The sequence below is a fragment of the Enterobacter sp. SLBN-59 genome (assembly GCF_024807915.1).
In the GTDB taxonomy this organism is placed as follows: domain Bacteria; phylum Pseudomonadota; class Gammaproteobacteria; order Enterobacterales; family Enterobacteriaceae; genus Enterobacter; species Enterobacter asburiae_B.
This window is the reverse complement of the sequence record NZ_JANUFI010000001.1, coordinates 4529353-4587023: the sequence shown is the minus strand read 5'-3', so window position 1 is coordinate 4587023 and position 57671 is coordinate 4529353. Positions and strand designations below refer to the sequence as shown.

At 56.6% G+C, this 57671-nt stretch carries 51 protein-coding genes and 1 pseudogene (2 of these 52 only partly in view); 22 read left to right on the top strand and 30 right to left on the bottom strand.

Features of this window, described 5'->3' with window-relative positions; genetic code table 11:
- Positions 1-55 carry the end of an HTH-type transcriptional regulator MlrA gene (mlrA, locus tag M2422_RS21895; protein ID WP_029740179.1) on the top strand. The gene continues 686 nt to the left of window position 1, outside the view, so the window shows 55 of its 741 coding nt (coding positions 687-741); its start codon lies off the left edge, out of view; it ends in the stop codon at positions 53-55.
- Positions 56-124: 69 nt separating this feature from the next.
- Positions 125-238 (top strand): protein YohO, encoded by a 114-nt coding sequence (locus tag M2422_RS21890; protein WP_008500895.1) that lies wholly within the window; start codon positions 125-127, stop codon positions 236-238.
- Here the strand turns inward: M2422_RS21890 and M2422_RS21885 are convergent.
- From M2422_RS21885 to bglX, 5 genes are all read right to left on the bottom strand, one after another.
- Positions 213-950 (bottom strand): ABC transporter permease, encoded by a 738-nt coding sequence (locus tag M2422_RS21885; RefSeq protein ID WP_064672827.1) that lies wholly within the window; start codon positions 948-950, stop codon positions 213-215. The two genes, M2422_RS21890 and M2422_RS21885, sit on opposite strands and share 26 nt — an antisense overlap.
- The gene (locus M2422_RS21880) at positions 934-1884 is read right to left on the bottom strand and encodes an ABC transporter ATP-binding protein (protein ID WP_064672828.1); all 951 of its coding nucleotides are present in this window, start codon (positions 1882-1884) and stop codon (positions 934-936) included. Before M2422_RS21880 ends, M2422_RS21885 begins: the two co-directional genes overlap by 17 nt.
- Complete coding sequence (locus M2422_RS21875; protein ID WP_064672829.1) at positions 1877-3034, bottom strand: ABC transporter permease; 1158 nt, start codon at positions 3032-3034, stop codon at positions 1877-1879. Before M2422_RS21875 ends, M2422_RS21880 begins: the two co-directional genes overlap by 8 nt.
- Positions 3035-3046: 12 nt before the next feature.
- Positions 3047-3964 carry an ABC transporter substrate-binding protein gene (locus tag M2422_RS21870; protein WP_032658918.1) on the bottom strand — a complete coding sequence of 306 codons (918 nt, stop codon included), beginning with the start codon at positions 3962-3964 and terminating at the stop codon, positions 3047-3049.
- Between the two features lie 145 nt (positions 3965-4109).
- A complete protein-coding gene (gene bglX / locus M2422_RS21865) occupies positions 4110-6407 on the bottom strand; it encodes a beta-glucosidase BglX (RefSeq protein WP_064672830.1) in 2298 nt (765 codons plus the stop codon).
- Between the two features lie 189 nt (positions 6408-6596).
- On the opposite strand from bglX, the gene dld reads away from it, so the two are divergent.
- Together dld and M2422_RS21855 are read left to right on the top strand one after the other, a co-directional pair.
- Positions 6597-8345 carry a D-lactate dehydrogenase gene (gene dld, locus M2422_RS21860; protein WP_064672831.1) on the top strand — a complete coding sequence of 583 codons (1749 nt, stop codon included), beginning with the start codon at positions 6597-6599 and terminating at the stop codon, positions 8343-8345.
- A gap of 112 nt (positions 8346-8457) precedes the next feature.
- Positions 8458-9012 (top strand): GNAT family N-acetyltransferase, encoded by a 555-nt coding sequence (locus M2422_RS21855; RefSeq protein ID WP_048979983.1) that lies wholly within the window; start codon positions 8458-8460, stop codon positions 9010-9012.
- Between the two features lie 94 nt (positions 9013-9106).
- On the opposite strand, the gene pbpG is transcribed toward M2422_RS21855, so the two are convergent.
- Positions 9107-10030 carry a D-alanyl-D-alanine endopeptidase gene (pbpG, locus tag M2422_RS21850; RefSeq protein ID WP_023312453.1) on the bottom strand — a complete coding sequence of 308 codons (924 nt, stop codon included), beginning with the start codon at positions 10028-10030 and terminating at the stop codon, positions 9107-9109.
- Positions 10031-10197: 167 nt separating this feature from the next.
- On the bottom strand, positions 10198-10785 hold the full coding sequence (locus M2422_RS21845; RefSeq protein WP_033146018.1) for a Yip1 family protein: 588 nt from the start codon (positions 10783-10785) through the stop codon (positions 10198-10200).
- A gap of 157 nt (positions 10786-10942) precedes the next feature.
- Here M2422_RS21845 and M2422_RS21840 point away from each other — a divergent pair, with 157 nt between their 5' ends.
- Positions 10943-11515: a DedA family protein gene (locus tag M2422_RS21840; RefSeq protein ID WP_032658928.1), complete on the top strand. Its 573-nt coding sequence runs from the start codon at positions 10943-10945 to the stop codon at positions 11513-11515.
- Between the two features lie 94 nt (positions 11516-11609).
- Here M2422_RS21840 and M2422_RS21835 read toward each other — a convergent pair whose 3' ends face one another.
- The 8 genes and pseudogenes from M2422_RS21835 to M2422_RS21800 form a co-directional block, all read right to left on the bottom strand.
- A complete protein-coding gene (locus tag M2422_RS21835) occupies positions 11610-12374 on the bottom strand; it encodes an SDR family oxidoreductase (RefSeq protein WP_072196557.1) in 765 nt (254 codons plus the stop codon).
- 50 nt (positions 12375-12424) lie between these two features.
- Entirely contained in the window at positions 12425-13843 is a 1419-nt protein-coding gene (mdtQ, locus tag M2422_RS21830; protein ID WP_064672832.1) for a multidrug resistance outer membrane protein MdtQ, read from the bottom strand.
- A 328-nt stretch (positions 13844-14171) separates the two neighbouring features.
- Positions 14172-15566 carry a glycoside hydrolase family 1 protein gene (locus tag M2422_RS21825; RefSeq protein WP_064672833.1) on the bottom strand — a complete coding sequence of 465 codons (1395 nt, stop codon included), beginning with the start codon at positions 15564-15566 and terminating at the stop codon, positions 14172-14174.
- 12 nt (positions 15567-15578) lie between these two features.
- Positions 15579-17545, bottom strand: a pseudogene (gene bglF / locus M2422_RS21820) (PTS beta-glucoside transporter subunit IIABC).
- Between the two features lie 24 nt (positions 17546-17569).
- Positions 17570-18403: a BglG family transcription antiterminator LicT gene (gene licT, locus M2422_RS21815; protein WP_023616723.1), complete on the bottom strand. Its 834-nt coding sequence runs from the start codon at positions 18401-18403 to the stop codon at positions 17570-17572.
- Positions 18404-18558: 155 nt separating this feature from the next.
- Entirely contained in the window at positions 18559-19905 is a 1347-nt protein-coding gene (locus tag M2422_RS21810; protein WP_064672835.1) for a carbohydrate porin, read from the bottom strand.
- Between the two features lie 302 nt (positions 19906-20207).
- Positions 20208-21140 (bottom strand): tRNA dihydrouridine(16) synthase DusC, encoded by a 933-nt coding sequence (gene dusC, locus M2422_RS21805; RefSeq protein WP_045888710.1) that lies wholly within the window; start codon positions 21138-21140, stop codon positions 20208-20210.
- 41 nt (positions 21141-21181) lie between these two features.
- Complete coding sequence (locus M2422_RS21800; RefSeq protein WP_064672836.1) at positions 21182-21979, bottom strand: helix-turn-helix domain-containing protein; 798 nt, start codon at positions 21977-21979, stop codon at positions 21182-21184.
- Positions 21980-22038: 59 nt separating this feature from the next.
- Between M2422_RS21800 and M2422_RS21795 the strand changes: the two genes are divergently transcribed.
- The 6 genes from M2422_RS21795 to M2422_RS21770 all read left to right on the top strand — a co-directional run bounded on the left by M2422_RS21795 (position 22039) and on the right by M2422_RS21770 (position 27404).
- Complete coding sequence (locus M2422_RS21795) at positions 22039-22755, top strand: type 1 glutamine amidotransferase (protein WP_064672837.1); 717 nt, start codon at positions 22039-22041, stop codon at positions 22753-22755.
- A 191-nt stretch (positions 22756-22946) separates the two neighbouring features.
- Positions 22947-23342 (top strand): CidA/LrgA family protein, encoded by a 396-nt coding sequence (locus M2422_RS21790; protein WP_023312463.1) that lies wholly within the window; start codon positions 22947-22949, stop codon positions 23340-23342.
- Positions 23339-24034, top strand: coding sequence for a CidB/LrgB family autolysis modulator (locus M2422_RS21785; protein ID WP_029740398.1), 696 nt, complete (start codon positions 23339-23341; stop codon positions 24032-24034). Before M2422_RS21790 ends, M2422_RS21785 begins: the two co-directional genes overlap by 4 nt.
- A gap of 129 nt (positions 24035-24163) precedes the next feature.
- A complete protein-coding gene (gene cdd, locus M2422_RS21780) occupies positions 24164-25048 on the top strand; it encodes a cytidine deaminase (protein WP_064672838.1) in 885 nt (294 codons plus the stop codon).
- Between the two features lie 126 nt (positions 25049-25174).
- Positions 25175-25891, top strand: a complete 717-nt coding sequence (sanA, locus tag M2422_RS21775) for an outer membrane permeability protein SanA (protein ID WP_008500918.1) — start codon at positions 25175-25177, stop codon at positions 25889-25891.
- Positions 25892-26015: 124 nt separating this feature from the next.
- Positions 26016-27404 (top strand): glutamine synthetase family protein, encoded by a 1389-nt coding sequence (locus M2422_RS21770; protein ID WP_259142626.1) that lies wholly within the window; start codon positions 26016-26018, stop codon positions 27402-27404.
- A 49-nt stretch (positions 27405-27453) separates the two neighbouring features.
- Here the strand turns inward: M2422_RS21770 and mglC are convergent, their stop codons facing one another.
- The 7 genes from mglC to M2422_RS21735 form a co-directional block, all read right to left on the bottom strand.
- Entirely contained in the window at positions 27454-28464 is a 1011-nt protein-coding gene (mglC, locus tag M2422_RS21765; RefSeq protein ID WP_008500921.1) for a galactose/methyl galactoside ABC transporter permease MglC, read from the bottom strand.
- Between the two features lie 15 nt (positions 28465-28479).
- A complete protein-coding gene (gene mglA, locus M2422_RS21760; RefSeq protein ID WP_023312467.1) occupies positions 28480-30000 on the bottom strand; it encodes a galactose/methyl galactoside ABC transporter ATP-binding protein MglA in 1521 nt (506 codons plus the stop codon).
- A gap of 79 nt (positions 30001-30079) precedes the next feature.
- Positions 30080-31078 (bottom strand): galactose/glucose ABC transporter substrate-binding protein MglB, encoded by a 999-nt coding sequence (mglB, locus tag M2422_RS21755; protein ID WP_023312468.1) that lies wholly within the window; start codon positions 31076-31078, stop codon positions 30080-30082.
- A 295-nt stretch (positions 31079-31373) separates the two neighbouring features.
- The gene (galS, locus tag M2422_RS21750; RefSeq protein ID WP_029740403.1) at positions 31374-32396 is read right to left on the bottom strand and encodes an HTH-type transcriptional regulator GalS; all 1023 of its coding nucleotides are present in this window, start codon (positions 32394-32396) and stop codon (positions 31374-31376) included.
- 155 nt (positions 32397-32551) lie between these two features.
- On the bottom strand, positions 32552-33709 hold the full coding sequence (gene yeiB / locus M2422_RS21745) for a DUF418 domain-containing protein YeiB (protein WP_064672840.1): 1158 nt from the start codon (positions 33707-33709) through the stop codon (positions 32552-32554).
- Between the two features lie 19 nt (positions 33710-33728).
- Positions 33729-34397, bottom strand: coding sequence for a GTP cyclohydrolase I FolE (gene folE / locus M2422_RS21740; RefSeq protein ID WP_023312471.1), 669 nt, complete (start codon positions 34395-34397; stop codon positions 33729-33731).
- Between the two features lie 102 nt (positions 34398-34499).
- Positions 34500-35648: a YbfB/YjiJ family MFS transporter gene (locus tag M2422_RS21735; RefSeq protein ID WP_064672841.1), complete on the bottom strand. Its 1149-nt coding sequence runs from the start codon at positions 35646-35648 to the stop codon at positions 34500-34502.
- Between the two features lie 138 nt (positions 35649-35786).
- Between M2422_RS21735 and fghA the strand changes: the two genes are divergently transcribed.
- Positions 35787-36614 carry an S-formylglutathione hydrolase gene (gene fghA, locus M2422_RS21730; RefSeq protein ID WP_064672842.1) on the top strand — a complete coding sequence of 276 codons (828 nt, stop codon included), beginning with the start codon at positions 35787-35789 and terminating at the stop codon, positions 36612-36614.
- A gap of 99 nt (positions 36615-36713) precedes the next feature.
- Here fghA and cirA read toward each other — a convergent pair whose 3' ends face one another.
- The 3 genes from cirA to yieE form a co-directional block, all read right to left on the bottom strand.
- Complete coding sequence (cirA, locus tag M2422_RS21725; RefSeq protein ID WP_048979998.1) at positions 36714-38684, bottom strand: catecholate siderophore receptor CirA; 1971 nt, start codon at positions 38682-38684, stop codon at positions 36714-36716.
- A 224-nt stretch (positions 38685-38908) separates the two neighbouring features.
- On the bottom strand, positions 38909-40378 hold the full coding sequence (locus tag M2422_RS21720) for an amino acid permease (RefSeq protein ID WP_023336352.1): 1470 nt from the start codon (positions 40376-40378) through the stop codon (positions 38909-38911).
- Positions 40379-40558: 180 nt separating this feature from the next.
- Complete coding sequence (yieE, locus tag M2422_RS21715) at positions 40559-41425, bottom strand: DNA-binding transcriptional regulator YeiE (RefSeq protein WP_023312476.1); 867 nt, start codon at positions 41423-41425, stop codon at positions 40559-40561.
- A 97-nt stretch (positions 41426-41522) separates the two neighbouring features.
- Here yieE and M2422_RS21710 point away from each other — a divergent pair, with 97 nt between their 5' ends.
- Together M2422_RS21710 and nfo are read left to right on the top strand one after the other, a co-directional pair.
- Positions 41523-42569 (top strand): YeiH family protein, encoded by a 1047-nt coding sequence (locus M2422_RS21710; protein WP_248202546.1) that lies wholly within the window; start codon positions 41523-41525, stop codon positions 42567-42569.
- A gap of 64 nt (positions 42570-42633) precedes the next feature.
- Positions 42634-43491 (top strand): deoxyribonuclease IV, encoded by an 858-nt coding sequence (gene nfo / locus M2422_RS21705; protein WP_045354228.1) that lies wholly within the window; start codon positions 42634-42636, stop codon positions 43489-43491.
- 47 nt (positions 43492-43538) lie between these two features.
- Here nfo and fruA read toward each other — a convergent pair whose 3' ends face one another.
- Genes fruA through fruB form a run of 3 tightly spaced genes read right to left on the bottom strand, consistent with a single transcriptional unit; the run spans position 43539 to position 47309 of the window.
- Positions 43539-45224, bottom strand: a complete 1686-nt coding sequence (fruA, locus tag M2422_RS21700; RefSeq protein ID WP_064672844.1) for a PTS fructose transporter subunit IIBC — start codon at positions 45222-45224, stop codon at positions 43539-43541.
- Positions 45225-45240: 16 nt separating this feature from the next.
- Complete coding sequence (fruK, locus tag M2422_RS21695) at positions 45241-46179, bottom strand: 1-phosphofructokinase (protein ID WP_014170919.1); 939 nt, start codon at positions 46177-46179, stop codon at positions 45241-45243.
- Entirely contained in the window at positions 46179-47309 is a 1131-nt protein-coding gene (gene fruB, locus M2422_RS21690) for a fused PTS fructose transporter subunit IIA/HPr protein (protein WP_064672845.1), read from the bottom strand. The genes fruK and fruB overlap by 1 nt, the downstream gene beginning before the upstream one ends.
- 361 nt (positions 47310-47670) lie before the next feature.
- Between fruB and setB the strand changes: the two genes are divergently transcribed.
- The gene (gene setB / locus M2422_RS21685; RefSeq protein ID WP_064672846.1) at positions 47671-48852 is read left to right on the top strand and encodes a sugar efflux transporter SetB; all 1182 of its coding nucleotides are present in this window, start codon (positions 47671-47673) and stop codon (positions 48850-48852) included.
- Here the strand turns inward: setB and M2422_RS21680 are convergent.
- Entirely contained in the window at positions 48849-49103 is a 255-nt protein-coding gene (locus M2422_RS21680; protein ID WP_248202588.1) for a YkgJ family cysteine cluster protein, read from the bottom strand. The two genes, setB and M2422_RS21680, sit on opposite strands and share 4 nt — an antisense overlap.
- Before the next feature lie 164 nt (positions 49104-49267).
- Here M2422_RS21680 and yeiP point away from each other — a divergent pair, with 164 nt between their 5' ends.
- Positions 49268-49840 (top strand): elongation factor P-like protein YeiP, encoded by a 573-nt coding sequence (gene yeiP, locus M2422_RS21675; RefSeq protein WP_008500940.1) that lies wholly within the window; start codon positions 49268-49270, stop codon positions 49838-49840.
- Between the two features lie 117 nt (positions 49841-49957).
- Here yeiP and uxuA read toward each other — a convergent pair whose 3' ends face one another.
- Positions 49958-51148, bottom strand: coding sequence for a mannonate dehydratase (gene uxuA, locus M2422_RS21670; RefSeq protein ID WP_064672859.1), 1191 nt, complete (start codon positions 51146-51148; stop codon positions 49958-49960).
- Between the two features lie 205 nt (positions 51149-51353).
- Between uxuA and M2422_RS21665 the strand changes: the two genes are divergently transcribed.
- The 6 genes from M2422_RS21665 to M2422_RS21640 form a co-directional block, all read left to right on the top strand.
- A complete protein-coding gene (locus M2422_RS21665) occupies positions 51354-52820 on the top strand; it encodes a mannitol dehydrogenase family protein (RefSeq protein WP_064672860.1) in 1467 nt (488 codons plus the stop codon).
- Positions 52821-52944: 124 nt separating this feature from the next.
- Positions 52945-53931, top strand: coding sequence for a GTP-binding protein (locus M2422_RS21660; RefSeq protein WP_248202545.1), 987 nt, complete (start codon positions 52945-52947; stop codon positions 53929-53931).
- Positions 53932-53964: 33 nt separating this feature from the next.
- Positions 53965-54678 (top strand): phosphatase PAP2 family protein, encoded by a 714-nt coding sequence (locus M2422_RS21655; protein ID WP_029740964.1) that lies wholly within the window; start codon positions 53965-53967, stop codon positions 54676-54678.
- A gap of 415 nt (positions 54679-55093) precedes the next feature.
- Positions 55094-55663 (top strand): bifunctional murein DD-endopeptidase/murein LD-carboxypeptidase, encoded by a 570-nt coding sequence (gene mepS, locus M2422_RS21650; protein WP_008500946.1) that lies wholly within the window; start codon positions 55094-55096, stop codon positions 55661-55663.
- 127 nt (positions 55664-55790) lie between these two features.
- Positions 55791-57347, top strand: coding sequence for a cyclic di-GMP phosphodiesterase (locus M2422_RS21645; RefSeq protein ID WP_064672862.1), 1557 nt, complete (start codon positions 55791-55793; stop codon positions 57345-57347).
- 74 nt (positions 57348-57421) lie between these two features.
- Positions 57422-57671 carry the start of an extracellular solute-binding protein gene (locus tag M2422_RS21640; protein WP_064672863.1) on the top strand. 1556 nt of this gene lie beyond the right edge of the window, so the window shows 250 of its 1806 coding nt (coding positions 1-250); it begins with the start codon at positions 57422-57424; the stop codon falls past the right edge of the window.

The window sequence follows — 57671 nt, the reverse complement described above, 5'->3', positions numbered from 1 at the left end:
GGAATGGAGAGAGAATGGTTACCCGGTTTATTCCCTTGGCCCGGATGAGCCATAACGGCATTTAATGGTTCATTAACAGCTGCGCTTCACCGTATAATTGTTCCGTTAACAACAGGAGCACATGATGAAGGCAACCAAACTGGCCATTATTACCCTTTTTGTCCTGATGGCCGTGAGCGGTATCGGCGGCGTGATGCTGGCAGGATACTCGTTTATTGTTCGCGGCGGTGTCGGCTGAGGTACAGCGCCAGCCGCTCAAAAAGGCGATCGACGACGATTGCCGCCAGCGCGACCAGCACCGCCCCCTGCACAATGTAAGCCGTATTAAACCCGCTCAGGCCGATAATAATCGGCGTTCCCAGCGTATTGGCACCGACCGTAGACGCAATGGTCGCCGTCCCGATGTTAATAATCACCGACGTGCGGATCCCGGCAATGATAACCGGTGCCGCAAGCGGCAGTTCAACCTTGCGCAGCCGCTGGCCGCGACTCATCCCCATCCCTTCAGCCACGCTTAGCACCGATGCCGGTACCGCCGCGAGGCCCGCCAGCGTGCCCTGCAGAACCGGCAGTACGCCGTATAAAATCAGCGCAATAATGGCGGGCTGCTGGCCAAAGCCCATCACCGGAACCGCTATCGCCAGCACCGCCACCGGGGGAAACGTCTGACCAATGGCCGCTATTGTCTCTACCAGCGGACGAAACTCCTTGCCCGCGGGCCGCGTAACCGCGATGCCTGCCCCTACCCCCAACACAACCGCGATGACGCTTGAAAGCGCCACCAGCCAGAGATGCGCCAGGGCGAGATTAATAAAGCTTTCCTGCTGATAAACCGGCCGCGGCAGCCCCGGAAAAAGGGCGTTAAACAGCGCCGCGCTGTGGGGCATCAGAAACAGTAAGGCGACAAAGAGCGCTACCAGCCAGAGGAGCGGATCACGCAGTGCCTTCACGCGTCACCTCCCCGGCCAGCAGATCGCGAAAATGTAAGGTTCCGCACGGCGCCCCGCGCGAGTCCGAGACGGGCAATACCTCGCACTGCCGCGCGACAAACGCCGAGAGGGCATCCCGCAGGCTCATCTGCGCCTGTAGAGGTTCGCCGCTCACCGGTACCTCCTCCCGACGCATATAGTCGCTGACCGTCCGCAGGGAGAGCAGCCTCACGCCCAGCTCGCTGCGGCCAAAAAACTCGCGCACAAAGTCGTTCTTCGGCCATGTTAATAGCTCAAGCGGCGAGCCCTGCTGCACCACTTCGCCATGATCCATCAGCACCAGATGGTCGGCCAGGCGCAGAGCTTCATCAATATCGTGCGTCACGAGAACGATCGTCCGTCCGAGAATGCGGTGAATGCGGGTCATCTCCGCCTGCAGTGCCCCGCGCGTAACCGGATCCAGCGCGCCGAAGGGTTCATCCATCAGCAGCACCTGGGGGTTGGCCGCCAGCGCGCGCGCCACGCCCACGCGCTGTTGCTGGCCTCCGGAAAGCTGGTGAGGATAACGATCGCGCAGCGCGGGCTCCAGCCCCAGGAGCGACATGAGTTCATCCACCCGGTCGGCGATTTTCACCCGCGACCATTTCTCCAGCTGCAGCACGGTGGCGATGTTCTGCGCCACCGTCCAGTGCGGAAACAGGCCGATAGACTGAATGGCATAGCCCATCCGGCGGCGCAGCTCCAGCACCGGCAGGCTGCGGATCTCTTCCCCGGCAAAGCGGATCAGCCCGCTGTCGTGCTCAACCAGGCGGTTGATCATCTTCAGGGTGGTGGATTTTCCCGAGCCCGAGGTGCCAATCAGCACGGAAAACGCCCCCTCGGCAAAGTTCAGGTTCAGGTGGCTCGCCGCCGGGCGACCGGCAAAGGTTTTACTGACATCATGAAATTCAATCATTGGCTCTTCTCCTGAGCAGCGCGAGCCATAAGGCAAACAGCGCGTCGACGACAACCGCCAGCGCAATCGTAGGCACCACGCCCAGTAACACCAGATCGAGGGCACTGCTGAGCAGCCCCTGGAACACCAGCGCGCCAAAGCCGCCCGCCCCAATCAGCGCCGCAATCACCGCCATGCCGACGGTTTGTACCGCCACCACCCGCAGGCTGCGCAGCAGCAGGGGCAGCGCCAGCGGGAGCTGAATTTTCCAGAAACACTGCCGCGCGCTCATCCCCATCGCATGGGCGCTTTCAAGCACATCCGGCGCGACCTGGCCCAGACCCGCGACCACGCCGCGCACCAGCGGCAGCAGCGCATACAGCACCAGCGCGATAAGCGCGGGCGTTAACCCCGTTCCGGCTATGCCGAGCGTTCCCAGCACCGGAAATGACTTCACCAGCCCCGCCAGCGGGGCAATCAGCAGGCCAAACAGCGCGACGGAAGGGATGGTCTGGATCACGTTGAGCACGGCAAAGACCCCACCCTGGCGTGAAGGATGACGATAGCACCACATGCCGAGCGGTATCCCGATCAGCAGAGCCGGGATCAGCGTGCCAAAAAGGATCGTCAGGTGTTGCGCCAGGGCATCATCAAACACCTCCTGACGGTTGGCGTACTCTTTCAGCAGCGAGAGATTGTTCAGCTCACCGCTGAACAGCAGGAACAAGGGAATGCACCATATCTGCGCGTTGAGCACCCAGCGCCAGACGGCGCTGGAGATGAGTCGACGAATGGCGTCGCTGCAAACCAGCAGACACAGCGCCAGCCACAGCCAGAGGCCGCTGCCCACCGTGGTTCTCGCCAGCGGACTTTCCGCTGACGCCATATGCGTCGCCGCCTGCCCGGCCCCCCAGAACAGGATGATAAACAGCCCTTCAGCGAGGAGCAGCGTCAGCCACTGCGCCGTGCGCCCTTGCCAGAATGAAAGAGCAACCCACGCGGCCAGCGCCGCCGTCAGCCACCACGGCGTAAAGGACCAGACGTCCCAGAGAGAGCGCCCCTCCCCTGACATCAGGCGGTTAGGGGCGACATTCACAAACGGCAGCGCGACCGCCGCGATGGCCACGCAGGCCAACAGCAGCAGTACGCGGTTATGACATTTTATTGGCACAGCCCTTTCCCGTTACTTCACAAGCCCTTGTTGTTTCAGGAAGTCGGCGGCCACTTTTTTGGCATCCAGCCCCTCGACGGCAATGCTGGCATTCAGCTGTTGCAGCGTTTTTTCATCCAGTTTTTCGAAGACCGGCTTGAGCCATTCTGCAATATCCGGATAGGCTTTCAGCACCGCCTCCCGCACGACCGGGGTCGGGGCGTAAATCGGCTGTACGCCTTTTGGATCGGTCAGGGTTTGCAGGCCGAGCGCCGCCACCGGGCCGTCGGTGCCGTAGGCCATTGCCGCGTTAACGCCGGAAGTTTGCTGCGCCGCCGCCTTAATGGTTACCGCCGTATCCCCGCCCGCCAGCGAGAGCAGCTGCGCCTGGTCGAGCTTGAAGTCGTAGGCTTTTTCAAACGCCGGGAGCGCGTCAGGACGCTCGATAAACTCCGCGGACGCTGCCAGCTTAAAGTCGCCCTTCTCTTTCAGATAGCGGCTGAGATCCGCCAGAGAGGTCAGCTTACCTTTCTCCGCCACGTCCTTGCGAACGGCGATAGTCCAGGTGTTGTTGGCCGGGGCCGGCGTCAGCCAAACCAGCTTGTTCTGTTCCGCGTCGAGTTTTTTGACTTTCTCATACCCGGCTTTGGCGTTTTTCCATGCCGGATCGTTTTCATCTTTGAAGAAGAATGCCCCGTTGCCGGTGTATTCCGGATAGATATCCAGCTCGCCGGAGGTGATCGCCCCGCGCACGACGGGCGTAGTGCCGAGCTGAACTTTATTGACGGTTTTCACGCCGTGGCTTTCCAGCACCTGCAAAATAATATTGCCGAGCAGCGCGCCTTCGGTATCGATCTTTGAGCCCACTTTTACCGGCTCCGCCGCCTGTAACGGCAGGCTTAGCGCCGCCAGCAGCACCGCAGATCCCAACATCCCCTTTGCAATCGTCATTCCGCTATCCTCATTTTTTTATCGCCTTTTTCAGAGGCTTGAGAGAAAAGCGTAGCTTAAAACAGCGGATTTACCCGGCAAAATGCCTTTTTAGCATAACGTAAGACGCATCCCCCGGAAGCCGGGGGATGCAAAGGAGGGAAGGTTACAGCAGCTCGAACTCGCCTTTATTCACGCGGGCGGAATCCACCCCGATAAAGACGTTAAACTTGCCTGGCTCCGCATCGTATTTCATCTGCTGGTTCCAGAACTTCAGCGCCTCAACGTCAATCGGGAAGCTGATGGTTTGGGTTTCGCCAGGCTTCAGATTGACCTTCTCGAAGCCGCGCAGCTGCTTAACAGGACGGCTCATCGACGCAGTCACATCCTGCACGTACATCTGAATCACCGTTGCCCCTTCGCGCTTGCCGGTGTTGGTCACCTCAACGCTGGCGGTAACTTTGCCGTCACGCTTCAGGGTCGGCGCCGACATTTTCACGTTAGAAACCTTGAAGGTGGTGTAGCTCAGGCCGTAACCAAACGGATACAGCGGGCCGTTAGCTTCGTCGAAGTAACGGGACGTGTACTTGTTCGGCTTGTCGGCGTTATACGGGCGACCGGTGTTCAGGTGGCTGTAGTAGACCGGGATCTGCCCGACGGAGCGCGGGAAGGACATCGGCAGCTTGCCCGACGGGTTGTAATCACCAAACAGCACGTCGGCGATGGCGTTACCGCCTTCGGTACCGGCGAACCAGGTTTCCAGAATGGCGTCAGCCTGCTGGTCCTCTTTCACCAGCGCCAGCGGACGACCGTTCATCAGTACCAGCACCAGCGGCTTGCCGGTGGCTTTCAGGGCGGCGATCAGATCGCGCTGGCTCTGCGGAATGGTGATGTCGGTACGGCTGGAGGCCTCGTGCGCCATACCCTGCGCTTCGCCCACGACCGCGACAACCACGTCAGACTGTTTCGCGGTATTCACCGCCTCGTCGATCATCTCCTTCGGCGTGCGCGGATCGACCTTCACCGCTTCCTCGTACTGGTTGAGGAAGGTGACGATGTCTTTATCGTTGGTGACGTTCGCCCCTTTGGCGTACACCACTTTCGCGTTATCACCCACGGCACTCTTAATCCCGGTCAGCACGGTCACGGACTGGTCGGCCACGCCTGCGGCAGACCAGCTGCCCATCACGTCGCGCTTGCTGTCGGCCAGCGGGCCCACCACGGCAATGGTGCCGGATTTTTTCAGCGGCAGCGTGTCGAGGCGGTTTTTCAGCAGCACCAGGCTTTCGCGCGCCACGTCACGCGCTTCTTTGCGGTGCAGGCGGCTTTCGGCGTTGGTATCTGCCGGGTCAGAATCCTTCGGCCCAAGATGACTGTACGGATCGTTAAACAGACCCATGTCGTATTTCACGTTCAGCACGTGGCGCGCGGCATCGTCCAGCTCCGCCATCGTGACCTTGCCGCTCTTCACCAGCCCCGGCAGGTATTTGCTGTAGTACTCGTCGCTCATGCTCATGTTGATGCCCGACTTGAGCGCCACGCGCACCGCGTCTTCCGGATCGGAGGCGGTACCGTGTTTAATCAGCTCTTTAATCGCGCCGTGGTCGGAAACGGTGATGCCTTTAAAACCCCACTGGTCGCGCAGCACGTCTTTCAGCAGCCATGAATCGGACGTCGCAGGCGTGCCGTTCAGCGAGTTCAGCGCCACCATCACCGCGCCGCTGCCCGCATCCAGCCCTGCCTTGTACGGCGGCATGTAGTCGTTGAACAGGCGCTGCGGGCTCATGTCGACGGTGTTGTACTCTTTCCCGCCCTCCACTGCGCCATAGGCCGCGAAGTGTTTGACGCTGGTCATCACCGAGTAGCGATCCGCCGGGCTTTTGCCCTGCATCGCTTCCACCATGGTTTTACCCATCGTGGAGGTTAAATACGTATCTTCACCAAAGCCTTCCGAACCGCGGCCCCAGCGTGGATCGCGCGAGACGTCCACCATTGGCGCCCAGGTCATGTTCAGGCCGTCGTCCGCCGCTTCATAAGCCGACACGCGCCCGACGGTTTTCACCGCGTCGAGGTTAAAGGAGGAGGCTAAACCGAGGCTAATCGGGAAAACGGTACGCTGGCCGTGCACCACGTCATAGGCAAAAAACAGCGGAATTTTCAGGCGGCTGAGATCCATCACCTGATCCTGCATCTTGCGGATATCCTGGCGGGTGACGGTATTAAAGATGGCCCCTACCTGCCCGTCTTTGATCATCTCGCGGATGGCCTCTTTCGGGTTATCCGGACCGACGCTGATAAGACGCAGCTGGCCGATTTTCTCATCGACCGTCATTTTCTTGAGCAATTCAGTGACAAACGCGTCCCGTGCTTCAGGCGTGAGCGGGTGATTACCAAACAAATCCTCTGCCAGCGCAGGTTGCAGCGCCAGGCTGACGGCGACACCTACAGAACATAGCCATTTCATGTCGTTTTACTCTCTCATCAATAACCGCCGGACGATCTCGGCCATACCGTGCGAAAAGCGCAGTGTGCCACAAACCCTCGAAACGTTGCAGGGTTATTCTCTGATTTTTCTCGTGAATACTCGACCGCTTAACAGTTAATCGCGCTATGCTTTACAGCGAGAAATTTGCCCCACCACAAGGAGTGGAAGATGACTTCTGTTCGAACAAACGATAACACGACTTTTATTAACGAACTGTCGCGCCTGGTTGGCTCCTCTCACCTGCTTACCGACCCGGCCAAAACCGCCCGCTACCGCAAAGGTTTCCGCTCCGGTCAGGGCGAGGCGCTGGCGGTGGTCTTCCCCGGCACGCTGCTGGAGCTGTGGCGCGTCCTGAGCGCCTGCGTCGCCGCCGACAAGATTATTTTAATGCAGGCCGCCAATACCGGTCTGACCGAAGGCTCCACGCCGAACGGCAACGATTACGATCGCGACATCGTGATTATCAGCACCCTGCGCCTCGACAAGCTGCACCTGCTGGATAAAGGCGAGCAGGTGCTCGCGTTCCCCGGCACGACGCTCTACTCCCTGGAAAAAGCGCTTAAGCCGCTGGGCCGTGAGCCGCACTCGGTGATTGGCTCCTCCTGCATTGGCGCCTCGGTGGTCGGTGGGATCTGCAACAACTCCGGCGGCTCGCTGGTGCAGCGCGGCCCGGCCTACACCGAGATGTCGCTGTTTGCCCGTATTGACGAAAACGGCAAGCTGACGCTGGTGAACCATCTGGGAATCGATCTCGGCGCGACGCCGGAACAGATCCTCAGCAAGCTCGACGACGATCGCGTGAAGGACGAAGACGTGCAGCACGACGGTCGTCATGCGCACGATCACGACTACGTGACCCGCGTGCGGGATATCGACGCCGATACGCCGGCGCGCTACAACGCCGACCCGGACCGCCTGTTTGAATCCTCCGGCTGCGCCGGGAAGCTGGCCGTGTTTGCCGTACGTCTGGATACCTTCCCGGCGGAGAAAAAGCAGCAGGTGTTTTACATTGGTACCAATCAGCCTGAGGTTCTGACCGAAATTCGTCGTCATATTCTGGGCGAATTTACCCATCTGCCTGTGGCGGGCGAGTACATGCACCGGGACATTTACGACATCGCCGAGCGTTACGGCAAAGATACGTTCCTGATGATCGACAAGCTCGGCACCGACAAAATGCCGTTCTTCTTCACCATGAAGGGCCGCACCGACGCGATGCTGGAGAAGGTGTCGCTGTTCAAACCCCACTTCACCGACCGCTTTATGCAGAAGCTGGGCAACGTTTTCCCGGCGCATCTGCCGGAGCGAATGAAAACCTGGCGCGATAAGTACGAGCACCACCTGCTGCTGAAAATGGCCGGGGACGGAATTGCCGAAGCGCAGTCCTGGCTGACCGAATTCTTCAAAAACGCCGAAGGGGATTTCTTTGCCTGTACGCCTGAAGAGGGCAGCAAAGCGTTCCTGCACCGTTTTGCCGCCGCAGGCGCCGCCATCCGTTATCAGGCGGTGCATTCAGAAGAGGTGGAAGATATTCTGGCGCTGGATATCGCCCTGCGACGTAACGATACCGAGTGGTTTGAGCACCTCCCGCCGGAAATCGACAGCAAGCTGGTGCATAAGCTCTATTACGGCCACTTTATGTGTTATGTCTTCCATCAGGATTACATCGTCAAAAAAGGGGTCGATGCGCACGAACTGAAGGAGCAGATGCTCGCCCTGCTGCGTGAACGCGGCGCACAATATCCTGCGGAACATAACGTCGGGCATCTTTATAAAGCCCCTGACGCACTTAAGCAGTTTTATCGCGAGAATGACCCTACAAACAGCATGAATCCCGGCATTGGTAAAACAACGCGGAAGAAATACTGGAAAGAGAGCGCGGACGCGGAGCAGCGCGTAACGCAAGCGTCTGATTAATTCCTATAGCCAAATTTGAGAGATTGTTTAGCGCGCCTTAATCGTAATAGAGTAACCGTCTGACGCCGGAGGAACGTTTCTCCGGCTTTCTATAACGAGGAGCAGGCACATCATGTCGGCTGTTGATGTTTTATCCGAGACCGAACTGGAAGTGCGCGATGCCCTTCCCGATGATGTGCATGCCATCGCCGCCATCTATGCATGGCATGTGCTGCACGGGCGCGCGTCATTTGAAGAAGTCCCCCCTACCATCGACGAAATGCGTCAGCGTATGAAAAGCGTGGCTGAGAGCGGTTTGCCGTGGCTTATCGCGCTGTATCGCGGCATCGTGGTGGGCTACTGCTACGCCACGCCTTACCGCCCGCGACACGCCTACCGCTATACCCTGGAAGAGTCGATTTACGTGGATGCCAGCATAACCGGGCGCGGTTTTGGCTCGGCATTAATGGATGCGCTGATCGCCCGCTGCGAGCAAGGCCCGTGGCGGCAGATGATTGCCGTTGTGGGCGATGGCAACAATAATGCCGGCTCGCTGCGGCTGCATAAAAAGCACGGCTTCGTGATTGTCGGTCAGCTGCGCAGCGTAGGCTATAAAAAAGGTGACTGGCGGGATACGGTGATTATGCAGCGCTCGCTCAACGATGGGGACTGGACGCTGCCGGAATAAACGCAAAACGGTAACCTGGGTTACCGTTTTTAGTGTTTTCTCCCTCTCCCACAGGGAGAGGGTCGGGGTGAGGGCATCAGCGCGCACAAACGACTCAGTCGTTCTGCGCCGTCGCCATCTGTTCCGCTTTCTGCTTTTTATACGTCAATGCTGCGGCCGGAACGGGCTGCACTTTCCCGGTTTCAATCCAGGTACGCAGGCGGCTCGCGTCCGCGAAGTGGGTATATTTGCCGAAGGCATCCATCACCACCAGCGCCACCGGCTTACCGTTAAACACGGTGCGCATCACCAGACAGTGTCCTGCCGCGTTGGTAAAGCCGGTTTTGGTTAACTGAATATTCCAGTTATCGCGGTATACCAGATGGTTAGTGTTGCGGAACGGCAGCGTATAGGCCGGGTTCGCAAAGGTCGCCATCTCTTCACGGGTGGTGCTGAGCTGACCAATCAGCGGATACTGTTTGCTGGCAATCAGCAGTTTCGTCAGATCGCGGGCCGTGGAGACGTTGTTGATCGACAGACCCGTCGGTTCAACATAATGCGTATTGGTCATCCCCAGCGCTTTGGCTTTCGCGTTCATCGCGCGGATAAAGGCGTCATAGCCGCCCGGATAGTGGTGCGCCAGGCTCGCCGCCGCACGGTTTTCAGACGACATCAGCGCCAGCAGCAGCATATTTTTACGGCTGATTTCACTGTTCAGCCGCACGCGAGAGTAGATCCCCTTCATCTCCGGCGTGTGGCTGATATCCACTTTCAATTTTTCGTCCAGCGGCAGATGTGCATCAAGCACCACCATCGCGGTCATTAATTTGGTAATCGAGGCGATCGGGCGCACCAGGTCCGGATGGCTGGCGTAGATCACCTTATTGGTGTTGAGATCGACAATCATCGCGCTGCCGGACGCAATTTGCGGCTGAGCAGCAGCGGCGGTCACCGCGGGCGTTTTAGCGACGGCCGGCACGGCAGCGGACGCACCCAGCAACAGCGCCAGGCTAAGTAAAGAGACTCGGAATTTCAGCATGGTGAGACTTCTGATAATTATTCACGCACGTCATGACGTACACCGCCTGTATCAACGGATAAACACAGGCTGGCTTCGGCATCATAGCGGTCACCGGGCGTTGTCGCCAGCGGATAATCGTGAACAGATGCTGCATTGCTGGCATTTACGCCAGCAATGCAGTGAACTCAGAAGAGACGGTATCCGTAACCCCAAAGAATAACCGTCAGCGCCAGTAGCGCCTCCAGTACCAGCACCCCGATAGCGAGTGTTGAACTGGAAAAACTCAGGCCTTCTTCTTTATTGATATTCAGGAAGGTTGGAACCCCCAGATACAGCAGATACCCGGTGTAAAAGAGGGCAATGGTACCGATCAGCGCGCACAGCCAGACCAGTGGATAGAGCGCAACAATACCGCTTAAGAACAGCGGGGTCGCGACATATCCGGCAAAAACCATACAGTGCGCCAGCGATGGACGTTGCGGGTAGTTACGCGCCATCCAGTGAATGACGCGCCCCATTATCGCCACACCCGCCAGCATCAGGCCATAAAAAACAATGGCCAGATAGAGCCCGGTAAACCAGGAAAGCTGAACCACGGTGCCATCACCGAAGTTCCAGCCGATTTGTGTTGTTCCGATAAAAGCGCATATTACCGGCACCGCAGCCATCAGCAGCACATGGTGCGTGTAATGATGCGAGACCGTCTCGTTCTCACTTTTAATGACATGCATTTCACGATCGGGATGGGAGAAAAGTCCCCAGACATGGTTCATAGCGCCCCCTTGTTGTCGGCCCGTCAGCGATACCTTAAGTATAATGCAGGCTTTAGATTATTTTCTGTACAGTGGGAAATTTCCGTTGATTTCCCCGCTGTTGATTCATGGGGTATATGATTAAACGAGGTAAGCAGAGGGAGATAACATTTACGTAATGGATATTAACGCACTCATTGAACAATATGGATATGCCGCGCTGGTCGTCGGTAGCGTGGCAGAAGGTGAAACCATCACGCTGTTAGGCGGCGTCGCCGCGCATCAGGGATTGCTGAAATTCCCGCTGGTCGTCGCTGCGGTCGCGCTTGGCGGAATGATTGGCGATCAGCTGCTCTACTTTCTCGGGCTGCGCTTCGGGCCCACGCTGCTTAAGCGTTTCGCAAAGCATCAGAAGAAAATCCGCCGCGCTCAACGGCTCATTCAACGTCATCCCTATCTGTTCGTCATCGGCACGCGCTTTATGTATGGCTTTCGCATTATCGGGCCGATACTGATTGGCGCCAGCCATCTGCCGCCAAAAATTTTCCTGCCGCTCAATGTTCTTGGTGCGATTGCCTGGGCGCTGATCTTTACGACGCTCGGCTACGTAGGGGGCGAAGTGATTGGCCCGTGGCTGCATAATCTCGACCAGCACCTGAAGCACTGGGCGTGGCTGATTCTGGTGGTGGTGGCGGTGATTGGGGTCAGGCTGTGGCTGAAGCATCGGGAAAAGACGCGGGATGAGGAGTGAGTGCGGTCTCCTCCCCTCACCCCGGCCCTCTCCCAAAGGGAGAGGGTGTTTTTAGTTCCCTCTCCCTTTGGGAGAGGGTTAGGGTGAGGGAAAACTACCCCTCCGGCTTAAACTGCGGGTTCGCCAGCATAAAGCCCCCGTCGACAATAAACGATTGCCCCGTCGTGTAGCTGGCGTCGCTGTCGCACAGCCATGCCACCAGGCTGGCTATCTCTTTGGTGCGGCCCGGCCGCGCCAGCGGGATTTCCGGCATTGAGCCTTCCTTCACTTCGCTGTCGTCCATGTCGTTCATCGGTGTGGCAATGGCGCCCGGCGCGACGGCGTTCACCAGAATGTTGTGCTTAACCAGTTCCATCGCCATGGATTTGGTTAACCCGCCGAGCGCGTGTTTTGCCGCCGTGTAGGCGCTGGCCTCCGGCAGCGGCGTGTGCTCGTGCACCGAGGTGATATTCACAATCCGCCCCCCTTCCCCCTGCTTCACCATCTGCCGGGCGGCAATCTGCGAACAGAGAAACGCGCCGTCTACGTCGACGGTGAAAATGTTCCGCCAGTCGTCAAACGGCATCTCAAGGAACGGCGCTTTGGTCATCGCTCCGGCATTGTTAACCAGCACGTCCAGCCGACCAAAACGCGCAATCAGCGTTTCAATAGCCTTTGCGCCTTCCGGCAGCGCGCTTAAATCAAGATGGATAGCCTCTGCGCGCTGCCCCTGCGCTTCAACTTCGCGGCAGGTTTCCAGCGCCCCTTTTTCATCCGAGTGCCAGGTGACGCCAATATCAAACCCGCGCTCTGCGAGCATCAGCGCCGTGGTTTTACCAATCCCGGAATCCGATGCGGTCACTATCGCTACTCTGGTCATACTCACCTCCTGAAAAACTGCAAAGAGGTAAGTATAGATAATGACCTTTTTTAGCCATGATGATAGCCGCCGCCCAGCGCCGAGGTGAGCTGCAGCGTGGCGTCGACATACTGGCCTTTCAGCAACAATCCGGCGAGGTCTTCCCTGAGGGCCGGGATCCTGGCTTCACTGACCCGCGAGCCCGCAACGATCCCCGCGCTGAAGCGCGCCTGCGCCAGCGCCACAACCCGCGCCGCATCTTTTTCGACCTGCTGCTGATGGCGGTTCTTCGCCGTCAGCGTTTCGACTTCGCTGGCCGTGCGCGCCACCTGATTGACCGCTTCGACCACCGCTTTGTTGTAGTTCGCGACCGAGAGATTGTTCTGCGCCTGGGCGATATCCAGGCTGGCGTTCAGCCTGCCGCTGTCGAAGATCGGCAGCGTCAGCCCGGCGGTCACGCCCATCTGCTGCGCTGAAGCGCGAAACAGATCGCTCAGATGGAGGGCATCCTGCTGTAAGAACGCCATCAGGTTCACGTCAGGATAGAAAGCCGCTCTGGCGGCCTCCACCTCGCTCATGGAGGCTTCGATATACCAGTGCGCCTCCTGAAGATCCGGACGGCGTGCAAGCAGTTCATAACCGAGCGTCGGCGGTAGCGCGGCGTCAACCGTCGGCAGCGCATGCCGCGTAAGCGTTACGGAGGAAGAATTCGTCAGCGCGACCAGACGCGCCTCAACGGCTTTCATCTTCCCGTTGACTTCTGCCAGCTGTTCTTCGGTTTTGTTGGCGTCGATATCGGTTTCCACCCCTTCAACGGACGAGGTGATCCCGTGCTGATACAGTTCGCGGTCGGCGCCGATAATATTGTCCTGCTCATGTTTGATCTGCGCGAGAAGCTCCCCCGCTGCGGCCTGAGTTTGCCACTCCCAGTAGAGCCGCGCCACGCTGCTGGCCAGCAGCTGGCGGGTCTGCTCCAGCTCCGCTTTTTGCGCATTCACTTTGCCAATCCGGGCCTCGACCCGGGCGCGATTTTTTCCCCACAGATCGAGATCCCAGCCTGCGGTCAGCCCAAAGGTGCCGTTGGTGTACCACGGCCCGGTGGTGCCTGCAGCCGGGTCGGTAAGGGCGAAAGGCCCCATCAGCCCTTCGGCGGACATTTTCTGGCGTTCCGCATCGGCGGAAAAATCAATCTGCGGACCGTCAGCGGCCATTGCGGCTTTGGCCTGGGCTTCGGCAAGCGTAATGCGCTGACGGGCAATCTGCATATCCGGCGCATCGCTCAACGCTTTCGCAATCAGCCCGTTAAGCTGGGGATCGTTATACGCTTTCCACCACTCATTCTTCGGCCAGTCCTGATGATTCAGAACCGTATTCACCGACGCCGCAGCGGTTTGCGTTTTAATGGGAGACACCGTGGCATGTTCAGGCGCACAGGCTGCCAGAATAAAAGCGAAGGGTGAGCTCAGAGATAAAATAAGAGAACGTTTCATGACGCCATACACTCAAAAAAAATAAAGGCGCACGTTACGCTCGATATCGTTCATTTTTTTAGTAACGCGTGGCAATCCGCAAATTGTCATACATTTTAATACCCGGAAATTTATTCCCAAAGAGAATGATTAAATTCAATGCATTCACGCCAAATATAAATACGCTGCTACACTTATTCAGGACATACATGAGCGGGAGAAAGGAATGAAAATATTACTGTGGGTTATTTTAATTATATTTCTGATAGGGCTCTTAGTGGTTACCGGCGTATTCAAGTTGATTTTCTGATCTATTTGCCCGGCTCAGATCCGGGCAACGTCATTAATATCAGACTTTCAGCGAAGCCCCTTTCGTGGCAATCACCTCTTTATACCAGTAGAAACTTTTCTTACGGCTGCGCGCCAGCGTGCCGTTACCGCTGTCATCGCGATCGACGTAAATAAAGCCGTAGCGCTTGGAGAGTTCAGCTTTAGACGCGCTCACCAGGTCGATTGGCCCCCAGCTGGTATACCCCATCACCTCAACGCCGTCGTCAATGGCTTCACGCACCTGCACCAGGTGGTCGTTAAGGTAGCTGATGCGATAGTCATCCTGCACCACGCCGTTCGCATCCGGTTTATCTTTCGCCCCGAGGCCATTTTCCACGATAAACAACGGCTTCTGATAGCGATCCCAGAGCACGTTTAACAGGGTACGCAGGCCGATGGGGTCAATCTGCCAGCCCCATTCGGAACTTGCCAGATGCGGGTTTGGCACCATGCTCAGGATATTGCCGCGCGCCTGCTGGTTGAGGGCCTCATCCGCGGTAACGCAGCCCGTCATGTAATAGCTGAACGAGATAAAATCGACGGTCGATTTCAGCGCCTCGCGGTCGTCATCCGTTACCTCAAGCTGAATACCATTGTCGCGGAAGAAGCGCTGCATATACCCCGGATAGGCGCCACGGCACTGCACGTCGCCAAAGAATTGCCACGCGCGGTTTTCCTGCAGCGTCTCCAGAACATCTTCCGGCTTGCAGGTCAGCGGGTACATCAGGCCACCCAGCAGCATGTTGCCGATTCTGGCATCCGGGATAATCTCGTGGCAGGCCTTCACGGCCAGCGCGCTGGCCACCAGCTGGTGGTGGATCGCCTGGTACACCTCACCTTTGCTGCTGGTTTCAGGCAGGCCCACGCCGGTCATCGGCGCGTGCAGAGACATATTGATCTCGTTGAAGGTCAGCCAGAGCTTCACCTTCTCCTTGTAGCGCGCAAACACGGTGCGGGCGTAGCGCTCGAAGAACCCAATGGTCTGGCGGCTGCCCCACCCGCCGTACTGCTTCACCAGCCCCCACGGCATTTCGTAATGCGAGAGCGTTACCAGCGGGGTAATGCTGTGCGCGGCCAGCTCGTCAAACAGCTGGTCGTAAAACGCCAGCCCCGCTTCGTTAGGCTGCAGCTCGTCGCCGTTCGGAAAAATGCGGGTCCAGGCAATGGAGACGCGCAGGCAGCTAAAGCCCATCTCAGCGAACAGTTTGATGTCTTCCGGGTAGCGGTGATAGAAGTCGATGGCGACGTCCTTGATGCCGCTGTCGCCCGCCACGCGCTCAACCACCGGGCCGAAGACACCCTGCGGCTGAACGTCCGAGGTGGACAGCCCTTTCCCCTCCTCCAGATACGCGCCTTCTACCTGATTCGCGGCAACCGCGCCGCCCCATAAAAAATCGTCCGGGAAAGTTTTCATCACGTTCTCCTGTTATTGATGGCTTACGCTGAGTAACGGCGCACCGGCACTGACGGACGTTGCCGCCACGGTCACCACGTCACGATACTCATCGCTGTTATTGATAATGATCGGGGTCGCCAGGTCGTATCCGGCATCGATAATCGCCTGTCGGTCAAACTCCAGCAGCAGATCGCCGGGCTGCACCCTGTCGCCCACCTTCACGTGGGCGGTAAACGGCCTGCCGTCGAGCTTCACGGTATCGATCCCCACGTGAATCAACACTTCAATTCCGCTGTTGCTGAGCAGGCCGATGGCGTGTTTGGTCTGAAACAGCGAGGCCACCACGCCGGCAAACGGGGCCACCACTTTGTTATCCGAGGGAATAATGGCGGCGCCGCTGCCCAGCAGGCCGCTGGCAAACGTGGTATCCGGCACCTGGTCGAGCGCCAGAACGGTCCCGGTCATCGGGGATAAGACATCGTTTTCCCCTGCCGTAACCGCAGCTTCCGCCTCTGCGCGTCCCGGCATGCCCGCCACCAGCGTCATGCCGCAGCTCAGCACCAGCGCTACCGCGGTGCCGATCACGCCGCCCCACAGCGTGGCGTTTACCCCACCCGGCGGAATCATCTGGGCGATGGTAAAGATATTGGCGAAGCCGAAGGAGTAAACGTGGGTATCGCTGAAGCCGACAATCGCGCCGCCGATAGCCCCCGCCACGCAGCCAAAGATAAACGGACGACGCAGCGGCAGGTTTACGCCATACACAGCGGGTTCGGTGATACCGAAAATCCCTGCCGTAACGGACGACCCGGCCAGCATTTTCTGACGGGCATCGCGGGTACGCAGGAAGATCCCCAGCGCCGCCCCCACCTGGCCAAACACCGCGGGCAATAGCATTGGCAGCATGGAGTCATGCCCCAGCACCGCCAGGTTGTTAATCATCAGCGGCACCAGCCCCCAGTGCAGGCCAAAAATAACGCAGACCTGCCACAGCGCGCCCATCGCCGCGCCCGCCAGCCACGGTGCCAGAACGTAAATGCTCTGATAGCCGTTCGCCAGCATCTGGCTCAGCCAGGTCGCCAGCGGCCCGATAACGAGGAAAGTCAGCGGCACGGTCACGCCCAGACAGATCAGCGGCGCGAAGAAGTTTTTCATCGAGGAAGGCAGCAGCCTGGTGCTCTGCTTTTCCAGCCAGCAGCTGACCCACGCGGCGAGAATAATCGGGATCACCGACGAGCTGTAGTTAAACCAGGTGACGGGAATGCCCAAAAAGGCGTCCGATACCGCGCCCGGCTGCTGGCTGGCGTTAAACGCCGCAATCATCATCGGATGGGTGAGCGCCCCGCCGATGACCATGGTAATAAACGGGTTGCCGCCGAATTTTTTCCCGGCGGTATAGCCCAGCACCAGCGGGAAGAAGAAGAACAGCGCGTCGCTGGCGGCGAACCAGATTTTATAGGTGCCGCTCTCGGTGCTGAGCCAGCCGCACACCACCGCCAGCGCCAGCAGCCCTTTCAGAATACCGGACGCGGCCAGAATGCCGATAAACGGGGTAAAGATCCCGGAGACAATGTCAATCAGGCGGCCCAGCAGATTCCCTTTTTCGCCCCTCTCTTCCACGACGGGCGCGTCATCGGTAAGGCCTGCCTCATGGCGCACCGCCTGCCAGACGTCGTGGACGTGGTTGCCAATCACTACCTGAAACTGGCCGCCGCTTTCGACCACCATGATGACGCCCGGTTTTTTCTTCAGCCCTTCCGCATCCGCCCGTTGATTCTCTTTCAGTTTGAAGCGAAGCCGGGTCGCGCAGTGTACAAGACTGACGATGTTCTCTTTTCCGCCAACGTGGCCGAGAATATCCTTCGCTAAAGCCTGGTATTCCATCTCGATTTCCTTACATCCGATGCCTGCAGGCACCTGTTGACTGAGTACAAAAAATAAAAAAACCCGAGAACGACCTTCTGACGAAGGCCGCGCTCAGGTTTTGCCTGCGTGATGCAGTAACAATCCTGTTTTGAGGCTTAGCGCCCCTCTTTTCTCACCCGCTCGATATGAATAGCGAGGAACATAATTTCTTCGGTCGTCAGCTCGCGCTGATAGCTTTTGTTCAGGTGCTGGGCGATTTTCTCGGCGCATTTCCACGCTTTCGCGTAGTTGTCTTTTACTGCCGTATGCAGCGAGACATCGTCATCTTCCACCACGGTGCGGGTCAGCATCCGCTGGGCAAAAAACTTCAGATGAGTGACGAAACGCTGATAGCTGAGCGACTCTTCATCGTACTCAAGCTGCAGCTGATACTTCACCAGCTGCAGGATCTCCTGCATCACCCGCGTCACGTGCATCACTTCCGGCATTTCGCTGTTCAGCTGCGCGGTGACCAGATGCAGCGCGATAAACCCGGCCTCATCCTCTTCCAGCTCGACGTTCAGGCGTCTGGCAATAATGGCCCGCGCCTCCTGCCCTAATTCGAACTCCTTCGGATACAGCCGTTTAATATCCCACAGCAGCACGTTTTTGATGGCCAGCCCGTTCTTCTGCCGCTCAATCGCAAAGTAGCAGTGGTCGGTGAGGGTGATATACAAACTCTCCTGCAGCTTGCCCAGCCGCTGCGCCGCCAGCCCGATGATACGGTCGCAGGTGGTCATCACTTCCAGCGGAATTTGACTCAGCAGCTCGCCAAGTCGACGCACCAGTTCATCGCTTTGTAACGCAAACACCTTTTCAACCAACGCGGTATCCAGCGCTTCGCCGACGCGCTTCTGAAAGGCCAGCCCACGGCCCATCACCACCTGTTCGCGCCCGCGCTCATCCTGAACAACCACCACGTTATTATTGAGTATCTTGGCGATTTTCATCTGAACCCCAGAAACAAAAAAACCTGACCTCCGGCAGATGCCAGAAAATCAGGTTTTGCCTGCCTAAGCAGTAACAATCCAGTTCTGGCACTCTATCAGTTTCATTCATAGCCTCAATGCATCACGCATCAGAAACGTGACGCGGATCGAACTTGCTAGAACGTCACGACAGTTTTCAGCTCCGTCACCCAGGCATCCTGGGTGCGACTGACCCCGCCGGGATGGTGCCAGTACTGAATGCCCGGCTGCAGCTCCAGCCACGACACCGGACGGAAGCGATAATAAAACTCGCCGTTCAGGGAATGGCCCGGCACCGGATGATACGCCGGATTGTTGTCATCGCTAGCGCCGCTCAGGCTGTTCAGATAACGCTGATTGCGGGCGTAGTGGCTGCTCATATCAATCCAGGTCAAGCCAAAGCCAATCCAGTCTTCCGGTCGCGCGTCAAACAGCCCGCGGTAGCGCAGCGAGGCGGCGTAAACCTGGTGCATGTAGTTGGTACTCTGATCCGCAAGGCTCATGCTGAAAGAGGTGCTCAACCCGCGATTCGGGTCATCCTGATGCTGCGTAAGCTGCTGGTTCAGCCCGGCGTACATGAACCAGGTCCGGCTGTGGGTATCAAAGCCGTTCGGGTCCGTCGCGCCCGCACCGCCGGATTTGCCGCGATAAAGATCGGTTTGCGGCGCGTTGGTAAACACCACGCCCAGGTTGTACGCGCCCGGCAGGCCGTTAATCAGCGGACGCGCTTCGATTTCAACCGGCAGTAAAACCCCTTTGCTGCCCTTCGTCGACCAGCTCCACGCGTGGCTGCGGCTGGAGGCCTCGGGATTTTGCTCCATCACGCCGCCCTTCAGGGTCAGCGTCGGCGTTAATTTATACGCAAGCGTGGTGCCCCAGGTGTGAACGTTCCAGTTGTTCCACGTCAGCGAGTTGGCTGACTTCCCGCCGCACTGCGACAGGAGCTGGAAATCACAGGGGATGATTTGATCGAAGGTCTGTACCTTGTTCATCATCCCGATGCGCCAGGTCAGACGCCGGTCGTCAAAGCTGCGGGCAAAGGTCAGCCAGCCCAGACGGGTAATCGACTGCCCGCCCCAGCTCTCCTGGGTCAGGTCGTTAAAGTTGACGCGAGGGTCCTGCACGCGTTTGGTGGTGAGGTCGTCATTGTGGTTACGGTTGACGATGTTCCCTTCGATACGCGCATCCGGGATACCGGTCCAGCGCTCAAGATCCTGGCTGAAGGTCAGCGCAAACTGGTCGATATAGGCCACGTGGGAGTCGTGGTTATAGCCACCGCCTCCGTTCCAGCCAATTTCATTCAGATATCCGAGGTTATAGGTAAAACCGTTATGGTTGAGGATTTTACGTATGCCGAGCATTTCGCCCAGAACAGGCTCCGGAGGAGCTTCAAAGCCTAATACCGTTCCGTTCCAGTCCTGCGCCACCGACAGCGGGGATATCGTCAATAAGGCGAGCGCATAGAGTTTATTTTTATATGCCATGATAACAACCTGTGATTGAGTATTTTGTGCGTAACCGGTCGCAGGAAATTTTTCTATTTCCTGTCGATATTTCATTTTTTTAAAATCAGTAAAAAGCGCTAAGCCAAATTTCTCTCCTGCGTAAACGAGAGGCAAAAAAAAACCTAAGCGCTCCACAGCGAAAATGCTGTGAAACGCTTAGGTTTTGCCTGTTAACCAGTAACAATCCTGCGTTGAAAACAGTGGCACCTTAACACCGTCGCGCCACGTTGAAAACCAGAACGGTTTTCTGGTTTAAAAAAGTGTGAGCAATTTAACGCTTATTATTTTGACTGAATTACCCGGGCAATATCAGACGAAGTCTGCAATGTCCGAATTTCCTGAAATAATCCCAGCGCTTCATCGTACTCTTTGCGTAAATAGCTCAGCCACTGTTTAATTCGCGCGACGTGATACAAACCGGTGTCGCCCTGCTTTTCCAGTCGGCTGTATTTTTGCAGCAGCGTGACGACGTCTGCCCACGGCATTCGCGGCTCGTTATATTTCACCACCCGGCTGAGGTTCGGCACATTCAGGGCGCCGCGACCGATCATCACCGCATCGCAGCCGGTGGCCTTCAGACAGGCCTGCGCGCTCTCGTAGTCCCAGATTTCACCGTTGGCGATGACCGGAATGGTGAGGCGCTTGCGGATCTCACCGATCGCCTGCCAGTTAATGCGCTCGGCCTTGTAGCCATCTTCTTTGGTGCGGCCATGCACCACCAGCTCGGTAGCCCCGGCCTGCTGCACCGCATCGGCGATTTCAAACTGCCGCGCGTCGCTGTCCCAGCCCAGGCGCACCTTCACCGTCACCGGCAAATGCGAAGGCACGGCCTCACGCATGGCTTTCGCGCCGCGGTAAATCAGCTCAGGATCTTTCAGCAACGTCGCCCCGCCGCCGCTGCCGTTCACCAGCTTCGACGGGCAGCCGCAGTTGAGATCCACCCCGTAAGAGCCCAGCTCAACCGCGCGGGCGGCGTTTTCCGCCAGCCATTCGGGATACTGGCCGAGCAGCTGAATACGCACCAGCGTGCCGGAAGAGGTCCGGCTCTGGTTGTGCAGCTCGGGGCACAGGCGGAAGAAGGATTTTACCGGCAACAGCATATCGACCACGCGCAGAAATTCCGTCACGCAGAGATCGTAATCGTTCACCTCGGTCAGAAGCTCGCGCACGAGGGAGTCGAGCACGCCTTCCATTGGGGCCAGTAAAACACGCATAGCAGTACCTGTGAAAAAAGACGCGCTATATTAGCCGCTCTCTATATCGCTGGGAAGCGCTTCTGTTCAGGGAGAAAGTCAGCCGGCGTTGCCCCCACAATGGCGCGAAACGCCGCCGCAAATGCCGCCTGCCCGGAAAACCCCAGCATCCAGGCCACCTGCTTAACCGGGTATCCGTTGGCGAGCAGGTCCAGCGAGGCACAAATCCTTGCGCGCTGTCGCCAGGCCCGGAAGCTAAAGCCGGTATCTTTGATAAAGGCGCGTGAGAATGTGCGTTCAGACATCGCGGCCTGTTCCGCCAGCCTGTCCATCGAAACATCCCAGAGATTGCTGGCAATGATGTCACAGGCAACGCGATGTAACCGCTCATCCACGGGCATCGGTAATTCGGCCGAAATCTGCTGCGCCTCGCTGAGGATTTCGAGCAGCAAAACGGCCATGCTGCGCTGGCTGGCTGGCCGGTATTGCGCACTGAACAGCCCGGCGATCAGCTCTTTGAACAGCGCTGTCGCCATAATCACGTGAACCTCTTCTTTCCGTTTAAAAGATCCGCATTGCGATATCAGCGTGGGGCTAAACCAGACCGCGCGAAGCTCCGTTGCGGATAACACGCTGTAGGTGTGTTCCTGAAAGGGAGGGATCCAGAGCGCGCGCTGTGGCGGTATGACCCAACGCTTATTGCCGGTTTGGACCAGCATCACCCCTTTGATGGCAAACAAGAGCTGCCCCTGTGGATGCCGGTGAGGGGGATCCACTTCGCCGCGCGTATAGCTAATTGCCCCTCTGGACCATCCGATGGCATCGTCATGAATTGGCGTTTTATCGATAACGGTTGGCATTTTACATTCCTCCCTTCCTCTTATGATGCTGCTTGTACACGTAACCGGAGAGAGACGCAATGCACATTCATTTTATCATTCATGAACATTTCGAAGCGCCAGGCGCATATGAAATCTGGGGGAAAAATCGCGGCTGTAGTATGAGCTACTCCAGAGTTTATCAGGGCGATCCGTTACCCGAGGATCTGCAGAGCACAGACTTGCTTATCATTATGGGAGGCCCGCAGTCACCTGCCACCACGCTTAAGGAGTGCCCCTGGTTTGACGCGCAGGCGGAAATGCGGCTCATCGGCCGCGCAATAGAGGCAGGTAAAACGGTGATTGGCGTTTGTCTGGGCTCGCAGCTTATCGGTGAAGCGCTGGGCGCAGCGTTTTGCCATAGCCCGGAAAAAGAGATCGGCAAATTTCCCGTCAGGCTCACAGAGGCAGGCAAGGCGAACCCGCTGTTTGAGGATTTTGGCCACGAGCTGAACGTCGGTCACTGGCATAACGACATGCCAGGGTTGACGCCGCAGGCTAAAGTGCTGGCTTACAGCGAGGGCTGCCCCCGTCAGATCGTGCAATATGGCGAACGGGTTTACGGTTTTCAGTGTCATATGGAACTGACGCCGGAGGTGGTTGAGCTGCTGATTGAACATTCGCAGAACGATCTCCGCCGCGCGGCTGAATTTCGTTTTGTCGAAACGGCGGAAAAACTTCGCTCGCATGATTATCGCGAAATGAATCAGGTGCTGTTTTCTTTTCTGGATAAACTCGCCGCCCAACGCGAGGCCTGACTCAGAGGCATTTCTCTGGCTCGTCACTTCGCCACCGCACGCCCTTTCCTCTAAACTGTAGCCTGCCCCTGTGCGGTGATACCAGACGTTCCATTCTGGAATGTCTGGTATGCTCAAATTTCATGATGTGATCCGTGGCACATTTTTGGGTTTAATTGTATGATGAATGCGTTTCAGCAAGGACTATCACCATGAGCAAATCATTGAACATTATCTGGCAATATCTGCGCGCATTCGTCCTGATTTACGCCTGCCTGTACGCCGGGATTTTCATCGCGTCGCTGCTGCCGATTGTTATTCCCGGCAGCATTATCGGTATGCTGATCCTCTTCGTTTTGCTGGCGCTGCAAATCCTGCCTGCAAAATGGGTCAATCCGGGCTGCTTCGTCCTCATTCGCTATATGGCGCTGCTTTTCGTGCCCATCGGCGTCGGGGTCATGCAGTATTTTGATTTGCTCAAAGCCCAGTTCGGCCCGATTGTGGTCTCCTGCGCGGTCAGTACGCTGGTGGTTTTCCTTGTGGTGAGCTGGAGTTCGCATCTGGTGCATGGCGAACGTAACGTGGTCGGGGAGAAAACAAAAAAATGATGGCCAATATCTGGTGGTCGCTGCCGTTAACCCTGGCGGTGTTCTTCGCCGCGCGCAAGCTTGCCGCACGCTTCAAAATGCCATTGCTGAACCCGCTGCTGGTGGCGATGGTGGTGATTATTCCGTTCCTGCTGCTCACCGGCATTCCCTACGAACGCTACTTTGCCGGCAGCAAAATTTTAAACGACCTGCTGCAGCCTGCCGTTGTGGCGCTCGCCTTTCCTTTATACGAGCAGCTCCATCAGATCCGCGCCCGCTGGAAATCCATCATTACCATCTGTTTTGTGGGCAGCCTGGTGGCGATGATCACCGGCACGTCGGTGGCGCTGTTGATGGGGGCCTCCCCGCAAATTGCCGCCTCTATCCTGCCTAAATCGGTGACCACGCCTATCGCGATGGCGGTCGGCGGCAGCCTCGGCGGGATCCCGGCCATCAGCGCGATGTGCGTCATTTTCGTCGGTATTCTCGGGGCGGTGTTTGGTCATACCCTGCTGAACGGGATGCGTATTCACACTAAAGCGGCACGGGGGCTGTCGATGGGAACAGCTTCCCACGCCCTGGGCACCGCCCGCTGCGCGGAGCTGGATTATCAGGAAGGGGCGTTTAGCTCCCTGGCGCTGGTGATCTGCGGGATTATCACCTCCCTGCTGGCCCCGTTCATTTTCCCGCTGATTCTGGCGGTGATGGGCTAAAATTTGCGATGCGTCGCGCAAATTTCATTTTGATTTCATAAGTTGCATACATAATGAGAAGTGGATCACATATAAAGCCCTGACGGCTCCGTAAACTACCGATCCATTAACCTTTATGAGGCAAACGCCATGCACCCACGTTTTCAAGCTGCTTTCGCCCAGCTTGCAGAGAATTTGCAGTCAGCCCTGGCTCCCGTTCTGGCAGATGCACACTTCCCCGCCCTGCTGACCACGGAGCAGGTCACGATGCTGAAACAAGCAACGGGACTGGACGAAGACGCGCTGGCTTTCGCACTGCTTCCTCTGGCTGCCGCCTGCGCGCGGGCCGATCTCTCCCACTTTAACGTCGGGGCCATTGCGCGCGGCGTCAGCGGAACCTGGTACTTCGGCGGCAATATGGAGTTCCTGGGCGCGACCATGCAGCAAACGGTTCACGCCGAGCAGAGCGCCATCAGCCACGCCTGGCTGCGCGGTGAAAAAGCCCTGAGCGCCATTACCGTTAACTACACCCCCTGCGGCCACTGCCGTCAGTTTATGAACGAGCTGAACAGCGGGCTGCAGCTGCGCATCAACCTGCCGGGCCGCGCGCCGCATACGCTGGGGGATTATCTGCCGGACGCCTTTGGTCCGAAAGATCTGGAGATCAAAACGCTGCTGATGGACGATCAGGACCACGGTTACGCCCTGTCCGGCGATGACCTGAGCCAGGCGGCCATTCGCGCGGCCAACAAAAGCCACACGCCGTACAGCAAGTCCCCGAGCGGCGTGGCGCTGCAGTGCCGCGATGGCCGGATATTTAGCGGCAGCTACGCGGAAAACGCCGCGTTTAACCCAACCCTGCCACCGCTGCAGGGCGCGCTTAACCTGCTGAGCCTGAACGGCTATGACTTTCCGGACATTCAGCGCGCTATTCTGGCAGAAATTGCCGATGCGCCGCTGATCCAGTGGGATGCCACCGCCGCGACGCTTAAAGCGCTGGGCTGCACGACGATTGACCGCGTACTGCTTGCGTAATCCTTCCGGCGGGCAGAAATGCCCGCCAGTTTGCTGAAAAACCCCTCAGTTGAGTCGCTGTTTCTTGCGCTAACCAGGCGGGTAAAGTAGCCTGAGTTAAATTTCATCCACGAACGAGCCATCTCCATGTTAAAGCGCGTTTTTTACAGCCTGTCTGTCCTGGTCGGCATACTGCTGTTGATCGTGCTGGGTCTCGACCGCTGGATGAGCTGGAAAACCGCCCCCTACATCTTTGATGACCTGCAGGACCTGCCCTATCGTCAGGTTGGCGTGGTGCTCGGCACCGCCAAGTATTACCGCACCGGCGTGATCAACCAGTATTACCGTTACCGCATTCAGGGCGCGCTGAACGCCTACAACAGCGGCAAGGTGAACTACCTGCTGCTGAGCGGCGATAACGCGCTGCAAAGCTACAATGAACCGGTGACGATGCGTAAGGACCTGATTGCCGCGGGCGTGGACCCTGCCGATATCGTGCTCGACTACGCCGGATTCCGCACCCTGGACTCCATCGTGCGCACGCGTAAAGTCTTCGATACCAACGACTTCATCATCATTACCCAGCGCTTCCACTGCGAGCGCGCGCTGTTTATCGCGCTGCATATGGGCATTCAGGCGCAGTGTTACGCGGTGCCGTCGCCAAAAGATATGCTGAGCGTGCGCGTGCGCGAGTTCGGCGCCCGTTTTGGCGCCCTGGCCGATCTGTATATCTTCAAACGCGAACCGCGCTTTTTAGGCCCGCTGGTTCCGATTCCGGCGATGCACGAAGTGCCGGAAGACGCGCAGGGTTACCCGGCCGTCACGCCCGAGCAGCTGCTGGATATGCAGAAAAAGGAAAAATAACAGGACCGCCTTTATACTTTCTTTACGCCGGGCCTGACGCTTTTTATCCCCCCTTTACGTCGGCTCTTTTAAGCTGAGTTCACTGCCGCTACGGCTTCGTTGAAGAATAACTATGAACTCAATAATGAATGCGTTTTTCCTCAAAAGTCTCCGCCCGTATTTTAACTTTCCCGGTTTATCACTTCCTGGCGCACTCAATTCCGGTCTCTGGCTTGATGAAAAAATTGACGCCCTGCAGCACAACATTTCAGTGGAAGTGGCAGATTATCTGGAACGCTACCCCCAGACGAAACACATTGACGTTTACCTGAACGATATCAACGGCACGATGCGCGGCAAGCGTCTGTCGGTGGAGAGCATGCTGAGCCTGGAAAAAGGCTGTTATTTTCCCCTTTCGGTCTACTCGATGGATCAGAAAGGAAAAATCGCCGCCCCGCTGCATGATGAGCCGGACCGACTCTGCGTTCCTGTCGCCGGCTCCCTGCGCCCCTGCCCGCAAGATCCGCAGCACAACGCGCAGATCCTGCTGACGATGAAAGACAGCGACGACACCCCCTGCCCGCTTGAGCCGCGCGTGATACTGCAGAACGTGCTGGCCCGCTTCCACCAGCACGGCCTCTTCCCGGTGATTGCCCCGGAAATCGAGTTCTATCTGACGGGGCATGACGATCGGGATCCGCAAAATCAGGGCTGTTTTCACATGGATACTACGACGGCCCATGCGGCACTGTTTGACGAGCTGGAACAGCTGGCGCACCTTCAGCGCATCCCGCTGTCCGGGATCGTGGCGGAAGCCGAGTCTGGTCAGTACGAATTAAACCTGAAGCACAGCCATCGCGTCGTTGAGGTCTGCGATAACGTGCTGGCGCTTCGTCGCCTGACCCGTTACGTTGCCGAAAAGCACGGCCTGCAGGCCAACTTTATGGCGAAGCCTTTCAGCCAGCTGTCCGGCAGCGGTTTGCACTTCCATTTCAGCCTGAACAATCGTCACGGCGAAAACGTCTTTGCTTCTCCGGTGAACGCGCTTAACAGCATGATGCGTTTGTGCATCGCGGGGCAGCTGGCGCTGATGCCCGCCTCTGTCGCCATTCTTGCGCCGGGCGTTAACGCGTTTCGTCGCCTGCGTAAAAACCTGGCGGAGCCCGTATTTAACTCCTGGGGCTATAACACCCGCTCCGCCGCCCTGCGTATTCCCTGCTCGGATGACCGCAACCGTCGTATCGAGTACCGGCTGGCCGGGGCCGATGCCAATCCCTATCTGGTGGCAGCCACTATCCTGACCGGCATGCTGTACGGGCTGGAAAAGACCGACGACGAGGATTTGCCCGAACCGCAGCACGATCGTCCCGAGCTGCCGCTGTTTCAGCAGGAGGCGATTGAGACCTTTGCCCGCTGTCAGTACCTCACCGACAGCCTGGGCGACGCCTTTTCCGAACAGTGGGTCGCCTGCAAGCTCTCTGAACTCGACTGGTTTGAGCGCATCGTGACCCGAGAGGAGTCCCAGCTGGCATAAGGCATAAAAAAGCCCGCTCGGTGAGCGGGCCGGATAATGCGAGGAGCAATTACTTCTTACGCGCGTACTTCAGTGAATCCAGCGCAACCGCGAAGATAATGATGGCGCCTTTGATGATGTACTGCCAGTACGGGTTCACGCCGATATAGGTCAAGCCGTAGTTGATGACGGTGAAAATGATCACACCGGTCACCACGCCCAGTACCGTACCCACGCCGCCGCTGAAGGAGACGCCGCCCACCACGCAGGCTGCGATCGCATCCAGCTCGTACATGAAGCCGAGGTTGTTGGTTGCAGAGCCGATACGGCCCGCTTCCAGCATCCCGCCGAAGGCGTAGAACACGCCGGACAGGGCATAAATGATGAGCAGGTTCAGGGCAACGTTCACGCCGGACACTTTCGCCGCTTCCGGGTTACCGCCGATTGCGAAGATGTTTTTACCAAAGCGCGTTTTGTTCCACAGGATCCAGACGAAGGCCACCGCAATCAGCGCATAGAAGGTGATATACGACAGGCGGAAGCTGCCCAGCGCGATGAACCCTTGCGTAAAGGTCGAGAAGCCGCTGTCAAAACCCGAGATTGGGGAAGCACCGACAAAGTCGTAGTACAGGGAGTTGATACCGTAAACGATGATCATCGTACCCAGCGTGGTGATAAACGGCGTCACGTTCAGGTAGGCGATAATGATACCGTTGATCAGACCTATCACCGCACCGATGGCGCAGACAATCAGGATCACCACGAAAATCGGCATGGTGGCCATTTCCGGGAAGACCTTGTTGGCATTTTCCATCGACTGCAGCAGGGTTGCCGCGATAACCGCCGCCAGACCCACCTGACGACCGGCAGAAAGGTCCGTCCCCTGGGTCACGATCAGACCCGCCACGCCCAGCGCAATGATAATACGCACGGAGGACTGGGTCAGAATGTTACTCAGGTTCAGCAGGCTTAAGAACGTAGGGTCCTGGAAAATGATGATAGCCAGCAGTACTAAAAGAACAACGTAAATACCGCCTTCTTTCAGGTAAGTGAGAAAACTTTTTTTATTTAACGCACTCATGAGGAGCCCCTGATCTTAAAGGTGCAAAGACGCAAGACGCAAAATTTCGTTTTGCGTTGTCGTTTTGGTGTCAACAATACCGGCAACGAGACCATTGCTCATAACCAGAATACGATCCGTGATCCCTAACAATTCCGGCATTTCGGAAGAAATAATAATGATCCCTTTATTCTTTTTCGCCAGCTCGGCAATCAGCTGATAAATTTCAAACTTCGCGCCGACGTCAATACCGCGGGTCGGTTCATCCAGCATCAGAATTTCTGGCTGGGTTAATAACCAACGTCCGATAATGACTTTCTGCTGGTTACCGCCTGACAGAGAACCAATTTGGGTGCGGTGTCCTGGCGTTTTCACGCGCATGGAGTCAATAACCCATTGGGTATCGCTCTTCATGCGGGAGTTATCCAGCAGCCCGACTTTGTTTTTGTAATTGCGAATGTTAGAAATTAACGAGTTAAAGTTAATATCCAGATAGGCATAAATACCGGTCGAACGACGCTCTTCCGTCACCAGCGCAAAACCATTATTAATGGCTTCGTTGGCGTTGTGGTTGTTAATTTTCTTACCGTGCAGCGTAATAGTGCCTTCGGCTTTCTCACGGATACCGAACAGGGTTTCCACGATATCGGTACGTTTTGCCCCGACCAGACCGGCAATCCCCAGGATTTCGCCCTTGTGCAGGTCGAAGGAGACATCGCGAATAGACGGCTGGCGTAACGAGGTCAGATTACGTACTTCCAGGATCACTTCGCCCGGCTTGTTTTCTTTGTCCGGGAAGCGCTGGTTCAGGGAACGGCCGACCATCATGGCGATGATCTTGTCCATGTCCAGCCCTTCCAGCGGCTGCGTGGCAATCCACTGACCGTCGCGCAGAATGGTAATCTCATCGCACAGCTGGAAGATCTCTTCCATTTTGTGGGAGATATACACAATGCCGCAGCCGCGATCTTTTAGCTTACGAATAATGGTAAAAAGGTGATTAACCTCTTTTTCCGTTAATGACGATGTCGGTTCGTCCATGATGACGATTTTCGCATCATAGGAGAACGCTTTGGCGATTTCGATCATCTGCATCTGGGAGACGGATAATGTTCCCACGCGGGCGCGCGGGTCGATATCAATATCCAGCTCATCAAAAATCGCTTTGGTGTCGCGATACATTTTGTCCTGATCGACAAAGACACCCTTGGTTGGATAACGCCCCAACCACATGTTATCCATGACTGAACGCTGCAGCACCAGGTTTAATTCCTGGTGAACCATCGAGATACCGTTTTCCAGTGCTTCTTTCGCTGAATGGAAATCGATCTCTTTCCCCTGAAAAAGAATGCTGCCAGAATCTTTTTGATAGATCCCAAAAAGACATTTTAATAATGTTGATTTACCCGCACCGTTCTCCCCCATCAGGGCATGAATAGAGTGAGGACGAACTTTTAAATTAACATTATCGAGTGCCTTAACGCCGGGAAATGACTTGTTGATACCGCTCATTTCCAACAGGTATTCACCGGATGACTGAGTATTTGTGCTGACCATAATTATACCTTGTTGGCCTCGCATATCGCGTTATAAAAGGGCGCAACGAATTGCGCCCAGTGGAGACAGTACCGCTAACTTATTTACCGATAAACTCAGCCAGGTTGGACTGGTCTACGCCCACGTAAGGTACGCGAACGATTTTGTTTTCAATTTTCCAGCTGGTGCCATCAGCCGCGCCTTTGCCATCGGCCAGGTTTTTCGCCAGATCGAAGGTGGCTTTCGCCTGGTTGTTGGCATCGTTCAGAACGGTACCGGCCATCGCACCGGATTTAACCAGCGCCAGCGCTTCTGGCAGCGCATCCACGCCGAACACAGGAATGGAGGATTTGTTGTGCGCTTTCAGCGCTTCTACCGCACCCATTGCCATCGCATCGTTGTTGGCGATAACCACTTCGATTTTGTTCGCGTTAGGGCCGGACAGCCACGCGTCCATCTTATCTTTCGCCTGAGCGGTATCCCACATCGCGGTATCTAACGCCAGCTGCTGGGTTTTCAGACCCTTGTCGTTCAGCTCTTTGATAACGTAGGTGGTACGGGCTTCAGCATCCGGGTGGCCGGGTTCGCCTTTCAGCAGCACGAACTGAATCTGACCGTCTTTGTTCAGGTCCCAGTTCGGGTTCGCCGCCCAGTGTTTCGCGATCAGATCGCCCTGAATAATACCGGACTCTTTGGAGTCGGTACCGACGTAATACGCTTTGTCGTAGCTATCCAGCGCTTTACGGGAAGGTTCTTTGTTGAAGAAGACGATTGGCACGTTCTGGCCGCGCGCTTTTTCAATAACCGTGCCTGCTGCAGCCGGGTCAACCAGGTTGATGGCCAGGGCTTTCACGCCTTTCGCCAGCAGAACGTCGATCTGGTCGTTCTGTTTGGACTGGTCGTTCTGGGAGTCGTTCATCAGCAGCTGAACGTCTGGCGCTGCTTTCGCATCTTTCTCAATCGCTTTACGTACAACAGACATGAAGTTGTCGTCGTATTTATAGATGGTCACACCAATACGGGTATCCGCAGCGTGCGCTGCTGCACCAAAAAGCATGCTTGCCATTACGGCAGACAGGGTCAACACCTTCTTATTCATGGTATCTCCGGTTTTTTTTATGCAGGGTAGTTCTTGTGAATAACGATCGGCGGGCAGGTGTTAATAAAACGTTACTGACAGCCGAAGTTCACTTATAAAATTTCTATCTTCCGTGTTCGGTAACGCTCCAGAAATGCGTTTTATTCGTTGTTTGCGGCACATTGGCTATAGTGAAAGTGAATAATCACCGTTACATAGCGTTTCAGCCCCTAAAACGCTGACATCATAGTCAGCGCCTTGTTAAGATACTGTGAATTTACTCACAGATTGAAAACGGTTACATCACCTGATGTAATCAGTTAGTGATCGGAACCACAATTTGTCGGGCCGCGACGGAGTGCCGACGCACTAAAGTCGGCATGAAACAGTGTGTTGCGCCCGGATCCAGCAGCCCTGCCGCCCCCTGTAACGCCAGCTCAGTCGCCAGTTTCGCCATAGAAGCAATGGGGTAACGCACCGTTGTCAGCTGCGGGTCGGTGTAACGGGCAATCGGAATATCATCAAAACCAATGAGTGATAAATGCTGTGGCACCGCAATGCCGTTATCTTTCAGCGCCGTCAGGGCCCCTGCCGCCATGCTGTCGTTATAGGCAAACACTGCAGTAAGCTGCAGGTTGCGGCCCAGCAGCTCGACCATTGCCGCCTCACCGCCCTGCATGTCCGGTGTACCTGTGCCTGTCCAGCTTTCTGACGGCGTAATGCCGTGCTCTTTCAGGGCGTTTTGCCACCCCTCGCGCCGCAGGTCGTCATCTTCAATATGATGGCTGGAGGCCAGATAGCCGATCCGCTGATGCCCGTTGTTGATGAGCATTTTCGTCGCCATCATGGCGCCGCTGACGTTATCCAGCCCGACGCAGCGATGGGCATAGCCGGGGACGATGCGGTTGATCAACACCATGCCCGGGATCTGATCCATAAAGCCGGTTAGCTCTTCATCGCTCAAGGCTTTTGAATGGACAATCAAGGCGTTACAGCGCTGGCGGATCAGCACTTCGATGGCATGGCGTTCCTTTTCCGCCTCATGATAGCTATTGCCGATCAGGACATATTTCTGATGCTGCTGGGCGACCACGTCGACCGCTTTGACCAGCGCGCCGAAAAAGGCATCCGATACATCCATCACCACCACGCCGATGGTGTCGCTGACCTGCGTCGCAAGCGCCTGGGCATTGGCATTTGGCCGGTACCCGAGCTGGGTCACGGCTTTCATTACGGTTTCACGGGTTTCAGGGCTGACCAGCGCGCTATTGTTCAGCACGCGTGAGACGGTAGCCACAGAAACGCCCGCCTGACGGGCGACGTCACGAATGGTGATCATATTCACCATCCTTCAAAGGATTGCAGCAACTCACAGACACCCCCTGTGTTTAGCAAGGTGGCTATTTTGGCAGCGAGAGAAAGGGGACTACGTGAAGAAGCTCACACTCATGAAAACGCTTACATCCGTTTTGTTAATGATTGTGATCCAGATCGTTATCTGGATGTGTTCCTCAATGATACCCCTGAAGCATGTGCGGTTAACTGACGCCACACCCACTCCAGCGGTCCCTGGCGGAAATAGCGTAGCCAGAGAACAGAAAACGCCAGGTTAATCACCCAGACCGGAATAACAAACGCCAGCAGCGTGAGGCGGTCGAATTTCATAAACAGGCCAAAGCGATAGAAAAGCGTGGTGCATATCAGCGTTTGTAGCAGGTAATTGCTCAACGCCATGCGGCCCACGCAGGCGATAGCGCTGACGATCCACAGGCGGGAAAGCGTTGGCCAGTAGCCATAGATCAGCGCCGCGTAGCCGATGGTCTGGAACGGCGCGCTCAGTTCGCGCGGCACCTGGAGCAGGAACGCGCACCAGCGGTAATCCCAGTGGATATGCCACTGCGTGATTACCGCCGGGAGGTTAATCAGCACGCCGATCAGCACCAGCCCGACACCCGTTCGCCGATAGTGACGCAGGCTGAACTCCCCTTTCAGCCAGCCGGTGCGCATCAGTGACGCGCCCATCAGCATCATGCCCGCCAGCTGCCAGCCGTATTGCGCGCCCAGCGCAAGGAGGTTATCCCCCAGCATATCCGCGCGGTTGCTTATCGCTTCCGTACCGCCCTTCAGCTTCCAGTACTGTTCGTACTGCAGGTTAGCGGCATCCGGTATCCAGGAACGGTTCGTCGCCTCGCCGGAGATCATCCCCAGCAGCAGCAGGACCCCAAGCCCCATGACATAGAGCATCACGCCGGTGTTAAACAGGCTTTTTACGCTGTGCGCATCGCGAATCAGACGCCAGCAGATCAGCCCGACTAGTCCATACGCGAGAAGAATATCGCCGTCCCAAAAGAACAGCCCGTGGATAAAGCCGAGGAGAACCAGCAGCGTCAGGCGCGACTGGATCCAGCGCGTACCGCGTTTGAGGAGGAGTTGCAGACCTGCACCAAACAGCAGGGCAAACAGCGTGAGGAATTTAACCTGCGCGAAGAGATCGAGGACAGCCCAGGTCCAGGCATCACTGCGCGTGATGTCGCCATACCAGGCAGGATTGAGATAAGCCGCCTTCGGCAGGCCGAAGGCGCTGATATTAAGCAGCAGGATACCGAGAATGGCGACGCCGCGAACAAAATCGAGCGTGACGTTTCGCTCCATGGTTCCTGCCCTGTAAGTCTTAGTTGTGGTGACGTACCGCGCGCAGGAACTCCTGACGGGTATTCTGGCTCGATTTAAACAGGCCGCCCAGCGAGGTTGTAGTGGTCGCGCTGGTTGCATCACGCACGCCGCGCGCCTTCACGCAGTAGTGAACCGCGTCGATAGAGACGGCCACGTTATTCGTGCCCAGCAGCGTTTGCAGCGCGGTCAGGATCTGCTGCGTCAGACGCTCCTGCACCTGCGGACGCTGGGCAAAGAACTGCACGATGCGGTTGATCTTCGACAGGCCAATCACCGTATCTTTTGGGATATACGCCACGGTCGCTTTACCGTCGATGGTCACGAAGTGGTGTTCGCAGGTGCTGGTCAGCGTGATATCGCGTACCGTCACCATCTCGTCCACTTTCATCTTGTTTTCAATGACGGTGATTTTCGGGAAGTTGGCGTAATCCAGCCCGGAGAAAATTTCGTCGACGTACATTTTCGCGATGCGGTGCGGCGTCTCCATCAGACTGTCGTCACTCAGATCGAGATTCAGCAGCTCCATGATCTCGGTCATATGACCGGCAATCAGACGCTTGCGGGTTTCATTGTCCAAATCCTGTACGGGCGGACGCAGTGGCGTTTCAAGACCGCGCGCAACCAGGGCTTCGTGGACCAGGGCAGCTTCTTTACTGAGTGATGACATTTTGTTCTCCTGCAGGTGTGGCGTCTTTTGCCCTCGTTGTGGCAAAAGTATGCGCTCATTGTGCGTGAGGCGGCGCACATAATCCAGTATTCACGACGATAATTATTGCAATTGCTGTTGCCTTTCAGCGTGACGATTCCAGACCAGCGCTCCGCCGACGAACAGCGCAACGCCCGCCAGACCCAGCGCGGGCTCCAGCCGGTGGGTAAGCCAGGTTGATAACGCCGAGGTCATCGGGCCAATCAATTGACCAATCGCATACCCGGTGGTGAGCAGGCCTGCCATATAACGCGTATGGTTTGGCGCCAGCTCGCGGCCGTATAAAAGAGAGAGCTGCACGGCACACAAAAAACCGCCGCCCACCAGCAGCCCGCCCGTCAGCAAACCGCCAATCCCCGGCAGCAGCCAGGCCGCCAGCACGCCAGCCCCCTGTAACCACAGCACGATAGCCAGCCTGCGGTTCGCCGTTGAGGTGTGGCGTAAAAGAATACTGAGCGCAATGCCCACCACGGCGGCGATACCAAAAAACGGCCAGACAAACTGGGCGAACAGGCTGCCGGGAAAACGCACCGCCGCCATTTGCGACAGGAATGTCGCCGGGAGGATATAGCCAAACCCGGCCAGGCTGTAGCTCCAGACCAGGCGCTTTAAATCCGCCGTCAGCACCAGCGGCTCCGGCGCGGTGCCGGGGCGATGGAGCTGCCCGGATCGCGGCAGGTAGCGCGCCACCAGCGCAATCAGCACCAGCGCCAGCACGCCGTAGATTTGCCATGCCGCCCCGGCCGAAAGGGATTTCGCCTGGATATAGACGGCGAGCAGCCCGCTCAGGGCAATGCCCGCCCCCGGCCCGGCAAACACGGCGGCGCTCAGGCCCGGTTTACCCAGCTGCCCCAGCCGTTCGTTGGTCCAGGCGGCAATGAGTACCATCGACCAGCCGCTCATGCAGCCAATCACGAAGCGCAGCATGCCGTGCACGACGGCGTTATCCGCCGCCGCGGAGAGCAGCGTCAGCGCAACCGCGCCGGTGATGCCAAGCCAGAGGCGCGTTTCCACAAAGCGGTGCGCGCGCATGGCATCCCATGCGCCCACCAGATAGCCCAGATAATTCATCGCCGCCACCAGACCCGCGCTGGTCAGCGTAAGCTGCCCGGCAGCAATCATGAGCGGCACCTGAGGCGTAAAGGCAAAGCGCCCTATTCCCATCGCCACCACCAGAACGACAAATCCACTGAGCGCAATACGCAGCGCCATGACCGCTCCAATTGTTAAAGAAAAGTAAATTTATGATGCAGCATCTCGCCGTCTGGCGAAAGTGAAAGTTACTCACAGGTCAATGAAAAGGCTGTATTATGGTTTTTATGAATACGCATTCTCATTAAGGAGCCCTGCATGGAACTGCTCGAAGAGCACCGTTGTTTTGAAGGTCGACAGCAGCGCTGGCGGCATGACTCCACCGTCCTGAACTGTGCGATGACGTTCAGCATTTTCCTGCCGCCGACGGAAAATCCGCCGGTTCTGTTCTGGCTTTCGGGCCTGACCTGCAACGACGAAAACTTCACCACCAAAGCGGGCGCGCAGCGACTTGCCGCCGAGCTGGGTATTGCGCTGGTGATGCCTGATACCAGCCCGCGTGGTGATGATGTAGCCGACGATGCAGGATACGACCTGGGTAAAGGCGCCGGGTTTTATCTCAATGCGACCGAGCAGCCGTGGGCAGGCCACTACCGTATGTATGACTACATTCGCGACGAGCTGCCCGCGCTGATTCAGTCCGGGTTTGCGGTAAGCGACCGCTGCGCCATCAGCGGACATTCTATGGGCGGTCACGGGGCGCTGATCATGGCGTTAAAAAATCCGGGAAAATACGTCAGCGTGTCGGCATTTGCGCCAATTGTGAACCCAACGCAGGTGCCATGGGGGCAGAAAGCCCTCACGAACTATCTGGGTGAAGATGAAGCAAAATGGCAGGAATGGGACAGCTGTGCGCTGATGCTGGACAGCAGCTCGGCAAATGCGATCCCGATGCTTGTCGATCAGGGCGATGCGGATCAGTTCCTCGCCGGGCAGCTACAGCCTGCGGTGCTCGCAGAAGCGGCACGCCAGAAGGACTGGCCGCTGACGCTGCGCATCCAGCCGGGGTATGACCACAGCTATTACTTCATCGCGTCATTTATTGAGGATCATCTCCGCTTTCATGCGGAGCATTTGTTCGCGTAAGTGCGGATGATTGCCGGGTGGCGGCTTCGCCTTACCCGGCCTACGTTCGCGGATTTTGTAGGCCCGGTAAGCGAAGCGCCACCGGGCATAGAGGTTACATCAGAACTTGTAATCCACACCGACAAAGTAGCGACGGCCGTCTTCCGTATAGCTGTAATCGTCACGGCTCAGGTCTTTATCCAGCAGGTTCTGCACGCCCGCGCGCAGCTTCACGCTTTTCGTCGCCTGCCACGCGGCGCCGGTATTCCAGATGACATAGCCACCCGGCGTTGCTGCACTGCTGGTCAGCGCGCGTTTCTCACCGGTGTAGTTACCCTGAACGTAGAACGACCAGTCCTGCGTCGCCTTCCAGTCAACGGTACCGTTGGCGGTGTGGAACGGCAGATCGGACAGCGGCTTGTTGCCGCCGTTGCTGATGTCACGGCCGTCGTTGTAGGTGTAGTTCAGGGTCAGTTTCCAGTCGTCCGCCAGCGGGAGCTTCAGCTCGGTCTCCACCCCGCGGATGCGCGCCTTGTTAACGTTGTAGTAGCGGAAAATCGGCTCACCATCCGCATTCAGGCCAACGTAGTTAGGGTAACCCTGGGCCTGTTTTGCATTGGCCGTACGGCTGATGCTGATGCGATCATCCACATTATTCTGGAAGGTGGTAACGCTGGCCTGCACGCCCTCTAACCAGCCCTCTTCCCCGCTGTAGTACAGACCGAATTCGAAGCTCTCGCTGGTTTCCGGTTTCAGATCCGGGTTACCGACAATCTCACAGGCACCGCGACACGAGCCGGTGACCCAGTCCGGGCTCAGCTGGAGCAGTGACGGCGCTTTAAACGCGGTAGCCCAGCCCCCTTTCACCGTTACGGTATCGGTCGCGTTGTAAACCAGATAGGCTCGCGGGCTCCAGTGGTCGCCGTAGGTATCATGGTCGTCCATACGGATGCCGGTGGTCAGCGCCAGAGGTTCAAAGAGACGCCACTCATCTTCAAGGAACAGGGCATACTGGCTTGTCGAGGTACTGCTGCTGGAACCGCCCGTCAGGTTGACCGGATCTTTCAGCTTATCGTGACGCCATTCCCCGCCGAAGGTCAGCAGCTGGTTGATTTCACCCAGCGGCAGCACGTATTTCCCGTCCACCGCGTTGCTCTCGGAGGTGATCGGATTGCTGTTGCCCGGGTTTTTGTTATCCACCTTTTCGCCGTAAACCTTCAGCTCGCTGTTGCCGACGCCCCAACGGCCGTTGTGGCTGAGTGAGTAGTTCTGACGTTCAAGGCGGTTTTTGTCGAGGGAATCCGAGTCGCGATCCTGACGGTCGAAACCGTAGCCCGCCGTAAAGTCGTGATTTTCAGACGGTGTCCAGGCGAACTCCACATTCGCATCGCGGCTGGTGAAGCCCTCAATGCGCGGCGTTTCACCGCTCGCCGTGGTAGAGGACTTCTGCTGACCGTCTTTCTCACGCTTCGCGAGGCTACCGTAGGCTTTCAGCCCCAGCAGGCCGTCCACCAGCGGACCGCTGGTATAGAACTGACCGTTGTAGGTGTCTCCACGGTCGCGGTGCTCCTGAATTGTGGAATCGGCGCTCAGGGTGCCCGTCCACTTCTGGCCGATTTTTTTGGTGATAATGTTCACCACGCCGCCCAGCGCATCGGAACCGTACAGAGAAGACATCGGTCCGCGCACCACTTCGATTCGTTCGATGGCGTCAACCGGCACCCAGTTGAGGTCGAAATCATTATGGCGGAATACCGCGTTACGCGAGTTAACGCGCTTGCCGTCGATCAGGATCAGCGTATAGCTGCTGTCCAGTCCACGAATACTTACCCCTTTACGGTTGTCCCCTTCGCTCGTGAGCTGAACGCCCGGCACCTCCCGTAACACATCTTTCAGATTCTGAACGGGTTTGCGCTGCAAATCTTCCTGGGTAATCACGCTGATGCTTGCCGGGGCGTCTTTCAGGTTTTGCTCGGTCGCGGAGGCCGTTACAACCATTGTGTCGCCGGATTCCGCTGCGATAACAGGCAGGGCCAGGGACATTGCGGACGCACAAAGTCCTCCCCTGACGAAGGGATTCAACCTAAACATTCCATATCTCCATGAGGTAAATACAACTAAATCAAATCATCATTGCTCACAGCGTCTTCCTTGCCGCCCACATCTGAGGTGGGTCGGTGACACGCTTATTTTTGATAACGATAAAGCAAACGATAATTATTATCAATTAAATTGTTAAGAAATATATCTTTGTATCAGAATGCGGGAATAAAAAAACCCGCTCGATTGAGCGGGTTAAAAAAGAGGAAGTGCGGTTATTGTTTAAATCGTTCCGGGAATTCCATTTCACTGTAGCGAACGAATTTTGTTCCTTTCGTCAGCTTGTAGCCAAACCAGATGACGAGGAACAGCGGAATACCAATGTAGGTCGCCGTCACGGCGCCCCAGTCAATGGTGTCCGCCAGGAACGCTTCATAGTTCTGTCCCAGCGTAATGATCAGGCACAGAATGAAGGCGAAAATAGGACCCAGCGGGAAGAAGCCGGAGCGATACGGCAGCGAGTTAATATCGTGACCCTGCTTGACGAAACCACGGCGGAAACGGTAGTGGCTAATAGCAATCCCCAGCCAGGCAATAAAGCCCGTCATCCCGGACGTGTTAAGCAGCCACAGGTACACCGTCTGGTTGCCAAACATGGAGGTCAGGAAGCACAGACCGGCAATCACCGTTGTGGCGTACAGCGCGTTACGCGGTACGCCGCCACGGGACAGTTTCGCAAAGATACGCGGCGCCTTACCGTCGCATGCCAGCGTGTAGAGCATACGGGTGGACGCGTACATCCCGGAGTTACCGGCTGAAAGCACTGCGGTCAGGATAACGGCGTTCATCACCGCCGCGGCCGAAAGCAGACCGGCGTGCTGGAAGACCAGCGTGAACGGGCTGACGCTAATGTCTTTTACGTCATTACGCAGCAGGCTTGGATCGGTGTACGGGATGATCAGGCTGATAATCAGGATCGCGAACACATAGAACAGCAGGATACGCCAGAAGACCTGACGGACCGCACGCGGAATATTTTTCTCCGGGTTCTCTGACTCACCGGCGGCGATACCAATCAGCTCGGTACCCTGGAACGAGAAGCCGACAATCATCGCCACGCCAATCATCGCCGAAAGGCCACCGGCAAACGGCGCATCGCCTATCGCCCAGTTACTCCAGCCCGCAGGTTCTGCGCCTTTGAAAATACCAACGATCATCGCCACACCGACGACGATAAAGATGATGACGGTTGCCACTTTGATCAAAGAGAACCAGTATTCCGCTTCGCCGAAACCGCGCACGGAGATGTAGTTCAGCAGGAAGATGACGGCGAGGAACAGGGCGCTCCAGATCCAGCCCGGCGTATCTGGGAACCACCAGTTCATCACCAGCTGTGCGGCGACAAGGTCAACGGCGATAGTGACCGCCCAGTTGTACCAGTAGTTCCAGCCCAGCGCGAAGCCGAAGCCTTCTTCAACGTATTTTTGACCGTAGGTCGAGAACGAACCGGATACCGGCATGTACGCGGCCAGTTCGCCGAGACTGGTCATCAGGAAGTACACCATCAGGCCAATCAGGATATAAGAGAAGAGTGCCCCACCCGGGCCGGCTGCCGAAATCGTTGCGCCAGAGGCAACGAAAAGACCTGTACCGATTGAGCCGCCAATGGCGATCATCGTCAGGTGACGCGCCTTGAGTTCACGACGTAGCGTGGGCGCTTCTGTGGTTTTAATTTCTGAAACCATATGAAAATGCTGTCCATTCAATAAATGAGGCGCGATTGTAGCAGACGATCCGCGTTCCTTCCGGCAGAAATACTCAGTTATAAGAGAGCTTCATGACTCGGCCAGGATTATAAGTAAAGCATAAAAATGTAGGGTGACAGGCGCGCGTAGCCCCGGTAAGCGAAGCGCCACCGGGGAACGTTAAATGGCGCAGTAGCGCAGAAAACGCTGCAGAGAGCTGGAAAGGTGTTTCTGACGATGATGGATGCACCATAGCGTGCGCACCAGTTTCGGCAACGGAACCGGGATTTCAACCAGCGACCCCGTCTCAAGCTGTTCGGCAATGACGCGCCGGGAAAGACAGCTGATCCCCAGGCCATGACGCACCGCGTGCTTGATAGCCTCAGAGTTCCCAAGCTCCATCCCTAACTGGAAATGCGGCAGATGGGAAAGCAGCAGATAATCGACAATTTCACGCGTGCCGGAGCCCTGCTCGCGCAGGATCCACTGCGCCTGTGCCAGGCGCTCCAGCGTCACCTCGCCCTGCAATAACGACGAGGCCGGGGACGCAAACACCACCAGTTCATCTTCCAGCCAGGGCTCGGCAATGATATCGACGTTATGGCAGGGTCCTTCGATGAGGCCGATATCCACGCGGAAATCAATCACCGCGTTGATAACGTCCTGGCTGTTACCCACGCTCATCTCCAGCGGCAGGGTCGGGAAATCCCGGCGGTAGCGGGCAATCACTTCCGGCAGAATGTAGTTCCCAATGGTGCTGCTGGCGTAGACGCGGATCGCACCGTTGTCTTCGCGGAACAGCTGTTCGATTTCGATAGCCTGCTCCAGCAGCGCCAGAGCGCGTGGATAAAGAAGACGACCGTGCTCGTTGACCACTAGTCTCTTCCCTACCCTGTCGAACAGCTGCACGCCCAGCTGCCCTTCAAGATCGGTCAACGCCGCGCTGACCGCAGACTGCGAGAGCGCCAGCATTTGTGACGCCTGGGTCGTCGAGCCGCTTTTCAGCACCTCGGCAAACACTTCCAGCTGACGCAATGTAATGTGCATGGTTGCTTACCACTTATATAGATTGATTATAAGTATATAATCAATTTTATTTTTAAGCCAGAGCACCGTAACCTTTAGCCAGACAAAGGAGAAGGTTATGTCAGAAATCACCTTACAACATCATCGTACAGTGTGGCACTTCGTGCCGGGCCTCGCGCTTAGCGCAGCAGTGACCGCCGTAGCGCTATGGGGCGGCAGCATCCCGGCTATCGCGGGCGCAGGTTTCAGCGCGTTGACGCTGGCCATTTTGCTGGGCATGGTCGTGGGAAATACGGTTTACCCACATATCTGGAAATCCTGCGACGGCGGCGTGATCTTTGCCAAACAGCACCTGCTGCGTCTCGGGATCATCCTTTACGGCTTCCGTCTAACCTTTTCGCAGATTGCGGACGTGGGCGTGAGCGGAATCGCTATCGACGTCCTGACCCTGACCAGCACCTTTTTACTGGCCTGCTTTATCGGCCAGAAAGTCTTTGGCCTGGATAAGCAAACCAGCTGGCTGATCGGTGCCGGGAGCAGTATCTGCGGGGCCGCGGCGGTGCTGGCAACAGAGCCCGTCGTTAAAGCCGAAGCCAGCAAGGTAACCGTGGCGGTGGCGACGGTGGTGATCTTCGGTACGCTGGCGATCTTCCTCTACCCGGCGATGTATCCGCTGGTTGCCCACTGGTTTAGCCCGGAAACCTACGGCATTTATATCGGTTCGACCATGCACGAAGTGGCCCAGGTGGTGGCGGCAGGACATGCCATTAACCCGGAAGCCGAAAACGCGGCGGTGATTGCCAAAATGCTGCGCGTGATGATGCTGGCACCGTTCCTGATTTTCCTCGCGGCGCGGGTTAAGCAGCTGGCACCGGCAGGCGGCAGCGAGAAAAGCAAAATCACCATTCCGTGGTTTGCGATCCTGTTCATCGTGGTGGCGATTTTCAACTCCTTCCACCTGCTGCCGAAAGCGGTGGTGGATATGCTGGTGATGCTGGATACCGTGCTGCTGGCGATGGCCATGGCGGCGCTGGGGGTCACCACACACGTCAGCGCGCTGAAAAAAGCCGGTGCGAAACCGCTGCTGATGGCGCTGGTGCTCTTCATCTGGCTGATTGTCGGGGGCGGAGCGATTAACCTCGCGGTCCATAGCCTGATGGCATAAACCATTTCGTCCTTCTCCTGCTAACCCGCTATCATAAGCGTTTCGGGTTAGCAGGAGTTTTTTTATGAAATATGTTGGAGCGCACGTCAGCGCTGCAGGTGGCCTTGCGAATGCCGCCATTCGCGCCGCCGAAATCGAGGCGACCGCTTTCGCCCTGTTCACCAAAAACCAGCGCCAGTGGCGCGCCGCGCCGCTCACCGCTGACGTGATTGATGATTTCAAAGCCGCCTGTGAGAAGTACCACTACGGGCCAGGCCAGATCCTTCCCCACGACAGCTACCTGATCAACCTCGGTCACCCGGTTGAAGAAGCGCTGGAAAAATCCCGCGAGGCGTTCCTTGATGAAGTTCAGCGCTGCGAACAGCTGGGGCTGACGCTGCTGAACTTCCATCCGGGAAGCCATCTGATGCAAATCGATGAAGATGCCTGCCTGGCGCGCATTGCCGAATCCATCAACATCACGCTGGACAAGACCAAAGGCGTCACCGCGGTGATTGAGAATACCGCCGGTCAGGGCAGCAACCTCGGCTTTAGGTTTGAACATCTGGCGGCGATCATCGACGGCGTGGAGGATAAATCCCGCGTTGGCGTGTGCATTGATACCTGCCACGCGTTTGCCGCCGGCTATGACCTGCGTACCACCGAGGCAACGAAAAACACGTTCGATGAGTTCGAGCGCATTGTTGGCTTTAAGTACCTGCGCGGAATGCACTTAAACGATGCGAAAAGCGCCTTTGGCAGCCGCGTTGACCGCCACCACAGCCTGGGCGAAGGCAACATTGGCCACGATGCGTTCCGCTTCATTATGCAGGACGCCCGCTTCGACGGTATTCCGATGGTGCTGGAAACCATTAATCCGGACATCTGGGCAGAAGAGATTGCCTGGCTGAAGGCACAGCAAACCGCTGAACAGGCGGCATAAAAAAAGCCGGGTGCATAATGCAACCCGGCTTTTTTGTGGTTTATCGCTTACGCTGCTTTCGCCACGACTTCCGCTTCCGGACGTTTCAGCACCGCGTATGACAGACCCGCCACCAGCGTACCGGCAACGATGGCCAGCAGGTAGCCCAGCACCGGCGTGATGGCGCCAGGGATAAGCAGCACGAACAGACCGCCGTGTGGTGCCATCAGTTTTGCACCAATTGCCATGGAGATCGCCCCGGTCACTGCACCACCCGCGATACAGCACGGCAGTACACGCATTGGGTCACGGGCCGCGAACGGAATCGCCCCTTCGGTGATGAAGCACAAGCCCAGAACCAGCGCCGCTTTGCCGCCTTCCTGCTGCGCTTTATCGAACTTACGACGGGCAATAATCGTCGCCAGGCCGAGCGCCAGAGGAGGCACCATACCTGCCGCCATGATCGCTGCCATCGGTGCGTAGGTCTGAGTACTCAGCAGGCCAACACCAAAGGCATACGCCGCTTTGTTCACCGGACCACCCATATCGGTACACATCATGCCGCCGAGAATTGCGCCCAGCAGAACCGCGTTCGCGGTGCCCATGGTTTGCAGCCAGTGGGTCAGACCCGCCAGGATGCCCGCAACCGGCTTACCAATCAGGTAAATCATCGCCAGACCGACCACCAGGCTGGAAATCAGCGGGATGATCAGAATCGGCTTCAGCGCTTCCATACTCTGCGGCAGCTTGAGCTTCGAGCTGATGAGCTTCGCGACGTAACCGGCCAGGAAGCCCGCGATGATACCGCCGATAAAGCCAGAACCGGTGCTCACGGCCAGCATACCGCCGATAAGACCCGGCGTCAGGCCAGGACGGTCAGCGATGGAGAAGGCAATAAAGCCGGCCAGAACGGGAACCATCAGTGCGAACGCGGATCCACCGCCAATCTGCATTAACGCAGCGGCCAGCGTGCCTTGCTCTTTAAACGCGGTAATACCAAATGCGAACGAGAGGGCGATACACAGACCACCCGCAACCACCATCGGCAGCATGTAAGACACACCGGTCAACAGATGGCGATAGGCGCCTGCAGACTCTTTCTTACCTTCCGTCGCGGTTTGACGCGCGCCGGTTGCCTGATACGGCTTCGCTTCCACCAGCGCTTTATCAAACTCCTGCGCGGTCTTTTTCAGCGCCAGGCCGGTAGACGTGCGGTACATTGGCTTACCGGCAAATTTCGCCAGGTCCACTTCGATATCCGCCGCCACGATCACCAGATCGGCCTCAGCCACTTCTTCAGGGGTGATCGCGTTGCCGGCACCGACGGAGCCGCGCGTTTCAACTTTAACCCACCAGCCGCGTTTTTTCGCTTCGGTTTCGATGGCCTCAGCTGCCATAAAGGTGTGAGCCACGCCCGTCGGGCAGGCCGTCACCGCAACAACGCGTTTCGGACCCGCAGCCGCAGCCGGTGCCGTCGCGACAGGCGCGCTGTAGACAGACGCGTGTCCTTTCGCTTCGCTCAGGAACAGTTCCGGATGTGCCACCGCGCGATTAATATCGCCCAGCCACACTTTTTTGCCGTTCAGCGCACTGTCAGCCGGGATGTTGTCGCCCAGGACAATGGCCAGTTCGGCATCGCCCGGGTTATCAATGATCTCGAGATGTGCTTTGTTCGCCGCCGCTCCCAGCAAGGTCTTCGCCATATAGGCGCGAGCCTGTCCGAGACCGGAGTCAATGATCAGCAGCGTTTTCATTATTCCTCTCCTGCTGTTAGTTAAAAGGTTTTAAGTCAACGCGCGCCATCATCGCGGCTAACTGGGTACGATCGGTAATACCGACATTGCTCTGGCTTACGGCCAGGGCAGCAACGGCAGTGGCAAGACGTAAAGTATGTTCACTGGATTCACGCATCAGCAGACCATAAATCAGGCCGCCAACCATGGAATCCCCTGCGCCAACGGTGCTGACAACGTCAACCGACGGCGGTTTGGCGATCCATTCGCCAGAAGCGTTAACCCACAACGCTCCTTCTGCACCAAGCGAGATAACCACGTGAGCGATACCCTGCTCGCGCAGCGCATGGGCAGCGTCAATCACATCTTTTAATTCCGGCAGCTTACGACCCGCCCAGATCTCCAGCTCGCGGCGATTCGGCTTCACCAGCCACGGCGAGGCTTTCAGACCGGCAACCAGCGCGTCGCGGCTGCTGTCAAAAATAATGCACGGGCACTGGCTGCGCAGACGCGTCATCCAGTCGGTAAACGCTTCCGGGCTCACGCCGGACGGCAGGCTGCCGCTGACGCAGACCATGTCAAACTGACCAAGCCAGGTCAGAGAGTCGTTAACAAAACGCTCCCAGTCAGACGGCGTCACTTCGAAGCCAGAGAAGTTCAGATCGGTCACTTCACCGTCTTTCTCCGTCAGCTTGACGTTGATTCGGGTGCGGCCCTGAACAACCTGAAAACGGTTGGCAATGCCCAGCTCGCTGAACAGCTGCTGGAAACCATCCTGGTTATCTTTACCGAGGAATCCCCCCACGGTGACATCGATACCGAGATCCTTGAGCACTTTCGCGACGTTAATCCCTTTACCCGCTGCATGCAGGCCGGTGGTACGCACGAGGTTGACTTCGCCGCGCTCAATTTCCGGGCAAAATCCTACCAGGTCATAAGCCGGGTTCAGCGTAATAGTCGCAACACGTCTGCTCATTATGCGCCCTCCCCAAGACCTGCCGCGATGGCGTCGCCAATCGCTTTCAGCGCCTGTTCAGCATCAGCACCCTGCGCGGTGAAACGCAGACGGTGGCCTTTCTTCACGCCCAGCGCGACAACTTTCATCAGACTACGGCCGTTAGCCGGTTTGCCCGTGCCATCAAGATTCGCCACGGTGATCTCACTCTCGAATTGTTTAATGGTATTCACCAGCATGGTGCCCGGACGGGCATGCAGGCCGTGCTCGTTGCGTACCACGAACTCCGCGGTCTGCACGTCTTCGGTCTGCACATCATCGCTGGTCAGCAGTGCCAGCACGGTAGAGGCATCAGCGTTCAGCAGTTTTTCAGCTTGGTTGTTCAGCAGCAGATCGCCAAGACGCTTGAGCACGGAAACCGGCTGCTCATCGTTCATTGCCACGGTCACCAGCATGGCCGCGCGCTCGCCTTCTACGTCAAACGCATTAGCCGCGCGGCTCACGGCGATAGCGCTGCGCAGGTTGCCTTCAGCACTGTCATTCAGCCAGATACCCTGCCCCAGATTCAACGGCTTATCGGTAATCACGCGCGTCACAAACGTGGCATCCGCCGCGCCGGCTTCTTTCAGACGACCCGCGTTCAGCGCCTGCAGCGTTACCAGATCGGAGGCAACCACGTCCAGCGTCAGCGTTTCGTTATCCAGCTTCAGCGCTTCGCTCTGTTTTTCACCCATCAGCAAGGCGCGCAGCTCTTCAGCTGTGGTCGCGGACTTCAGCTGTTCAGCCACATCGTCATCGCTCAGGACATGCGTCAGCTGACGCAGCAGACCTAAGTGTTCGTCGCTGCTGGCCGCGATACCGATAGCCACATACGCCACCTGACCGTCGCCCCAGAGCACGCCCTGCGGGAACTGATAAACCTGAACGCCGGTTTTCAGCACCTGATCGCGGGTGTCGGTTGTGCCGTGCGGAATGGCAATGCCATTGCCGAGGAAGGTTGAGGTCTGCTGCTCGCGGGCCAGCATGCCGTTTACATAGCCGTCCGCGACGTTACCCGCCTGCACAAGCGCAGCGGCAACCTGGCGAATAGCCTCTTCTTTATCCCCGGCCTGAGCGCCCGGGTGGATATCCTGAACAGATAACTGGAACATGGTTCTCCACTCCTGCTGAACTTGAATCGTTTCAGCTTTAATGAGAAAAAATGCGCTAGCCTGCTCCGTTTGTTAAAACAAGATAGCGCTGAAACGTTTCAAAAAGTCTTGCGCTTTCTGCAATGTCTTGCAAGTAAACTCGTATTTCCGATATCAGAATTTAGAGATACAGCACATTTCTTCTTCGTTCAGCTGAATTTTGCTGAAGTTCAGCAAGACAGTTTCAGCTAAGGTCAGCCGGGTGGGTCGTAAGTTGAAATGCCATTTTGATTTTTCGTGGCATCATTGACCGCACCCACTGTTTATTTTTTAGCTGACGGCGTAAACTCCGCCCCTCTCTGCTACTCGCTAATTATAAAACATGCATAACACCCCTGCGGCCGTCTCGCCGAAGCCCTTTGATTTGACCTCAGCGGCATTCCTGGTTGTTGCCTTCTTCACGGGCATTGCCGGTGCGTTACAGACGCCAACATTGAGCCTATTTCTGACAAATGAGGTTCACGTCCGTCCGGCAATGGTCGGCTTCTTTTTTACCGGAAGCGCCATCATCGGCATCCTGGTCAGCCAGTTTCTGGCGGGACGATCTGACAGAAAAGGCGATCGCAAAAGCCTGATCGTTTTCTGCTGTCTGCTCGGGGTCATGGCCTGCGTTCTGTTTGCATGGAACCGCAACTATTTCATTCTGCTCTTCGTCGGGGTATTCCTGAGCAGCTTTGGCTCAACGGCGAACCCTCAGCTGTTCGCCCTTGCCCGCGAACACGCCGACCATACCGGACGTGAAGCGGTGATGTTCAGCTCTGTCCTGCGTGCTCAGGTGTCGCTGGCATGGGTGATTGGCCCGCCGCTGGCCTACGCGCTGGCGATGGGTTTTGGCTTTACGGTGATGTACCTGAGCGCGGCCGTCGCGTTTGCGGTGTGCGGCGCGCTGGTGTGGTTCTTCCTGCCGTCCATGCGCAAAGAGACCAAAGTGGCAACGGGCGTGCTGGAAGCGCCGCGCCGCAACCGCCGCGATGCCCTGCTCCTGTTTGCTATCTGCACGCTGATGTGGGGCACCAACAGCCTGTATATCATCAATATGCCGCTGTTTATTATTGATGAACTGCACCTGTCGGAGAAGCTGGCGGGCATCATGATGGGCACAGCGGCCGGGCTTGAGATCCCGACAATGCTCATTGCGGGCTATTACGCAAAGCGCTTCGGAAAGCGTTTTTTAATGCGCATCGCCGCCGTTGCCGGTCTGCTGTTTTATATCGGTATGCTGACGGTACATACGCCGGGGCTGTTGCTGGCTTTACAGCTGCTGAACGCCATCTATATTGGCATTCTCGCCGGGATAGGCATGCTCTATTTCCAGGATCTGATGCCGGGCCAGGCAGGCTCTGCCACCACCCTTTATACTAATACCACCCGCGTGGGCTGGATTATCGCGGGCTCAATGGCCGGTGTCGTTGCAGAAATCTGGAACTATCACACGGTGTTCTGGATTGCGCTGGTGATGTGTACCCTGACGATCGGCTGTCTGGCGAGGATTAAAGACGTTTAGGGCGCGGTGAGCGCTTCCAGCTCAAGAAGGTACGTCATCGCCTGCCCTCGCGTGCTGCCACACATTTCGGCCGTGGGCTGAAGCCCGGAGCAGACTTTCGGGCGCAGCGGTGAGCCAAAGATCATGCACAGGTTCGTTTCCGAGAGCTGAACGCAGCGGGTATTGGCAGGCTTGCCCTCCGGCATTCCTGGAATGGGGGTTGAAATGGACGGTGCAGTACAGCACGCGCCACAATCGGGACGGCAATCCATAAATGCTCTCTTTCGCTGACGATCGCCCGCGCAGTCGGGCATCGCGCGCACAGTAACACCTTTTGCGTATTGATAGCAAAAGCCACGAATTCCTCTTGCCTGAAAGGCCGCGCGCGAGTAATTTGGCGCGATATTTTTTACCTCCCGTAAACAGGATTACTGCAATGCCAAGAGCGAACGAAATTAAGAAAGGTATGGTGCTGAATTACAACGGCAAACTGCTGATTGTGAAAGATATCGACATTCAGGCACCCAGCGCCCGTGGTGCAGCAACGCTGTATAAAATGCGTTTCGCCGATGTGCGTACCGGCCTGAAGGTGGAAGAGCGCTTTAAAGGTGACGATATCGTCGATACCGTGACCCTGACCCGTCGCTACGTTGATTTCTCCTACATCGACGGCAACGAATACGTGTTCATGGACAAAGAAGATTACACCCCGTACATCTTTACCAAAGATCAGATTGAAGAAGAGCTGCTGTTCATTCCTGAAGGCGGCATGCCTGACATGCAGGTTCTGACCTGGGACGGCGTGCTGCTGGCGCTGGAGCTGCCTCAGACCGTCGATCTGGAAATCGTGGAAACCGCACCCGGCATCAAAGGCGCATCCGCAAGTGCGCGCAACAAACCGGCTACCCTGACCACCGGCCTGGTTGTGCAGGTGCCGGAATACCTCTCCGCTGGCGAGAAGATCCGCATCCATATCGAAGAAAAACGCTATATGGGTCGCGCTGACTGATTGCGGCGTTTGTCGGGTGGCGGCTTCGCCTTACCCGACCGACAAAAACACAAAAACCGGCTCTCAGGCCGGTTTTTTTGTAGGCCCGGTAAGCGTAGCGCCACCGGGCAACAGCGCTTACAGAAGCTCCGGATACTTCGTTATCTTCAGCGCCAGCTCAACGCCGCGCACTTCCGCCATCCCTTTAAGACGGCCAATCGCCGAATAGCCCGGGTTGGTTTTCTTACGCAGATCGTCCAGCATCTGGTGGCCGTGATCCGGACGGAACGGAATAGGACGCACATCGCCCGCCTGCTTGCGACGCGCCTCTTCCGCCAGAATGGCGTCTACCACCGCTACCATGTTCACATCGCCGCCCAGGTGCGCCGCCTCGTGGAAGGTTTTTGGGTTCTCTTCTCGGCAGGTCGCACGCAAGTGCGTAAAGTGAATGCGATCGCCAAAGGTTTCAATCATCCGCACCAGGTCGTTATCCGCACGCACGCCGTAGGAGCCGGTACACATGGTGAAGCCGTTATAGATGCTGTTTACCGTCTCTTTCAGCCACTGCATATCTTCAATAGTGGAAACAATGCGCGGCAGGCCGAGGATAGGACGCGGTGGATCGTCCGGGTGCACCGCCAGACGCACACCAGCTTCTTCAGCAACCGGCACGATAGCGCGCAGGAAATACGCCATGTTTTCACGCAGCTGCTGCTTATCAATATCGCCGTATTCCGCCAGGCGCGCGCGGAACTGATCCAGGGTATACCCCTCTTCCGCCCCCGGCAGGCCCGCAATAATATTACGGGTCAGCTTTTCGATGTCTGCATCACTGGCGGCGTTAAACCACGCAAGCGCCTGCTGCTGCTCTTCCGCGGTGTAATCCGCTTCGGCGCCGGGGCGTTTCAGAATGTGCAGCTCAAACGCCGCAAAGGCGATTTGGTCGAAACGCAGGGCTTTCGAGCCGTCCGGCATCTGATATTCAAGGTCGGTACGCGTCCAGTCGAGGATAGGCATGAAGTTATAGCAAACCGTATCAATGCCGCAGGCCGCCAGGTTGCGAATGCTCTGCTGATAGTTAGCAATCCAGGTCTGGTAGTCCCCGGAATGGGTTTTGATGTCTTCGTGAACCGGGATGCTCTCTACTACAGACCAGGTTAACCCCTTCTCCGCCAGCAGCGCCTGACGCTGTTGAATTTCCTCTACCGGCCATACCTGACCGTTTGGAATATGATGCAGCGCCGTGACGACACCCGTTGCGCCTGCCTGGCGCACATCATCAAGAGAAACCGGATCGTTCGGCCCGTACCAACGCCAGGTTTGTTCCATTGCCTCACCCTCTTAAGTTGTTATACCAATATGCGTTACTGCAATGACGACTACCATACATGTTTACCGCTAAGGGTCAACATACCGCCACACATTGATTGATCAAACTCACAGAACGGGGATATTTACGGCTCACCAATTTTATTTGCTGTCATATAACTTTACACTGGCATTGTTAATTAATGGTTAATCAGGTGTGTATCTCATGAAGACAATTGCCTCCACCGCCCTTCCTGCCCAGGTTCAGCAGCCGCGCTACGATCGTCAGCAACTGCGCTCCCGCATCGTCCATTTTGGCTTTGGCGCGTTTCACCGTGCGCACCAGGCATTGTTAACAAACCGGGTGCTTAATGAAAAAGGCGGCGACTGGGGTATTTGTGAGATTAGCCTTTTCAGCGGCGACGTGCTGATGAGCCAGCTGCGCGCGCAGGATCACCTGTTCACCGTGCTGGAGAAAGGGGCGGAAGGCAATGAGGCGATTATCGTCGGTGCCGTCCATGAATGCCTTAACGCAAAGCTGGACTCTCTGCCCGCCATTATTGAGAAATTTTGCGAGCCTCAGGTCGCAATTGTGTCGCTCACCATCACGGAGAAAGGCTATTGCATAGATCCCGCTACCGGGAAACTCGATCTGCACAACGCCCGGATAATCCATGACCTTGAAAACCCCTCAGAGCCGCATTCCGCACCCGGGATCCTGGTCGAAGCGCTTCACCGCCGCCGCGAGCGCGGCTTGCCTGCGTTTACCGTGCTCTCCTGCGACAATATCCCTGATAACGGGCATGTGGTGAAAAACGCGGTACTGGGCATGGCGCAAAAGCGTTCCGCGGCGCTGTCAGAATGGATTGACAGCCACGTGAGCTTCCCGGGGACAATGGTCGACAGAATTGTTCCCGCCGCGACGGAAGTCTCGCTGGCGGAAATTACCGACGCGCTCGGCGTTGAAGATCCGTGCGCCATTAGCTGTGAACCGTTTATTCAGTGGGTGGTGGAAGATAATTTTGTCGCCGGCCGTCCGGAGTGGGAAGTCGCGGGCGTTCAGATGGTGCAGGATGTTCTGCCGTGGGAGCAGATGAAATTGCGCATGCTCAACGGCAGCCACTCTTTCCTGGCGTATCTGGGGTACCTCGCGGGCTACGCCCATATTAATGAATGCATGGAGGACGCTGCGTTCCGCGAAGCTGCCCGTCGGCTGATGCTGGACGAGCAGGCGCCCACATTACGCATTAAGGATGTCGACCTCACCGCCTACGCCGATAGCCTGCTCAAGCGCTTTGCCAACCCGGCACTTCAGCATCGGACCTGGCAAATCGCGATGGACGGCAGCCAGAAGCTTCCGCAAAGAATGCTCGACGGTATCCGCGTTCATCTCGAGCGAAAAACACCGTGGTCGCTGCTGGCTCTGGGCGTGGCCGGCTGGATACGCTACGTCAGCGGTACCGACGACCGTGGCAACGCGATTGATGTTCGCGATCCCCTCAGCGATAAAATTCGCACGATGGTCAATGCCAGCAGCGACGCCGACCGCGTTAACGCCCTGCTGGGGCTGAGCGAGGTCTTTGGTCACGATCTCGCGCAAAACAGCGCGTTTGTGGAGGCTGTCAGCCAGGCATACCAGCGCATCACCCGCCACGGCGCGCGTCAGGCTGTTATTGAGACGTTAAATATTTAACGATTATTGCGCTTAACGCGAACGGATGAAGCCTCCGTTCGCCCTCCCCCTTCTCACCGGTCACGTTTTTCGCCAGGATAGAGAGATTAGTGTTATAGCATCACAATCCTCATCTGGAGCGCACGTGACCAAAACCAACCTCATCACCGGTTTTCTCGGCAGCGGTAAAACCACCTCAATTCTCCACCTGCTAGCGAATAAAGATCCTGCCGAGAAATGGGCCGTGCTGGTCAATGAATTTGGCGAGGTAGGCATTGACGGCGCGTTACTGTCATCCAGCGGCGCGATGATTAAAGAGATCCCCGGCGGGTGCATGTGCTGCGTCAATGGCCTCCCGATGCAGGTCGGGCTCAATACGCTGCTGCGTCAGGGCAAACCCGACCGCCTGCTGATTGAGCCCACCGGGCTGGGCCATCCGAAGCAGATCCTCGATTTACTGACTGCCCCGGTTTACGAGCCGTGGATCGACCTGCGCGCCACCCTGTGCCTGCTCGATCCGCGTCAGCTTCTGGATGACAAGGCGGTGGCCAATGAGAATTTCCGCGATCAGCTCGCCTCGGCTGACGTTATTGTCGCGAATAAAGCAGATCGCGCCACGGCTGAAAGCCAGGCCGCGCTGGACGCGTGGTGGCAACATTTCGGCGGCAACCGCACGCGGGTGCAGGCCACCCAGGGGAATATTGATAGCGCCCTGCTTGACCTTCCTCGTCTGAACCTCGCCGAGCTGCCTGCCAGCGCGGATCATTCGCACAGTCATCCGGTTAAGCAGGGTTTAGCCGCTCTCAGCCTGCCGGAACATCAGCGCTGGCGTCGTAACCTGAACAGCGGCCAGGGATATCAGGCCTGCGGATGGATATTTGATGCTGAAACCGTTTTTGACACCATCGGGATCCTGGAGTGGGCCCGACTTGCTCCCGCCGATCGCGTGAAAGGGATCATGCGCACGCCAGACGGGCTGGTGCGGATCAACCGTCAGGGTGACGATTTCTTTATTGAAACGCAGAATGTGGCGCCGCCTGACAGCCGAATAGAGTTAATTAGTGCGGTTAACGCCGACTGGAATGCCCTCCAGTCCAGCCTGTTGAGGATTCGTTTAAGTTCGGGCGGCTAACGTTGCCCCAGTTTTCACTCTATGCAGAACGTTATGACAACTCGATTTCCCCTGATATTACTGCTTAATGTCGCCGGTCTGGCGCTTTTCTTCTCCTGGTATATCCCGGCGGATCATGGTTTCTGGTTCCCGCTGGATTCTGCCATTTTTCACTTCTTCAACCAGGAGCTGGTGAAGAGCAACGCGTTCCTGTGGCTGGTGGCAATTACCAACAACCGCGCCTTCGACGGCTTCTCGCTGCTGGCCATGGGCTGCCTGATGCTCTCTTTCTGGCTGAAAGAGGATAAAGCCGGGCGTCGGCGTATTCTCATTATCGGTCTGGTGATGCTGCTGTTTGCCGTTGTCATTAACCAGCTGGCAACTGCGATTATTCCGGTTAAGCGTTCAAGCCCAACGCTATTCTTCACTGATATTTATCGCGTCAGCGAACTGCTGCATATTCCAACAAAAGATGCGTCGAAGGACAGTTTCCCCGGCGATCACGGCATGATGCTGCTTATTTTTTCCGCAATTATGCTTCGCTATTTCGGCAGAAAAGCTTTTGCCATAGCCCTGATTATTTTTGTGGTTTTTGCCTTCCCGCGCGTAATGATTGGCGCTCACTGGTTTACCGATATTGCCGTCGGTTCGCTCTCCGTGGCGCTGATTGCGCTGCCGTGGTGTTTGATGACCCCACTGAGTGACAGGATAATAGCGCTGTTCGATCGCTATCTTCCCGGAAGAGCGCAACAACAATTAAACAAATAACTAACCTAAATTAACGTGAGCTATCAGGGATCGACATGATCCCTGATAGCGTTCTCGCCGCGATCTTTCCCCACTGTCATATTCTCGTCATCATATTCATGATAAAAATGAAGCAATTGCATACTGGCGCAGCGGATCCGTCGCTATTTTGAGCAATTCTATGTTTTTACTTTCTGTATCACATTTTCTTATAAAAAAAAGGCTTTTTTTTCTCGCAATACCCCAGGCAATCGGTTAATCTCGAACTCGTTTTGCCCCATAGAGATAATTATTTCACTGGCGAATAATTTTGTGCGCTGTGCCACAAATGTGACCAGAAAGAATTGTCTCAATGTGAACAGATAATTAGTCTCGTCACGTTTGGCATTTTTATAACGATATTTGTCGTTAAGGACTTCAAGGGATAATAAACAAAATGGTCAAATCTCAACCGTTTCTGAGATATATCTTACGGGGGATCCCGGCGATAGCAGTCGCGGTACTGTTGTCTGCATGTAGTACATCGAACACCGCAAAGAATATGCATCCTGAGACGCGTGTTGTGGGAATGGAAGATTCCTCGTCACTGCAAGCCTCTCAGGATGAATTTGAAAATATGGTACGTAATCTGGACGTGAAGTCCCGCATTATGGACCAGTATGCTGACTGGAAAGGCGTGCGCTATCGCCTTGGCGGCAGCACAAAAACAGGTATTGATTGTTCCGGTTTTGTACAGCGTACGTTCCGTGAGCAATTTGGGTTAGATCTTCCGCGTTCAACCTATGAACAGCAGGAGATGGGCAAGTCGATTTCACGTACCAAACTGCGCACCGGTGATTTAGTCCTGTTCCGTGCCGGTTCTACAGGTCGACATGTTGGCATCTACATTGGTAATGACCAGTTTGTACATGCCTCCACCAGCAGCGGTGTGACCATTTCCAGCATGAATGAACCGTACTGGAAGAAGCGCTACAACGAAGCACGCCGCGTACTGACCCGCAGTTAATATGACTATTGTATCGTTGGTTATCCCTTGGCTGGCGATATGATGAAAAAAAGCACTGCTTCGGCAGTGTTTTTTTTTGCCCGTTACACTGAATACATCCAGCGGCATTTCAGGAATCACGACGTCTATGTTCACCCGCTATTTCTCCAGCAATCGCAAAATACTGATCCTCAGCATCATCACAGGCCTGATCGCCGCCCTGCTCCTGGGTTCGTTGCAATTTTTCTGGAGCTACCACAAGCGGGAAGTCAAATTCGACACCCTGATCCACGATGTGAGCATCTATATGGAGAGCTACTTCGATGAGTTAAAAAATTCTATCGATGTGCTCCAGCCGCTCACGTTAAACAACTGCCACGACGTCAATCAGGAACTTACCTCGCGCGCTGCCTTTAGCGTTAACGTTCGCGCATTCCTGCTGGTCAGAGACAAAATGGCGTTCTGCTCTTCTGCCACCGGGCCGATGAATGTGCCCATGGAGGAGCTGATCCCCGAGCTGCACATCGACAAACAGATTGATATGGCGTTACTTCCCGGCACCCCGATGTTGCCCAACAAGCCCGCGATTGCCATCTGGTACCGTAACCCGCTAGTGAAGGACGGCGGCGTGTTTACCTCGGTGAATCTCAATCTGACGCCTTACCTGCTCTACACCGCGCGCCAGGACGAATTTGCCGGTATTGCCATCATTATTGGCGACCATGCGCTGTCAACGCGCTCCAGCACGCTGGTCCTTGCGCATGATCTACATGAAACGCCCGCCCGAACCGCGACGCTGAAAGACGTTCCCCTGACCATCAACCTGTATGCTGACGCATGGACCAGCGATGAAATTCTCTACGCCCTGTTCTTCGGGCTGGTGTGCGGCATTTGTGCCGGATCGCTCAACTACTATATCCTCAGCATTCGCCTCAACCCGGGTAAAGAGATTTTAAGCGCCATTAAGCGCGGTCAGTTTTACGTGGTTTATCAGCCCGTCGTCGATGCTAAATCGCTCCAGATGACCGGGCTTGAAGTGCTGATGCGCTGGAAACACCCGACGATGGGGGAAATTCCGCCGGACGCGTTTATCAATTTTGCCGAAGCGCAGAAGCTGATTGTCCCGCTGACGCTGCATCTCTTTGACCTTATCATTCACGATGCGCCCGTGTTACAAACGCTGTTACCTCCGGGAGCAAAGGTGGGCATCAACATTGCGCCGGGGCATCTGCATGCGGAAAGCTTCAAAGACGATATGCGCACCTTCAAAGCGCTACTGCCGCAGGATTACTTCCAGATCGTGCTGGAAATTACCGAGCGCGACATGCTCAATCATCGGGAAGCCAACAGCCTCTTCGAATGGCTACACAACGAAGGGTTTGAGATAGCCATTGATGATTTTGGCACCGGCCACAGCGCGCTGATTTATCTTGAGCATTTCACCATGGACTACCTCAAGATAGACCGCGGTTTTGTTAATGCGATTGGCACCGAGACCGTGACGTCGCCGGTGCTGGACGCCGTCCTGACGCTGGCAAGACGACTGAATATGTCGACCGTCGCCGAAGGGGTGGAAACGCCGGAACAGGCCGCCTGGCTGCGCGAACACGGCGTTAATTTCCTGCAGGGATACTGGATTAGCCGCCCGATGCCGCTGGCGCAGTTCCGCGAATGGCGGCCTGATATTTCGCCCGAGGATGATTAATTTCACATTGCCCGTGACGTCACTTATTATTCAGCTTAACCGAGCCGGTCTGTAAAAGAGGGAGCCGCCGCGAGATGCTTATGCGCTTCATGTTGCTGATGTTGGCACTAACGAGCCTGTCCAGCCAGGCGCAGGCCATCAAAGAAAATATTGCCTTCGCGGTGATTGGCGAGCCGAAATATGCGGTCAATTTTACGCACTTCGATTACGTTAACCCTGCCGCGCCGAAGGGCGGAAAGGTCACGCTTTCCGCCACGGGAACATTCGACAACTTCAACCGCTTCGCCCTGCGCGGCGTGGCGGCCGCGCGAACGGAATCGCTTT

Excerpts from the sequence above, each read along its gene's own strand:
- yeiP (WP_008500940.1), top strand. The coding sequence starts at position 49,268 with ATGCCAAGAGCGAACGAAATTAAGAAAGGTATGGTGCTGAATTACAAC.
- M2422_RS21880 (WP_064672828.1), bottom strand. The coding sequence starts at position 1,884 with ATGATTGAATTTCATGATGTCAGTAAAACCTTTGCCGGTCGCCCGGCG.
- mglB (WP_023312468.1), bottom strand. The coding sequence starts at position 31,078 with ATGAATAAGAAGGTGTTGACCCTGTCTGCCGTAATGGCAAGCATGCTT.
- fruA (WP_064672844.1), bottom strand. The coding sequence starts at position 45,224 with ATGAAAACGCTGCTGATCATTGACTCCGGTCTCGGACAGGCTCGCGCC.
- folE (WP_023312471.1), bottom strand. The coding sequence starts at position 34,397 with ATGTCATCACTCAGTAAAGAAGCTGCCCTGGTCCACGAAGCCCTGGTT.
- M2422_RS21810 (WP_064672835.1), bottom strand. The coding sequence starts at position 19,905 with ATGGCATATAAAAATAAACTCTATGCGCTCGCCTTATTGACGATATCC.
- dusC (WP_045888710.1), bottom strand. The coding sequence starts at position 21,140 with ATGCGTGTTTTACTGGCCCCAATGGAAGGCGTGCTCGACTCCCTCGTG.
- cirA (WP_048979998.1), bottom strand. The coding sequence starts at position 38,684 with ATGTTTAGGTTGAATCCCTTCGTCAGGGGAGGACTTTGTGCGTCCGCA.
- cdd (WP_064672838.1), top strand. The coding sequence starts at position 24,164 with ATGCACCCACGTTTTCAAGCTGCTTTCGCCCAGCTTGCAGAGAATTTG.
- pbpG (WP_023312453.1), bottom strand. The coding sequence starts at position 10,030 with ATGCTGAAATTCCGAGTCTCTTTACTTAGCCTGGCGCTGTTGCTGGGT.
- M2422_RS21735 (WP_064672841.1), bottom strand. The coding sequence starts at position 35,648 with ATGGCGCTGCGTATTGCGCTCAGTGGATTTGTCGTTCTGGTGGTGGCG.
- yieE (WP_023312476.1), bottom strand. The coding sequence starts at position 41,425 with ATGCACATTACATTGCGTCAGCTGGAAGTGTTTGCCGAGGTGCTGAAA.
- M2422_RS21720 (WP_023336352.1), bottom strand. The coding sequence starts at position 40,378 with ATGGTTTCAGAAATTAAAACCACAGAAGCGCCCACGCTACGTCGTGAA.
- M2422_RS21840 (WP_032658928.1), top strand. The coding sequence starts at position 10,943 with ATGGATATTAACGCACTCATTGAACAATATGGATATGCCGCGCTGGTC.
- M2422_RS21845 (WP_033146018.1), bottom strand. The coding sequence starts at position 10,785 with ATGAACCATGTCTGGGGACTTTTCTCCCATCCCGATCGTGAAATGCAT.
- M2422_RS21800 (WP_064672836.1), bottom strand. The coding sequence starts at position 21,979 with ATGCCAACCGTTATCGATAAAACGCCAATTCATGACGATGCCATCGGA.
- M2422_RS21825 (WP_064672833.1), bottom strand. The coding sequence starts at position 15,566 with ATGAAAACTTTCCCGGACGATTTTTTATGGGGCGGCGCGGTTGCCGCG.
- M2422_RS21785 (WP_029740398.1), top strand. The coding sequence starts at position 23,339 with ATGATGGCCAATATCTGGTGGTCGCTGCCGTTAACCCTGGCGGTGTTC.
- M2422_RS21655 (WP_029740964.1), top strand. The coding sequence starts at position 53,965 with ATGACAACTCGATTTCCCCTGATATTACTGCTTAATGTCGCCGGTCTG.
- fghA (WP_064672842.1), top strand. The coding sequence starts at position 35,787 with ATGGAACTGCTCGAAGAGCACCGTTGTTTTGAAGGTCGACAGCAGCGC.
- licT (WP_023616723.1), bottom strand. The coding sequence starts at position 18,403 with ATGAAAATCGCCAAGATACTCAATAATAACGTGGTGGTTGTTCAGGAT.
- mglC (WP_008500921.1), bottom strand. The coding sequence starts at position 28,464 with ATGAGTGCGTTAAATAAAAAAAGTTTTCTCACTTACCTGAAAGAAGGC.
- nfo (WP_045354228.1), top strand. The coding sequence starts at position 42,634 with ATGAAATATGTTGGAGCGCACGTCAGCGCTGCAGGTGGCCTTGCGAAT.
- mdtQ (WP_064672832.1), bottom strand. The coding sequence starts at position 13,843 with ATGAAACGTTCTCTTATTTTATCTCTGAGCTCACCCTTCGCTTTTATT.
- M2422_RS21645 (WP_064672862.1), top strand. The coding sequence starts at position 55,791 with ATGTTCACCCGCTATTTCTCCAGCAATCGCAAAATACTGATCCTCAGC.
- M2422_RS21770 (WP_259142626.1), top strand. The coding sequence starts at position 26,016 with ATGAATGCGTTTTTCCTCAAAAGTCTCCGCCCGTATTTTAACTTTCCC.
- M2422_RS21665 (WP_064672860.1), top strand. The coding sequence starts at position 51,354 with ATGAAGACAATTGCCTCCACCGCCCTTCCTGCCCAGGTTCAGCAGCCG.
- galS (WP_029740403.1), bottom strand. The coding sequence starts at position 32,396 with ATGATCACCATTCGTGACGTCGCCCGTCAGGCGGGCGTTTCTGTGGCT.
- mepS (WP_008500946.1), top strand. The coding sequence starts at position 55,094 with ATGGTCAAATCTCAACCGTTTCTGAGATATATCTTACGGGGGATCCCG.
- M2422_RS21790 (WP_023312463.1), top strand. The coding sequence starts at position 22,947 with ATGAGCAAATCATTGAACATTATCTGGCAATATCTGCGCGCATTCGTC.
- M2422_RS21855 (WP_048979983.1), top strand. The coding sequence starts at position 8,458 with ATGTCGGCTGTTGATGTTTTATCCGAGACCGAACTGGAAGTGCGCGAT.
- bglX (WP_064672830.1), bottom strand. The coding sequence starts at position 6,407 with ATGAAATGGCTATGTTCTGTAGGTGTCGCCGTCAGCCTGGCGCTGCAA.
- M2422_RS21890 (WP_008500895.1), top strand. The coding sequence starts at position 125 with ATGAAGGCAACCAAACTGGCCATTATTACCCTTTTTGTCCTGATGGCC.
- M2422_RS21795 (WP_064672837.1), top strand. The coding sequence starts at position 22,039 with ATGCACATTCATTTTATCATTCATGAACATTTCGAAGCGCCAGGCGCA.
- sanA (WP_008500918.1), top strand. The coding sequence starts at position 25,175 with ATGTTAAAGCGCGTTTTTTACAGCCTGTCTGTCCTGGTCGGCATACTG.
- mglA (WP_023312467.1), bottom strand. The coding sequence starts at position 30,000 with ATGGTCAGCACAAATACTCAGTCATCCGGTGAATACCTGTTGGAAATG.
- M2422_RS21710 (WP_248202546.1), top strand. The coding sequence starts at position 41,523 with ATGTCAGAAATCACCTTACAACATCATCGTACAGTGTGGCACTTCGTG.
- uxuA (WP_064672859.1), bottom strand. The coding sequence starts at position 51,148 with ATGGAACAAACCTGGCGTTGGTACGGGCCGAACGATCCGGTTTCTCTT.
- M2422_RS21835 (WP_072196557.1), bottom strand. The coding sequence starts at position 12,374 with ATGACCAGAGTAGCGATAGTGACCGCATCGGATTCCGGGATTGGTAAA.
- fruB (WP_064672845.1), bottom strand. The coding sequence starts at position 47,309 with ATGTTCCAGTTATCTGTTCAGGATATCCACCCGGGCGCTCAGGCCGGG.
- fruK (WP_014170919.1), bottom strand. The coding sequence starts at position 46,179 with ATGAGCAGACGTGTTGCGACTATTACGCTGAACCCGGCTTATGACCTG.
- setB (WP_064672846.1), top strand. The coding sequence starts at position 47,671 with ATGCATAACACCCCTGCGGCCGTCTCGCCGAAGCCCTTTGATTTGACC.
- dld (WP_064672831.1), top strand. The coding sequence starts at position 6,597 with ATGACTTCTGTTCGAACAAACGATAACACGACTTTTATTAACGAACTG.
- M2422_RS21680 (WP_248202588.1), bottom strand. The coding sequence starts at position 49,103 with ATGGATTGCCGTCCCGATTGTGGCGCGTGCTGTACTGCACCGTCCATT.
- yeiB (WP_064672840.1), bottom strand. The coding sequence starts at position 33,709 with ATGGAGCGAAACGTCACGCTCGATTTTGTTCGCGGCGTCGCCATTCTC.
- M2422_RS21870 (WP_032658918.1), bottom strand. The coding sequence starts at position 3,964 with ATGACGATTGCAAAGGGGATGTTGGGATCTGCGGTGCTGCTGGCGGCG.